Source organism: Olleya sp. Ti.3.14, from assembly GCF_038154885.1.
In the GTDB taxonomy this organism is placed as follows: domain Bacteria; phylum Bacteroidota; class Bacteroidia; order Flavobacteriales; family Flavobacteriaceae; genus Olleya.
In genome coordinates this window covers 115344-173014 of record NZ_JBAKAO010000007.1, presented here as the reverse complement: position 1 = coordinate 173014, position 57671 = coordinate 115344, and the positions used below count along the sequence as shown (strand labels likewise).

The following is a 57671-nucleotide window of genomic DNA, read 5'->3' as shown; positions in this document are numbered from 1 at the left end:
CTGACAATTTATGCCACTTTGGGAATTTTTTAAAAACCTCTAACACATTGTTTCCCATTGGGCTATCTACAAATATTGGAATGTTTGGAATTTTATTTTTTTGATATAATTTAAATAAAATAAACATTAGCATCTGTAAACGTTCTACCGCAAAACTTGGGATAATTAAATTACCTCTATCGTTTATGGTTTGTTTGATTATGTCAGTTAGTTTTTCTTCAATAGCCTCTTTAGGATGTAGTTTATCTCCATAAGTACTTTCTATAAATAAATAGTCTGCATTATCAGGACGTTTTGGGTCACTAAGTAAATAATCATTTGTTCTACCTATATCTCCAGAAAATACAAAGCGTTTTCCATCAATATCCAATTCTATAAATGTTGAACCTATTATATGACCATTATAATTAAATCTATAGGATATGTGATTATTAATATTAATCCATTTGTCTTGGGTTTGTACCTCAAATTTAGCCACAATTTGTTCTACCTCTTTTTGCGTATAAAAAGGTAATGCTGGCTTATGTTTAGTGTAGTTTTCTGCATTAGCCTTTTTGGCTTCTTCTTCGTTTATTTTTGCGCTATCTTTTAAAATAATTTCGGCTATAGCCAAAGTTGGAGCAGTACCAATTATGGAGCCTTTAAACCCTTGTTTTATTAGTCTAGGTAAATAACCAACATGGTCTAGATGTCCATGAGTTAGTAATATAGTTTGTATGGAAGCCACATCTATTGGCAGTGGTTGCCAATTTAAAAGTCGTAAATCTTTTAAGCCTTGAAACAATCCACAATCTATTAATATTGAAGTATTAAAAGCTTCAATTAAATATTTGGATCCAGTTACTGTTTTTGCTCCTCCTAAAAAGGTAATGTTAACGTGATTATTCATAGCTTTATTTGGTATTACATAGTAACTTAATTTCGTTTAAAATTCTTTTTTTACGTATTTCAGAGACGCCTAAATGATCTAAATAAAAGGCGTCATTTAATAAATCTTTGCAAAGGACAACTTCTCTGTTTAATAAAAACTGTTTTTCTCTTTTAGTTAATAATGTGGATGTTGTAATAGGGTAAAGTTTTAATTGATCGATACGCTCTTTTAACCCATTATTTATAGGGTAGTCCCAGCTTAATAAGTGTAAACCAATACAATTACCATATGTTTTTGCATCCTCTGTAAATCTTGTATTTGTGACTACCCAACCTTGTGTCATAGTTGTGTTTGAGTGATATTTGATATTCCAGTTAAGCTGAATATCCTGAAATCTAGAATAGATATACAACGGTATTTTTACATTGCAATTTAATCCAGCTTCACCATGAAATTTGCACTCGACAAGTACAGTATTATTGGCTTTTGTTGCCAAAATATCGACCTCATGCTTCACACATTTTCCATTAATAATCTCGCCAACTTTAGTTGTATAACCTGAGGCTTCTAAAATGGCTGCTACATAACGTTCAAACGGAAATCCCGTAGGGCCTAACTCATAAATAGCTTTTTTTAATTTGTATTTAGACGCCAAGTGACTTTTGGTCGCCTTAAGCATAGCAAAAGCACGATTGTAAATTTGTTTAGTAGAAATCCCTTGGTATAACTCATCTCTAACATTTGATGTGATTTTTTGGGCTAATGCTTTATCTGCTCCAGATTTTATTAAAGAATTTTTAAGTTTATCTATAGAAAACTTAACGTGTTCTCCGGATGATTTTTTTATGTAAAGGTCCTGTGTTGTCATATTTTATTGGTTATCTGGAATAACTAAAAAAGGAATAGAGGGATTGAAGCCTATTTTTTTTATTACAGGTTCATTTAATAAGCGTTCCATTATACTATGTTTATAATTAACCATAATTAGTAAATCAATATCTAGATCATTGATAAATGTATTAATGATTTCTGCTTTTTTATTATAGTTTGGAACAGAATGATAATGCGTTTTAAAACCTTGGAGTCCCTTTTTTAAAATGGATAAATTGTATTGTTGTAAAGGAACCAAATTATCATTAACCTGAATATTGATAACTCTTAGTGTAGCATTATTATCATATGTAAAGTCGTTTATAGTTTTAATTTCTTGATCTGTATAAAACCTATTTAAATCTGTAGAAAAAACGATTTGTTTTATAGGTTTATAATCATATTGATCTGGTACAATTAACGTTGGACACACTTTTATAGTGTTAATCAATCGTGTTGTATTACTACCAAAAAACAGTTGTTTGTTTCTTGAAGCACCTTTTGTACCCATAATAATTAAGTCTATTGGGTTTTCTGCAATATGTGCTTTTACTGCAACTTGTAAATCAATTAATTTTAGAACAGTCTTAAAACTGTGATTAGCATTTGCATCACTAGATTCTATTTGGTCTTTAACTTCTTCTAGTTGTCTTTTACACTGCTGTATGGTGTTTTTTAAATATACATCTGACAAATTTGATAGGGAAGATGGTGTTAAAGGATTAGCATGTAATAAGTAAAATGTACAAACTTCGTATTTATACAATTTTACAGCGTAAACTATAGCACTCCATGCATTATCAGAAAAATCAGTAGGTAGTAAGATATGTTTCATATCCTTAAGTTTTAGGTTTACTTAAAGATATTTTATATAAATCTTATAGGATATGATATATATTAGTTTTACAAAAAAAGGGTATTAAAATGATAATTCATTTTAATACCCTTACATATAACTAACTAAAAAAAAATTATTTAATACGGAAAGTGACTACAGGCAATGCAGCATGATTTGCAATGTCTTCAGAGATACTTCCTGATAAAAAGTGTGTAAATCCAGTACGACCATGTGTAGCAACAGCTATAGCGTCTGCACCAGAAACATTTGCGTAATTTAAGACTCCTTTTTCTACTGAGTAATCAGATATAAACTGTACTTCTGATAATTTATCTAAATTACCATCTGCTTTTTGTAAAAAGTTAGCAACCGTTTTTTCCATTTCAGAGGTGCTGCTAAAGTTATCTCCTGGAGTATTGATATATACTAAATGTAAGTTTGAACCTAAAGTTTCAAATAACTTAGAAGCATTTAAATACGGAGTGACTGTTCCTTCAGAAAAATCTGAAGCAAATACAACGTTATCAAAACTTAAAGTTGTTGGTTTGTTTTTAACAACAAGTACAGGTATTTCTGCGTGACGTACTACTTTTTCAGTATTTGAGCCCACAAAAATTTCTTTTAAACCACTACTACCATGAGAACCCATAACTATTAAGTCTGCATTATGTTCTTTAGCGACATCGTTTACTTCACTAAAAACTTTAAAGTGTTTAACTACAGGTGTTACTTTTACATCTTTTAAAAAGTCTTGATCTAAAAATTCTGTAAATCTATTTTCGGCTAATTTTAAAAAGAAAATAGTTTCTGATTGGATATCAGCTTCACCTTGGGTTAAGATGGTTTCAGAAATTTCTAACATGTGTAATGCAAATATTTCTGCATTATATTTTTTTGCCAATATAGCTGCTGATTCTAAAGCATATTTTGAATGTTCAGAGAAGTCTACTGGTACTATTATTTTTTTCATATTGATAGTTTTAAAGGTTGTGTTTTATGTTTTAAAGTTATCGATTGTGTTGGTAATTATCGAGCTTTTATAAATTAATTAACAGTCTAAATGGTCATGGAAAATAATTGCGTTTCTGGTTTGTTTCGCTGTAAAAGCAAATCAAAAGCCATACATATATTTCTAACAAACGGTTTTCCTTTTTCTGTAATAAAAATTTGATTTAATTCTATGTTTAATAAACCATCGTCTTGCATTTCTTTAAGCTTTAATAGGACTTCTGGTATGTCTTCAAAATATAAATTATTAGCCATCCAATTGGTTTTAAAGTGGCACATTAAATTTAAAATGTGCTGTCTAATAATTAAATCTTCAGAGGATAACATGTGTCCTCTAAAAACAGGAATACTGTTGTTTTCAATTAAATGATAATATTCTTCAATACCTTTTACGTTTTGTGCAAAAGCATACCAACTGTCACTAATAGATGAGACACCTAACCCTATCATCACTTTAGTTTTTGAGGCTGTATAACCCATAAAATTGCGATGCATAGTTTCGGTTTGACTTGCTTGATACAAACCATCTGTTTTAAGTGCAAAATGATCCATCCCAATATCATGATATCCTGCTTGTGCTAATAGTTTTTTACCTAATTGATATTGATTTTGTTTAATACTTGGTGTTGGTAAATCACTGTCTTTATAGCCTCTTTGTCCATTTCCTTTTATCCAAGGGACATGTGCGTAACTATAAAAAGCAATACGATCTGGCAATAATTGTTTTGTTTTTTTAATGGTGTCTTCGACATGTGCTTCCGTTTGAAAAGGTAAACCAAATATAATGTCATGGCCAATAGAGGTGTAACCTATTGTTCTGGCTAATTCTGTAACTTTTTTTACGTTTTCAAATGGTTGAAATCTGTGTATGGCTTTTTGTACAATAGGGTTGTAGTCTTGCACTCCAAAACTGACACGTCTAAATCCTAAATCAAATAACGTTTGTAAATGTGTTTTTGTGGTATTGTTAGGATGACCTTCAAAACTAAACTCGTAATCATTTGCTAGTTTAGCTTTGTATTTAATACCATTGATTAAAATTTTTAAATTTTCAGAATCAAAAAAAGTAGGTGTTCCACCACCAAGATGCAACTCTTTAATTACAGGTTTATCCCCTAATAAATCACAGTATAATTGCCATTCTTTTAAAACTGCATTTATATAAGGTAACTCTACATCATGACGTTTAGTGATACGTTTATTACAACCGCAAAACGTACAAAGACTCTCGCAAAAAGGTAAGTGTATGTATAAGCTAATACCTTCAGTACTGTTGCTTTCGTCAAAAGCTTTTTTAAGGCTTAGTTTCCATTCTTTTAATGAAAAAGTATCTAAATCCCAATAAGGAACAGTAGGATAACTAGTATATCTAGGTCCAGCAACATTATATTTATTAACTAAAGACAAGCACATATTTTAACTATTTGATAAGTCAAAGTTAATGGGCTTGTGCCTTTTAAAATATGACATATGTCATACAGGTCGTAAAGCTTTAGTTTAGTTTAGAATATTGTATATTTTGTTATACTGTATGTCCTTAAAGTGAGATACAACTAAATCTGCTTGTGTATAATCTTGGTTTTTAGAATGAAAACTATCATAACCAATACAATAGCTTCCAGCAGCTTTTGCTGCTTTAATACCATTGGTAGAGTCTTCAATAACTATACAGTGTTGTTGTAAATGACCAGCTAATTGTGCTGCTTTTTCAAATATTTCGGGATGTGGTTTTGAGGCTTTTAAATCTGCACCACTTATTTTAGCTTTAAAATATTGGTCTAAATCAAAACGTTTAAAAACATTATTAATAGTTAGCATAGATGCCGAAGAAGCTAAAACTAAGGTTAATCCATTATTATAATAATCTTGTATTATATCCAACACACCATCAATAAGTTGTAAACTTGGATCACTATGAAAAAGATTTACAAATATATCACGTTTATATTGCACTAACTCCTCAGGCGCATTGTCTAGTTTAAATAGGTCACACATACGTTTACAAACATTAATTGTAGATTGTCCTGTAGTAGACTCATACAACGCCTCTGACACTTCAATTTTAAAATGATCAAACATTTTAAAGTAGGCTTTTTTATGTAAAGGTTCAGTGTCAACAATAACACCATCCATATCAAATAACACAGCTTTTAACATACGTTTTGTTTTTTGCGAAGATACTTAATATGTGGTTTTTTACCATAGATATATTTTTTAGTCTATTATAATTACAATATTTTGCGACAACACTTTTAAAATATGATTTACACCATTGTTTTTATAATTTTTATTGGGTTTATAATTTACGCTTTTGTGTTAATGAGGCCAAGGACAGTAAAACAAATTCCGCAACATTGGCACGCCATACTATTAGAAAAGGTTTTATTTTATAAAAAGTTATCTAAAGCAAATCAAGACGTGTTTAAAAAACGAATAGCGCTTTTTTTAACCGAAATAAATATTGATGGTGTAAATATTACAATTGATGAAACCGATAAATTACTAATTGCGTCTAGTGCTATTATACCTGTTTTTGGATTTAAAGAATGGAGTTATAACAATCTATCAGGTATTATAGTGTATCCAGACAGTTTTAATGAAGATTTGCAATTTTCTGATATCGATAAAAACAGAAAAATTTTAGGAATGGTAGGTACAGGTAGATATGAAAAACAAATGATTTTATCCAAAAAAGCAATTCGTTTAGCCTTTAATAATAAAACAGATAAGCATAATACACCTGTCCATGAATTTGTCCATTTATTGGATAAAATGGATGGAGAAACGGATGGTGTGCCTGAGTATTTTTTAGGTAAAGAATATATAAAACCTTGGTTAGAGTTAATGCATACCGAAATGGAAAACATAAATAACGATACTTCTGATATTAGAAAGTATGGAGGTACAAGTCAAGCTGAGTTTTTTGCTGTAGCTTCCGAGTATTTTTTTGAACGTCCTAAGTTATTCAAACAAAAGCATCCTGAGCTATATAAGATGTTGTCGTTATGTTTTCAACAACCAAAACAAAGTTAAATTAATTCAAATTAGTTAACTTTACAATTACAAAAAACAAACCATGTTAGAAGAGTTACAACAGCATTACGGATATTTATTTGAAGATGAATTAATTCAAGAAATTAATAATGTTGGTACTTATAAAGATATTCCTGAAGGATTTAAATTAATTGAAATTGGTGACTACATAAAAACAATGCCACTTTTAGTTAGTGGAGCAATCAAGATTTTAAGAGAAGATGAAGATGGCGATGAGTTAATCCTTTATTTTATCGAGCAAGGAGATACGTGTGCAATGACATTATCTTGTTGTTTAGGAAATTCTAAAAGCGAAATCAGAGCTATAGCAGAAACAGATACTAAGTTAATAATGATACCTGTTGCTAAAATGGAAGAGTGGTTAGGTAAATATAAGACTTGGCAAAAATTTGTCTTACAAAGTTATCATAATCGTATGTCAGAGTTGCTAGAAGCTATAGACACTATAGCTTTTTTAAAAATGGACGAGCGTTTATTTAAATACCTAAAAGACAAAGCAATGGTCAATCATAACGAGTTAATCCATGTGACACATCAACAAATTGCTAGAGATTTGCATACGTCGCGTGTGGTAATTTCAAGATTACTAAAAACACTGGAAATTGATGGTAAAATTGAATTGCACAGAAACAACATTAAGGTTTTAGATTTATAAGCGTAACAACTGTTACAAACCATCTCCTATATAAATTTTAAGTTTGTATAAGATTATTAAATTATGGATTTTATACGAGTAATAACATATTTAGCAGCTTTTTTAATTGGAGCAGTATTAGGATTAATTGGAGGAGGTGGATCTATTCTAACCGTTCCATTATTAGTTTATTTTTTGGCTTATAATCCAGTAATTGCTACAGCATATTCCTTATTTGTCGTTGGATCGTCGTCATTAGTAGGTGTTTTTCAAAAGCATCGCGAAGGATTAGTAGATTTTAAAACAGGTTTAGCGTTTTCATTTCCATCATTTATTGCTGTTTATATTTCTAGACGTTTTGTAGTACCAGCAATACCAGAAACTATAGTATCTATTGGTACATTTAGTTTGACCAAGGATATGGCTATCATGATATTTTTTGCAATAATCATGTTTTTGGCAGCTTTTTCAATGATTAAAACTAAACAAAACACAAAATCATCCGCTACCTCACAGCCTTATTACAAGACATTTATTCAAGGTGTGATAATTGGTGTTATTACAGGATTAATTGGTGCAGGAGGAGGATTTTTATATGTTCCAGCACTAGTATTGTGGGCTGGATTAGACATGAAAAAAGCAGTAGGTACATCCCTAATTATAGTCGCAATAAACTCATTAATAGGATTTTCAGGAGATATGCAAACCCTAGATATTGATTGGGCATTTCTATTATCATTTACTGCTTTAACAATAATTGGTATTTTAGTAGGAGGCTATTTTTCTAAATATATTTCTAGTAAAAAACTAAAAAAGAGCTTTGGCTGGTTTGTATTGGTAATGTCCATTTATATTATATTAAAAGAGTTAGTTTTTTAATTATGTAACTTAAGTTGCTATTAAAATTTAAAAACATTAGTAAATTTGAAGAATTAAAAATGAATTTTTGCCTTAAGGCGAATTTCTTTTAATAACATAAAATAGAATTGAAAATGAACCGAGCCATAAAGGCGAACACATTTTACAAAAACATAAAATAGAATTGAAAATGAAGATAGAGCAAATTTATACAGGTTGCTTGGCACACGCAGCCTATTATATAGAAAGTAATGGAGAGGCAGCAATTATCGACCCATTAAGGGAAGTGCAACCATATATTAAAAGAGCACAAAAAGACAACGCAAAAATAAAGTACATTTTTGAAACGCATTTTCATGCAGATTTTGTGTCTGGACATTTGGATTTAAAAGAAAAAACAGGTGCTCAAATCGTATTTGGACCTACTGCTAAACCTTCTTATGACGCATTAATTGCAACAGATGGTCAGGTGTTTGAAGTTGGAGATTATAAGATAAAAGCTATCCATACACCAGGACATACTATGGAAAGTACAACGTATCTTGTAATTGACCAAAATGGTAAAGAACATGGTATAGTTACAGGAGATACGCTTTTTATAGGCGATGTTGGTCGTCCTGATTTAGCACAAAAAATAGCTTCGGATTTAACACAAGAAAAACTGGCAGGTTATTTATTTGATTCACTTCGTAATAAAATAATGCCATTAAGTGATGACTTAATAGTGTATCCTAATCATGGTGCAGGTTCAGCTTGTGGTAAAAACATGAGTAAAGAAACTACAGATACTTTAGGAAATCAGAAAAAAGTTAATTACGCTTTGCGTGCAGACATGACTAAAGACGAATTTATTGCTGAATTATTAGATGGTTTATCAGAACCACCTGCGTACTTTCCTCAAAACGTTATGATGAATATTAAAGGTTATGAAAGCTTTGATAAAGTAATGACTAAATCTCAAAAACCATTAACACCAAAGGCTTTTGAAGCAGCAGCTAACGAGACTGAAGCTATTGTTTTAGACGTACGTAATCAATCAGAATTTGTAAAAGGACACATTCCACGTTCTATATTTATTGGTATTGATGGTGGATTTGCTCCTTGGGTTGGTGCATTAATTGCAGATGTTAGTCAACCAATTTTATTGGTCATTCCAGAAGGAAGAGAAGAAGAGGTAATCACACGTTTATCTCGTGTTGGTTTTGACAATGTAATTGGGTATTTAGAAGGTAGTTTTGAGGCTTGGAAAAACGCAGGAATGGACTACGACACCTTAACATCAATCTCTGCAGAAGAGTTCGCAAAACGATACGAAGACAATAAAGACGTGATTTTTGATGTTAGAAAAGATGGAGAATTTACTGGCGAGCATGTAGATGGAGCTAAACATACTGCGTTAGATAATATTAACAGTCATTTAAGCGAGTTTCCAGAAGATAAACCGTTTTATATTCATTGTGCTGGTGGTTACAGATCTGTAATTGCAGCATCAATATTAAAAAGCAGAGGTATCCACAATTTAATAGATGTCGCAGGTGGTTATGGTGCCATTAAAAAAACTGACATACCAAGAACAGACTTTGTTTGTCCTACAACATTAAAATAGTATTATAATTAATTTTATTAGTAAAAGCGCGTATTGCATTATTGTAATACGCGCTTTTTTGTGTAACATTAGTTACCGTTCAGGTGTATATTTTTTGGTAACTTTATCTATTAATATAATGGTTTGCCTTACGGCGAAATAGTTTTACAAATCCTCAAACTTATATTAAAATTGAACCCAGCATTTTAGCGAATACATTTTACCAAAATTTAAAATAATATAAAAAATGAACACTTCAATAAAAGTACAAAACTTAAAATGTGGTGGTTGTGCAAACACCATCACTACAAAATTAGCAGAACTAGAAAATATCTCTGAGATTACAATAGATGTTGATAATAGTATAGTAGCGTTTAATCACAATAACCAAACGGAAGCTATAGCAGTAAAAGAGCGCCTTAAAACGTTAGGTTATCCATCAGTAGATGATGATAATAACTTGGTGTCTAAAGCTAAATCTTTTGTAAGTTGTGCTACTGGCAAGCTTTCAAAATAAAAAAAAACGATTATGAAAAAATCCTATCTATTGGTTGCATTAACCTTGTTTTTATTAAGCTGCAATAATACCAACAACAAAAAGCTATCTGCTTTTGACACTCAAATGGAAGCGAATAAGCATCCTGGAAAAAAGCTAATGGAAACTAACTGTTACACATGTCATAGTCCATCAGCTAGTCAGTCGGATAGGATTGGACCACCAATGGTTGCTATTAAAAGGCATTATATTGATGAAAACACTACAAAAGCACAATTTGTAGAAAATATGCAAGCATGGATTAAAAATCCAAATGCACAAGATGCAAAAATGTTTGGAGCAGTAAAACGTTTTGGTGTTATGCCAAAGCAAGCATTTCCAGAAGAGACAATTGCTAAAATAGCCGATTATATGTTTGATTATGATATTGATCAACCAGAATGGTTTGAAAAGCATTTTAATGAAGAAAAAGGTAACCATAAAGGACAAGGAAAAGGACAACGAAATGGCATGCACAAACAACAGGCTGAAACAAAGTTTGAAGATTTACCATACGCAGAACGTGGATTAAAATATGCTTTATCAACAAAAGCAGTTTTGGGTAAAAATTTAATGGGAACTATCCAAAAAAAAGGAACCTTGGGTGCTTTAGCGTTTTGTAATGAAAAAGCTTATCCGTTAACAGATAGTATGTCAGTGGTACATAATGCATCTATTAAAAGGGTATCTGATAAACCAAGAAATCAAAATAATTTAGCAAATAAAAAAGAATTGACGTATATTAATTCTTTTAAAAACGAAATTAAAAATAATAAAGAACCACAACCAATAGTTGATTTATTAGACGATAAAGTACAAGTGTATTATCCAATTACAACCAATACCATGTGCTTGCAATGTCATGGTAAACCTAATGAGGATATTGAAAAACCTACGTTAACTAGGCTTGCTAAACTATATCCTGAAGATAAAGCTACAGGTTACAATATAAATCAAGTTAGAGGTATTTGGACTATTGTTTTTGATAAATAAATAAAAATAAAATGAGTAAATTTTCAGAAATAATTAATCAAGATTCACCAGTTTTGGTGGATTTTTATGCAGAGTGGTGTGGACCTTGTAAAACTATGAGTCCTATTTTAAAAGACGTAAAAGATAATTTAAAAGACCGTGTGTCTATTATTAAAATTGATGTAGATAAAAATCAAGAATTAGCATCTAAATATCAAGTTAGAGGTGTGCCAACGTTATTGTTATTCAAAAAAGGAAAACAAGTTTGGAGACAATCTGGCGTGCTACAAAAAAACGAATTGATTGATGTTATTACAGCAACATACTAATGGATTTAAGCGCAGATTTTTGGGATAATAGATACAAATCTAATGATATTGGTTGGGATTTAGGTACTGTTTCTCCGCCATTAAAAGCTTATTTTGATCAGCTAACCAATTTGGATTTAAAAATTTTAATTCCAGGAGGTGGTAATAGTTATGAGGCAGAATATCTTTTTAATAAAGGGTTCAAAAACGTGTATGTTGTTGATTTATCTCAAACAGCATTGGATAATTTAAAACATAGAATACCAGATTTTCCATCATCAAATTTAATTTTAGATAATTTTTTTGACTTAAATATAACTTTCGATTTAATTATTGAACAAACTTTTTTTTGTGCTATTAATCCTAGCTTTAGAGCTGATTATGCTAAAAAAGCTTCAGAAATATTAAATGTAAATGGTAAAGTTTCAGGGCTATTATTTGATGCAGTTTTAAATACAACACATCCTCCATTCGGAGGTAGTAAAACAGAGTATTTAGGCTATTTTATACCTTATTTTGACATTAAGATAATGGATGCTTCGTATAACTCCATAAAGCCAAGAGCTGGTCGAGAATTGTTTTTTATTATTCAGAAAAAATAAAAATTAAAACCTTATTTAAAACTGATAATTGTCATATTAAATATTAAACAGCAACAGTAAATTTGTGCTTTACAATAAACACTAAAATTTTAAAATTATGATTTCTCAAAACATCGCATTATATAGTTGGAGTAACGGAGTAGTAATGATTGCTATTTTTGGAGTAATTTGTTTATTACTTATTGGTTTTTTAGTGAAATCAATGTCTAGTAGTGACAGAAAAGATGACGAAGCAAAAGAAAGATAAGGTCTAGTTATATTTATAAATAAAAAGAAGGAGCACATATTAAATGGGCTCCTTCTTTTTTGTTTACACTTTTTTAGATTTAAAACTTATACTGTAAAAAGGCAGAAAAGTTACGTCCAGGCTCTGTTATTGGTGTTCTTCCAAAATTTTCCTGATTAGTAAACGAAAAATTTAAATGGTTGTTATAGGCTTCATCAAAAGCATTAATTATAGCAACACCAAGTATTATGGATGTAATGGGTTTTATTCCAAATCTAATATCTAAAGTTTGGTATCCTGCAGTTTCGGTTTCTCCAAAACTTCTAGAAATATTCTCTTGTTTAGATACGATGTTATATTGTGCATTTCCCCAGAATTTATCTTTCTTAAAACCTAAAATCAATTGGGTATTAAATGGAGGTGTTAAAGGTAATGACTCTGCTAAATCTTTGTTTTTAGCATAGACATAAGCAAATTCAGTTTTAAAATAATAATCATTTAAAAAATCGATTTCAGCCATAACTTCAAATCCAGTTTTATAAGCTTCGTCTATATTTTGGAAGACTTTAACATTGGTTGGGTCTGAAGTTGGATTAAATTTTCTTGTTAATGTTGGATCTATAACACCAACAATATAGTTTTCAAAAAAGGAATAATAAAAAGAGGTTTCGTATTTAAAGCTATTAAAACCATTTTTTAAGGATTGCTTACCTTTAAATCCAATTTCAAATTGATTGTTAACTTCTGCTTTCAAATTAGGATTTCCTACATATTCATAAGGGTCTTGTCCAACAGTAAAATGGTTAATAAAACGCTCGATCATATTGGCAGATCGCACACCACGACCATATGCAGCCTCTAAAATAAAGTTGTCCGTTACTTTCTTTTTAATAGACAATGTTCCGCTTATATTATGTTCAGTCCGTTTTTTTAAATCATATAAAGCTTCAAAATCAGCTTCTGGATCTTGAATATCTGAGGTGACATTATCATAACGCACACCTGCGGTAATAACCGTTTTTGGATTAATAGAGTATTTAGCTTCTGTAAATACTCCTAAATCTGCAATGTATGAGTCTTGCCACACCTTATCATTAAACGTTATAGGTGTTGTTAGCATGTTTCCATTCATAACTTTAACGGTTCTTGTTCTTCCTCCATCTCTAGCAATATGCATAGCATCTAGTCCAGTAAATACATTTAATTTTTCAAGTGGTTTCCAGTTTAATTCTAATTTACCACCTGCAGTTGTCGCGTTTACTGCAGATGATGCTTTCATCATGATAAACGACGGTCTATTGTTATTGGTCATTAAGTGATCCACATAACTATAGTATACTTTAGCGGTTAAGGACTTAGCTATAACGCCTATATTATCTAATTTATAGTCTAAAGACATAATGCTACTATTATCAAATTCGGTATCCATAGGTAATGCAGCATGCAGCACATCGCGACCAAAAGACTGCCTCCAATGGGCTTGTATACGTTGGTCTTCATTTATATTATACCCTAATTTTATTCCGTAATCGGTACTTCTAAAAGATGAGGGTATTTCTGTACCATTTCCATCTTTATAATTCCCGAAATCTCTGTAGCCAGCATTAGCAACAATATCATATTTTTCTTGAATGTATTGTAATTGCGCTAAATTTACTAAAGCGTTTCCGTTACTTTCGTACCCACCAGATACTTTTCCGTGTAAACCATAATCTTCATAATCTGGTTTTTGCGTTACTAGATTTATTATACCTCCAAAAGTAGCACCATAACGTACGGTATATGGTCCTTTAATAATTTCAATTTTAGAAATTTCTTCAGGAATAATATGTGTCGTTATGGGATCCATTCTATTTGGGCAAGCATGCATTGCTTTGGTTCCGCCATCGTACTGAATGTTTAACTGCTCATATTGTGAAGCTCTAAAAGAAGGATCTATAGCATAGTTACCTCTTTTAATTACTGAAAATCCATTGATATTGTTAAATAAATCAGCAACATTTTTGGGTTGCACAATAGCTTTGTCATAATTATTGGCAACAACTGTTAATACAGGATCTTGGTTTAATTTTCCTGTAACAATAACTTCGTCTAATTTGTTTATTTTTTGATTTGTAGTGTCTTTTTTAGTTTCATTTTGACCAAAAGACATAGCTGAAACAAGTATGCATAAAAGCACACTATTTATTGTTTTCATATATAGTAATATTATATTTAACTTAAATGTTTGGGGTAGATTAACTACCAATACTAAAAGTTAAATTATACCTGTGGAGGATGGAAACAATCGTTGATATTGTTATAACTATATAGGTTTTTGTAAATCGAAGTATTTTGTTTTTTTAGATCGTTTATTGGTTTAAAAATTATCTTTTCTAAAGCTATAGTATATAGAAGTAGTTCTTTAAAATCAACTATATTTTCTGGTATATCTTGATCTTTATCTAGTGATTTTATAACCTTATTCAAATGACATTTACCATTACATTGCAACTCAGGTTTATCTTTATTAACACATAAGGCCTCTATAAAACCAACAGGATCTAGTTTATAATAGGCATAAGTTAAGGATACTCTTGTACTATTAAATAGTATAAGAATGGTTACACTTAAAGCGAATATGTATGTATTCATTTTCATTAGTGTAAAAATAAAATAACAGCGTATTATAAAAGGTGACAATTGTTACATTACTGTAGATTTTAAGTTTATAGCTAAATCTTATTTTAGTATAAGCTTTAGGTATTGTTTAAGTGACATATGTTACACATAACCACAGCCTTGTAAAGTAATTTTACACTATAAATAATTTAAAAATCTATATATTATGAATACTTCAGAAACAACACCACAAGACACATTTGCAATGCCAAGAATTGGCGATAAAGCACCAGAGTTTACAGCAGTAACAACACAAGGAGATATTAATTACCCTTCAGATTATAAAGGTAAATGGTCTATATTATTTAGTCACCCAGCAGATTTTACGCCTGTTTGTACATCAGAATTTATGACATTTGCACATTTAGAAGAAAAATTCGAAAAAGCAAATTGTAGTCTTATCGGTTTGTCAATCGATGGTTTATACAGTCATATTGCATGGTTAAGAACGATTAAAGATAAAATTGAATTTAACGGAATGAAAAACATAGAAGTTAAATTTCCTTTAATCGAAGACATCTCAATGAATGTGGCCAAAAAATATGGTATGATCCAACCAGGTGAAAGCAAAACGCAAGCGGTTAGAGCGGTCTTTTTTGTAGATCCAAACGAAATAGTTAGAGCTATTATTTACTATCCATTAAGTTTAGGACGTAATTTTGATGAGTTATACAGAGCCTTAATAGCTATGCAAACATCAGATAAATTTAATGTAGCTACTCCAGCAGATTGGAATCCTGGTGACGATGTAATTGTATCTCCAGCTGGATCTTGTGGTGTTGCAGAAGAGCGTATGACCTCTACTGAGGATTTAGACTGTAAAGACTGGTTTTTCTGTACTAAAAAATTAGATAAGGATTTAGTATTAGATTCAATCTTAAAAAAGTAAGCTAATACATTTAAAAAGAGCCTTTTATTAAGGCTCTTTTTTGTATTTTAATATCTAAATAAAAAATCATGATTATTAAACAATTTGAAGATAAGCCATTAGCTCACTATTCTTATGCAATAATAAGTGATGGTAAAATGGCACTTGTAGATCCATCAAGAGATGTAAAACTGTATTATGATTTAGCAGAAAAACATAATGCTAAAATTATTGCTGTTTTTGAAACGCATCCACATGCCGATTTTGTGAGTAGTCATTTGCAAATACATAAGGAAACTGGTGCAAAAATTTATGTAAGTAAACTGGTTGGCGCTAATTATCCGCATCAAGCATTTGATGATGGAGATACTCTAAATTTAGGAACGGTAACTTTCTCGGCTATTAACTCGCCAGGTCACTCGCCAGATAGTATTACAATTATAGCTAATGATGCAGATAATAATTATGCGATGTTTTCTGGAGATACCTTATTTATTGGTGATGTTGGAAGACCAGATTTGCGTGAAAAAGCAGGTAATATGAAAGCTAAAAGAGAGGAGTTAGCTAAAAGTATGTATCATACTATGCGTCATAAATTTAATCATTTACCAGACACAACAACTGTTTATCCAGCGCATGGTGCAGGATCGTTATGTGGTAAAAACATGAGTACAGATGCATCAAGCACTTTAGGAAGAGAACGTACTGAAAATTGGGCATTTAAAGATTTAACTGAAGATCAATTTGTAAAGCATATTTTAAAGGATCAACCTTTTATACCTACTTATTTTGGTTTTAATGTAGATATAAATAAAATTGGTGCAGATAATTTTGAATCTACATTTTGTAGGATACCTTTTTCTTTCGGTATAACCAATTTTGTTAACGATGACAATCTGATTATTGATGTTAGAAGTGCATCACAATTTAAAGAGAATCACCTAAAAGGAAGTGTTAATATTATTGCAGAAACGGAAGATGATAAAGTAGAAACTTGGTTAGGTTCTATCGTTGCTCCTAATGAAGCGTTTCATTTAGTAATTAACTCAATTAACGACAGAAAAACAATGCTTAGTCGTATTGCTAAAATAGGTTATGAAAAGCAAATCAAATCGATTATAACATTAGGTTTCAATACCTTTGAAACATTTAAAGTATTAGATATTAAAGATTTTAAAAAACACCCAAATCAATATACTATTATTGATATCCGTAATGCAAGCGAGGTAGCAGAAGGTAAGATTTTTGAAACTGCGATTTCAATTCCTTTACATCAGTTAAGAGCCTCTCAAAGTCAAATTCCTACGGATAAACCTATTGTGGTGCATTGCGCAGGAGGTTATAGAAGTGCAGCAGGAAGTAGTATTATTTCTAGTATAATTAAAACAGTTCCCGTATATGATCTTAGCGATGCTGTTAAAGCATTTACAATTTAAAAATAGATAACGCACATTAATTTTGAAAAGCCTCTTTTTTGAGGCTTTTTTGTAATAAAAGTTACACAGCGTTTAAGCGTTGCGTCGTATTTTTGTATTAAAATAAACAAGCTATGGATACCGAAATTTTAGCCAGAATTCAATTTGCCTTCACCATTGCCTTTCATTATATCTATCCTCCATTAAGTATTGGTATAGGTCTAATTATGGTTATCATGGAAGGATTATATCTTAAAACAGGAAATAAACATTATGAAGTATTAACCCGCTTTTGGTTAAAAATCTTTGCTATAACTTTTGGTATTGGTGTCGCAACTGGTATTATTATGGAGTTTGAGTTTGGCACCAATTGGGCAGTATATTCAAGATATGTTGGTGATATTTTTGGAAGCGCTTTAGCAGCAGAAGGCTTATTTGCATTTGGGTTGGAAAGTGCCTTTTTGGGAGTGTTAATTTTTGGATGGAACCGAGTGTCTCCTAAAGTACATTTTATATCTACAATCGGTGTTTTTCTTGGTTCCATGTTTTCGGCAGTTTGGATTGTTGTGGCTAATAGTTGGCAGCAAACACCTGCTGGTTATCATATTGTAGGAGAGGGATTTAATGCTAGAGCAGAAGTAACAGACTTTTGGGCAATGGTTTTTAATCCATCTAGTGTAGACAGGATTATTCATGTTTGGCAAGGTGCTTTTTTAGCTGGTGCCTTTTTAGTATTAAGTGTGCATGCTTATTATCTACTTAAAGGTCGATATGTTGAAATTTCAAAAAAAGCATTTAAAATTGCATTAGGGTTAGCGACAATTGTATCATTAACTCAGTTACTTTCAGGACATAGTTCGGCAGATGGTGTAGCTGTAAATCAGCCAGCAAAATTAGCAGCAATGGAAGGGCATTATGATAAATCTGCACCTGCTGATTTATACTTGTTTGGTTGGGTTAATGATAAAACACAAGAGGTTACAGGTATTGGTATACCTGGAGGATTATCGTTTTTAGTACATCAAGATTTTAAGGCACCTATCACAGGATTAAACGCTTTTCCAGAAGCGGATAGACCAGGTCAAGTTAATGCAGTATTTCAATTTTATCACATTATGATTTCTATTGGTATGTTTTTAATTGGATTAACATTGTATGCTTCGTTTTTATGGTGGAAAGGAACTTTATTTAAAAAACGATGGTTATTAAAAATCTTTGCATTTTCAGTCTTACTGCCACAAATAGCAAATCAAGTCGGATGGTTTGCTGCAGAGATGGGACGTCAACCATGGATTGTTTATGGACATTTAAGAACAAACGAAGGATTTTCGCAAGAAGTGTCTTCTAATCAAATTTTATTCTCTTTAATTTTATTTTTAGTAGTCTATGCTATATTGTTTTTATTATTCCTTTATTCTGTAAATAAAAAGATAAAGCATGGTCCTTATGATGAAGCTAAAAACCCAGATGAATTTTTAAAATACGTTTAATAAAAAAACTATGGAAACAATATTAGGTATAGATTATCCAACACTTTGGTATTTAGTTGTGGGTTTATTATTTTCTGGTTACGCCATCTTAGAAGGCTTCGATTATGGCGCAGGAGCATGGCATTTATTTTTAAAAAAAGACTTAAGTCGTCGTATTGCTATTAATGCTATTGGTCCATTGTGGGATGCAAATCAAGTGTGGTTAATTATTGGTGGAGGCTCTTTATTTGCAGGTTTTCCTGTAATGTATGCTACGATGTTGTCCGCTATGTATATTCCTTTCATGTTGTTTTTAATGCTATTAGTATTAAGATCTGCTGCAATAAAATTTAGAAGTGCTGAAGAAATGGCTTGGTGGCGAAAAACATGGGATATTATTTACTTTATTTCTAATACGTTAATAGCTTTTTTATTAGGTGTCGTTTTAGGAAATATTTTACAAGGTTTTGAATTAGGAGAAAACCTAACCTATAAAGGTGGTATTTTCTTCTCCTTTTTAAGTCCTTATGCTATTATGGTTGGGTTTACAACATTGTCTATTTTTATGACACAAGGGGCAATTTTTTTATTGCTAAAAACTGAAGGTCGCTTACATGCTAGATTAACTTTTTTACTTAAAAAAGGAATGATTTTCTTTATAATAAGTTTTGCAGTAACATCCTTATATACTTTGACTTTTTTACACGGAGTTACAGATAAATTTAAAGAAAATCCAGTGTTTTTTGTACTACCTATTTTAGCCTTTTTAGCTGTAGCTAATGTGCCTAGATTAGTGTCTAAGAAAAAATACGCTAATGCTTTAGTTTTTTCATCTTTAACAATGGCTTTTTTATTAATGTTGGTTGCTTTTCAGTTATATCCAGTATTATTGCCTTCTACCATAGATCCTAAATACAGTGTAACTATATATAATGCAGCTTCATCTCAAAAATCCTTAGGCATAATGTTAACCATTGTTGCTATTGGAGCACCATTATTAGCAGGTTATTTCTTGTTTTTATATAAAACATTTCATGGTAAAGTCAAGTTGGATGATACTAGTTATTAGTTATGTAACATAAGTAGCTGTGCAGATTTTAGAGATGTAATATCTTTATTAAAAATTAACAGTTTATGTCTAAAATAGTCATTTTAGGAGCTGGAATTTCTGGTCATGTAGCAGCTTCACATTTACGTAGAAAACTATCCAAAGACCATGAAGTAGTCGTAGTGTCTCCTAACAGTAATTACCAATGGATTCCGTCTAATATTTGGGTTGGAATTGGTAGAATGAAATCAAATAAAATCCTATTCCCATTAGCGCCTTTGTATAAAAAGAAAGGTATTGGATACAAACAAGCCAAAGCAATTTCGTTTTTTCCAGAAGGCGATAAAACAGAAGAAAAACCTTATGTTTTAGCAGAGTATGTCGTAGGAGCTAGTAAAGGTCAACAGGAAAAAATAACATACGATTATTTAATTAATGCTACAGGTCCAAAATTAAATTTTGAAGCTACCGAAGGTTTAATTCCTGGACAAAATAAAACCTATTCTGTTTGTACATATACACATGCAGACCATGCTTGGGAAGGTTTAAATGAAGTCATTCAGCAAATGAAAGCTGGTAAAAAAATGAAAATTCTAATAGGTACAGGTCACGCCAAATCAACTTGTCAAGGAGCTGCTTTTGAATATATATTAAATGTAGAACAAGAATTACGTAAGCATAAAGTTAGAGAAATGGCTGAAGTCACTTGGATTTCTAATGAATACCAATTAGGTGATTTTGGTATGGATGGTATGCTATTAAGCTACGGAAGTATGACCATGAAATCTCATGAAATGGTTGAAATGATTTTTGAAGACAGAGACATTAAATGGATTCTTGGCGCAGGAGTCGAAAAAATTGAGGATGGTATTGCCTATTACGAAAACCTAGAAGGAGAACATAAAGCCGAAACTTATGATTTTGCAATGTTAATTCCATCATTTTCTGGTCATGGTTTTAAAGCTTATGATAAAAATGAAACCGACATCACAGAAAAACTCTTTAAAGGCTTTATGATTGTTGACGCCGATTACACGTCAAAACCATACGAAGAATGGTCTGTAAAAGATTGGCCTGAAACATATCAAAATCCGAGTTATAAAAACATTTTTGCTCCAGGTATTGCATTTGCACCTCCACATGCCATTTCTAAACCAAGAACAAGTAAAAATGGGACGGTAATTGCACCAGCTCCACCACGAACAGGAATGCCATCTGGTATTACCGCAAAATTGGTTGCAGATAATATTATAGATTCAATAAAAATAGGAAAAGAATCTTTAACCCATAAGGGAAGTTTAGGTAATATGGGAGCAGCTTGTATTGCTTCTGCTGGATACGGAATGACAAAGGGAAGTGGCGTTAGTATTACAACCTATCCCATTGTTCCAGATTACGAAAAATATCCTAAAACACAAGGTAGACAATTAGGGGAAACCTTCGGAGAAATAGGTTTAGCAGGACATTGGCTTAAATTGGCTTTACATTACGCCTTTATCTATAAAGCTAAAATGCGACCATTTTGGTGGTTGATTCCAGAATAAACAGCGCGCTTAATTTTTAATTGATATGAATTGTTTATCCTGAAAGATCAAAGAGAAATTTAGGATATCATGAAAATTTTACAAGAATTTAATAATTATCAAAATGACAGAAAGAATATCAAAATATCAAAGATTTAAAATGATGAATCCAATCATCCAGTTTTTTAAATTCATCTATTTAAGTATAAAAATAATGGTTGTGGTAGCAGGAGGACATGGTGGTACAAGAAGCTAAATGACTTTTACTGTACAAAATGTATTGCTATTTTAGCGATTTAGATGTTATAATATGCACACCCATAGCAACCATTTTAATCTTAATAGTTTCAAATACTTCTAGATCTAAAGGTTTAGCAGCATCTTCAATAAAATAACATTTAAAACCTTCTTGAATAGCATCGCGAATAGAAAAGTACACGCAAATATCAGATGCTAGACCACAAAAATAGAGTTTTTTGGCCTCCTTTTCTTTTAAATAACCTGTTAACCCTGTTGCTTTTAAATGGTTATTGTCATAAAAGGCGCTATAACTATCAATATTAATATCGGTACCTTTTCTAAAAATAGCTTCGTATTTTGTAGTGTCTAATTCTGGATGTAATTCGGCTCCTTTACTGCCTTGTACACAATGTTCCGGCCATAAGGTTTGCAATTTCCCGCGCCATTCTATGCTATCAAAATTAGATTTATTATCATGGTTTACAGCAAAGCTAGAATGCGTTTTTGGATGCCAATCTTGCGTAGCTACAATCAAATCGAATTTATCTTGTATGCTATTTATTACGGGCACAATGTTATCTCCATCGGGCACTGCAAGAGATCCGCTAGGCATAAAATCGTTTTGTACATCAATGACTAAAAGTGTTTTCATAGTTTGACTATTTTTTAATTGATTAGGTTACGATTTATCTAACCATTTGCAGTATTACTTTAGCTTTTATGTGTGTTAATTAGATCGTTTCGTTCCTTTTTAAGCTGACTACTCAATCCAATTTTATAAGTATGCGGATTTTGAAAACGTTTATATTCATCAGGAAGTTGTGCTAAACGCGATTGCGAATATTTCGAAATTTCGGTAACAGTTCTAGCAGGAACCATACGTTTACCATCTTCCATGACTAATTCTAATAACGGTTCTTTTTTTAGTGTACTAATATCTATTTGCTTGGTAATATCAAAAGGATGTTCCATTTTATCAATCTCACCTTCGGCATAAATAGCCACAGCATCTGCACCATAAAATTGTCCGTCGGCATCAGTCATTCTGTACACTTGCTTTTTAAAAGGCAGCGATACTTTTATGATGTTTTCAGAGAGTTTAATTCTTGGATCACCATTGTATTCAGATAATTTATAAACGCCATCTAACGCCGCATCTGGTCTTCCAGTAACCAGATTAGTTCCTACACCAAAAACATCAATAGGCGCCTGTTGTTCTTTTAAACTTTTTATAACAAATTCATCTAACTGATTAGAGACTACAATTTTTACATAACTTAAATCAGCAGCATCCAAAATGGCTCTCGCTTTTTTAGATAGATACGCTAAATCACCACTGTCCAATCGGATTCCGAATAATTTTTCACCATTCTCTTCCATTTCTTTTGCAACAATAATCGCATTTGGAAGTCCTAATTTTAGGGTATTATAAGTATCAATTAAAAGTACACAGTTTTTAGGTCGTACTTGCGCAAAATCACGAAAAGCGTCTAATTCATTATCATAACTCTGTATAAACGAATGTGCCATTGTTCCTGTTGATGCGATGTTGTAATCTTCTGCAGATTTCACATTACTTGTACTATCAAAACCACCAATAGCAGCAGCTCTAGACGCATAGTAACCACCTGTAGCATGGGCACGACGTAATCCCATATCTAGTAAAATAGCATCTTTGGCGCTATAGCGTATTCTGCTCGCTTTGGTTGCAATTAAAGTTTGAAAGTTTAAAATATTAAGCAGAAGAGTTTCTATTATTTGTGCTTCAATAATATTAGCTTCAACCTGTAAAATTGGACGGTTAGGAAAAACAATATCACCTTCTTTACTAGAGCGTATACTACCTTTAAAGCTAAAGTTTTTTAAATACTCTAAAAACTCGTTCTCAAATCCTTTTTGCTTTAAATAAGAAATATCAGACTCTGAGAATTTAAGCGATTCTAGTATATCTAAAACATCTTCTAACCCTGCAAATATGGCATACCCATTATCAAAAGGATTACGACGGTAATAATAGTCAAATACCGCTTTACCATTTGGTTTAGTCACAAAATAGACTTGCGCCATTGTAATTTGATATAGATCCGTATATGCTGCAGTAATGTCCATAAATTTATAAGTTTAGTTTACAAGATATTTAAAATTTGAAAGATTTCCATTCTCAAATTCTAAAGAAATTAATAGTATGTAATAATTAGTCTAGTTGAAATTAAATAGTGGTTTTAAACCGAAATTAATTCCCTTTTAAGCGTTGCCAAAGTTCTGATAATAGCTTTTTACCATCATTAGAATCTTTAGGCGCCTCTATAAATGAAACTTTACCCGTTGAATCAACTTCTAATTTGTATTTAAAAACAAAATTGGTTGATTTTGGTTTTAGGCTTAATAATCCAAAGCGTAAATCGTTAAAGTAAAGTGTGTTATTCTCTTTAGTAATAGTATACCAACCTTCAGTAATAGCAATCATTTGTTTTACACTTTTATCCTCAATAAGACTACCTAATAAGTCGTGGTTTTTTGGATAGCTTTCAAAAGTGATGGGTTGGCTATCAAAAAACGAATAATTTCCAAGTAAATAAGCATCTTCAGTTTGGACATTGGCACTCCAAAGTATCGTGTTTAAAGGTGATGGTCTTGTGTCAATATTTGAATAATCAATGTTTTGTGTTGCTAAAGCAGATTCAAATGTTGTATAAGCAGCCCATTTTAATAATAAAGTTAATGCTAAATAAGAGGTGCTTAAAATCAATCCCATGTTATTATAAAAGCGACGTTTTGCAGTAGTTCGTTTCTGGCGCATTGCCAAAATTAAAAACACTAGAAAAGGCACGGTGTATAATGGATCAACTACAAATATATTTTTGAAGGCTAATCTTAAATCAAAAGGCCAAAACAGTTGTGTTCCCCAAGTCGTATGTGCATCTAAAATAGGGTGTGTTACAAAGGCTAAAAAGAATAGCCAAGTCCAGTTTTTAAAGTTTTTATAGGTTTCGTATCGCGTGACAATCCAAGCTAAAATAGGTGCGAAAAGTACTGAAAACACAATGGAATGCGTAAATCCACGATGCACATAAAGTGCAGTGACATTGTCTGTAAAAAAGGATGCTAGTACATCTAAATCAGGAATAGTTCCTGCAATAGCTCCATAAAGCATGGCTTTATTTCCAACTTTTCTACCTAAAACAGCTTCTCCTACAGCTGCTCCTAATACTATTTGTGTTAATGAATCCATATAGCATGCAAAAGTAAGGGATACCAATTTATTTATTACAAGACTTCGGTTTTATGTTGCTTTTTGCTTGGTAACTTATGTTACCGACCAGGCTATTTATGTAATGTAAATTTGTACTGTAAATTAATAATTGATGAAAAAACACATTTATATACCATTATTGCTTTTGGGGTTAACACTTTCTGTTCAAGCGCAACAACTTGTTCCTATTTCAAAATCTGATGTTTTGTCTAAGGTTTCTGAAAATAATAAGAATATAAAAATTTCCGAACAAGATTTTAACGCAGCTAGAGCAGACTACAGACAAACCAATGCTGTGTTTTTGCCAAACATTACAGCAAGTCACACTGCAATGGCAACAACTAATCCTTTAATGGCTTTTGGTTCTAAATTAAATCAAGAGATTTTAACACAGAATGATTTTAGTCCTGCGTTGTTAAACAATCCTTCTCAAATTGAAAATTACGCAACCAAACTAGAAATTCAGCAACCATTACTAAATTTAGACGGTATTTACCAACGTAAAGCTGCTAAGTCTAAAATGGAAGCCATGTCTTTAAAAACAGAACGTACACAGGATTATTTAGCTTTTGAAGTGGATAAATCTTATATGCAATTACAATTAGCTTACAAAGCAGTAAGTGTTTTAGAGAAAGCTTTGGACGCAGCAAATGCAAATAAAAAACTAGCTGACGATAGCTTTAAACAAGGGTATTTACAACGTGCAGATGTATTAAATGTTGAAGTACGTGTCACTGAAGTTCAAAACCAATTACAAACCGCTAAAAGTAATGTGCAAAATGCGTCTAATTATTTGTCTTTTTTAATGAATGATGACGCTTATGTTGTGTACATGCCTAGTGATGAATTGTCAATCTCAACTTTTACTTTAGAGGATAAAATGGTGTCTGAAAACAGATCGGATATTAAAGCCATGCAATTAGCAACCAATGCTTATGAAGCTATGAATAAAGCAGATAAGATGGCGTTTTTACCACGTTTAAATGCGTTTGGGAGTTACGAGTTGTATGATGATAAAATTTTCCAAGGTGATGCAAATGGGTATTTATTTGGAGCACAATTAAGTTGGGATATTTTTAAAGGCTCAAAGCGTTTTGGAAAAGTACAAAAGAGTAAAGCCGAATTTGAAAAATCAAAGCTAGAATACAATCAATATGTATCACAAAGTAATTTAGAATTAAACAAAGCTAAACGTGCGTTTACAGATGCTGACAATAAGTTGAAATTAACAACTCTAGCATTACAACAATCTGAAGAATCTTTAAGAATTAGAACCAATAGATTTAAAGAAGGTCTAGAAAAAACATCAGATTTATTAATTGCCGAAACGCAATATGCACAAAAGCAATTGGAATACTACCAAACTATTTTTGAATACAATTACACACAAGCATATTTGCAATTTTTAACTAAAGAATAAAAAAGGATACAAGAATATAGAACCAAGAATCAAGATTGATTTTCGAGAGTTTTTAATTATAAAAATATATCACACTGAGCTTGTCGAAGTGTCTTAAATAAAAAATAACAACCATGAAAAAAATATATACAATCCTAACACTTTCTGTAGCGCTATTAGTAGCGAGTTGTGGTAGCGAAGACAAAAAGCTTGTTGTAGATAATTCGCCAGCAATTAGCGTAAAAACGAGTCAAGTAGCAGCAAATGGGAATAGTCCTTTTTTATCTGTAAGCGGTAAAATACAGGCTATTAATAGTGCCGATTTAAGTACTAGAATGATGGGTTACGTTAATAAAGTACATGTAAACGTAGGAGACAAAGTGCGTAAAGGACAATTATTAGTCTCTATTAATAATAGCGATTTACAAGCTAAAAGAGCGCAAGTAAATGCGGGGATTACAGAAGCAAATGCAGCTTTAAGCAATGCTCAAAAAGATTACAACCGTTTTAAAAATTTATTTGCGGATAATAGTGCGTCTCAAAAAGAGATGGATGATATGACTGCAAATTACGAAATGGCAAAAGCTAGAGTAGAAGGCGCTAATCAAATGAAAAACGAAATTAACGCACAGTTTGCTTACAGTAATATTACTGCACCTTTTAGCGGAACAGTAACTAGTAAAAATGTGGAAGCTGGTAACATGGCAAATCCTGGTGTATCATTAATAAGTATAGAAACACCTGGGAATTTTGAAGTGATAGCAATGGTTCCTGAAACTGAAATTTCAGCGATTAAAAAAGGATCAACTGTTGATGTGTTAGTTAAATCAATCAATAAAACCATAAAAGGAAAAGTAAAAGAAGTGAGTACTTCTGCTAAAAATACTGGAGGACAATATTTAGTAAAAATAGATTTAGATAAAACAGAGGCTAATATTTTATCTGGGATGTTTACAACAGTTCAATTTCCTGTGGAAAGAAAGGCAACGTCATCAATGGTTTTAATACCAAACGAAGCTATTGTCACAAACGGACAATTATCTGGTGTGTATACAGTAAGTCAAAGCAATACAGCATTATTACGTTGGTTGCGTTTAGGTAGAACTTTTGGAGATCAAGTGGAAGTATTATCTGGTTTAAATGTAGACGAAGCATACATTGTTTCAGCTGAAGGTAAACTGTTTAATGGAGCCAAAATTACAATTCAATAACTAATAAGTTGCGTTAAGGATAGAAGAGGAAATCCTTTTTTTGCTGCCATATATGGCAAAAAAAGATTGTAACGGATAGCCTGTTAAAACGCCCAAAATAAAAATTCAAATGAAAGAAGGAATCGCAGGTAAAATTGCCAAAGTCTTTATGCAGTCTAAGCTTACAGTGCTTTTGATGATTGTATTTATGGTGGTTGGTGTGTACAGTTCGTTTTTAATTCCGCGTGAAGAAGAACCGCAAATTGATGTGCCTATGGCAGACATTTTTGTGGGTTATCCTGGAGCAAGTCCTACGGAAGTAGAGTCACGTGTGATTAAGCCTTTAGAGCAATTAATTTCGAATATTAAAGGTGTGGAATACGTGTATTCTACGTCTATGAAAGAGCAAGGAATGGTCATCGTACAGTTTTATGTTGGCGAAGATATTGAGCGTTCTTTTGTAAAGTTATACAACGAAATTAATAAGCACATGGACCAAATGCCGGAAGGTGTTACGTTTCCGTTAGTAAAAACGCGTGCGATTGACGATGTGCCAATGTTGGGTTTAACGTTGTGGAGTGAAAATTATGACGATTACCAGTTAAACCAAATGGCTCAAGAGTTGGAAGCTGAAATTAAGAAGATAAATGATGTGGCTATTACGCATAAAATTGGTGGTAGAGATCGTCAATTACGTGTGGTTTTAGATAAAGATAAATTAGCTGCAAGTGGTTTGGACTTCTTGTCGGTTTCGGAAATGATTAAAGCAAATAACAGCCAATTAAGTGCTGGTAGTTTTGATAAGAATGATACTGAGTTTTTAGTAAATACAGGTTCGTTTTTGGCTTCGGTTACAGATGTTGAAAATTTGGTGGTTGGTGTGCAACAAAATCAACCTATTTATTTAAAGCAAGTCGCAAAAATTATTGATGGACCAGAAGTACCACAAAATTATGTGAGTATAGGTTACGGAAAAGGAAGTGTGAAATCGGTTGATTATAAGTCAGAATATCCTGCTGTTACTATTTCGGTAGCGAAACGTAAAGGAGCAGATGCCATGAAAATTGCTGATGTGATTATTGATAAAGTAGATCATTTACGTAGTACTTTAATTCCGGATGATGTATATGTAGAAGTCACTAGAAATTATGGTGAAACAGCGTCGCATAAAGTATCGGAATTACTGTGGCACCTTATTGGGTCTATCTTTGCGGTAACACTTGTAGTGATGCTAGCAATGGGTTGGCGTGGTGGATTGGTCGTGTTTTTATCTGTGCCAATTACGTTTGCTTTAACCTTATTGAGTTACTACATGATGGATTACACGCTAAACCGAATTACCTTATTCGCATTAGTATTTGTAACGGGAATTGTCGTCGATGACTCGATTATTATTGCCGAAAATATGCACCGACATTTTAAGATGAAGCGCTTACCATTTAAAGATGCAGCTTTATATGCGATTAATGAAGTTGGGAATCCAACCATTTTAGCAACATTTACAGTTATAGCATCTGTTTTACCTATGGCTTTTGTATCTGGATTAATGGGACCATATATGGCGCCAATGCCAATAGGAGCGTCTATTGCAATGATATTATCCTTATTTATAGCCTTAACTATTACGCCTTATTTAGGATATATTTTTCTAAAAGAAAAAGATAAAAAAGGCGCAGAAGAGAACCCAGAGCAGCCTGTTGAGGACACGCTTATTTATAAGATTTATAACAAGTTTGAACGTCCTTTATTAGAAAGCAAAGGTAAGCGTTGGTTGTTTTTAGGGATAACGTTTATGGTCTTAATGGCGACAATGGTGTTGTTTTTTACAAAATCGGTTGCTGTAAAAATGTTACCATTTGATAACAAGAATGAGTTTCAGGTGGTTATTGATATGCCTGAAGGCACAACGCTAGAAAGAACAGGAGTTGTAGCACAAGAAGTGTCGCAATACTTAGCGACGCGACCAGAAGTGGTTAATTATCAAAACTACGTTGGTACATCTGCACCAATTACGTTTAACGGTTTGGTGCGTCATTACGATTTACGTGGTGGATCTAATATGGCAGATATCCAAGTGAATTTAATTGATAAAGGCGAACGTGATATTCAAAGTCACGGAATTGCTAAAGTAATGCGTCCGGATATTCAGAAAATTGCTGCAAAGTATAACGCTAATATTAAATTGGTAGAAGTACCACCAGGACCTCCAGTTTTGTCAACTATTGTTGCAGAAGTCTATGGGCCTGATTATAACGAGCAAATTAAAATTGCCAATGGCGTTCAAGAGATTTTAAAAAACACAGATGATGTGGTAGATATCGATTGGATGGTGGAAGCCGATCAAACCGAATATCAATTTAATATAAACAAAGAAAAAGCCATGCTATATGGTGTTGCGCCACAACAAATTGCGTATACCATGAATATGGCATTGTCGAACAGAGCGATCACAAATTTATATGATGAAGATGCGGTTACTCAAGTAGGTTTGATATTGGCTTTAGATGAAAAAGAGAAATCTACAATTAGTGATATTTCGCAATTAAAAGTAAAATCTAAACAAGGGAATATGGTGCCTATTGCAGATTTAGTAACGATTACTAAAACGACTGCAGCAAAAAGTATTTATCGTAAAAACCAAAAGCGCGTGGTTTACGTGATGGCAGATATGGCTGGAGATTTAGAAAGTCCTGCGTATGCTATTCTTGGAATGGAAGAAAAGTTAAAAGAGATTCCGTTACCAAAAGGCTACGAGTTAAACGAAATGTATTTAGGTCAACCAGATTTTGAAGATAATTATACTGTAAAATGGGATGGAGAATGGCAAATTACTTTAGAGGTATTTAGAGATTTAGGTATTGCCTTTTTAGGAGCCATTATCTTAATATACATTTTGATTGTAGGATGGTTTCAAAACTTTAAAGCACCAATCGTTATGATGGTTGCTATTCCTTTATCGTTAATAGGAATTATTTTAGGACACTGGATAATGGGAGCCTTTTTTACAGCGACTTCTTTTATTGGTATGATAGCTTTGGCAGGAATTATGGTTAGGAACTCCGTATTACTTATTGATTTTATTAATATAAGAACAGCAGAAGGTGTGCCACTAAAACAAGCGTGTATTGAAGCAGGCGCAGTACGTACAACGCCAATTTTATTAACAGCAGGAACGGTTGTTATCGGAGCATTTGTGATACTTTTTGATCCTATTTTTCAAGGATTGGCAATCTCTTTAATGGGAGGGACAATTGTGTCTACAGTATTGACTCTACTGGTTGTGCCTCTTGTTTATTATATGATAGAGAAGCAAAATTATAAATAATGGGTAATTGTGTTGTGAATTATGGGATTCTGAAATGAATTCAGAATGACGTGCGGTTTACTGATAAGATTGGGTAATAAAAAGAAAGTTGAGTTGTGAATAATTAGGTTCTGAACTAGTTCAGAATGACGTGAATGTTAAGTTATAAATTTAAAAAAGAATAAAGATGTTGAATACATATTTTAGAGTAATTGTTGGTGTAATGGTATTATTAAGTGTGGTACTTTCGGTTTATGTTAGCCCAAAATGGATGTGGTTTACAGTATTTATAGGTGTAAACTTAATACAGTCTGCATTTACAAAATGGTGCTTATTGGAAACAATATTAGTAAAGTTAGGTGTGAGAAAAGAAGGCGCAGGTTGTAGCGTTAAATAGCATTAGTTTATATTAGGTTAATTCCTATAAAATTAGTAGACTAAAAGTCCATAAATTGATTTGTAGCACGTATTTTTGCGCAAATTTAATTTATGGATTTTTTATTTGAACCTTGGCATTGGTTTGTTTCAGGATTTTTAATAGCCTGTACAATGCTATTTTTATTATTAATGGGAAAAAAGTTTGGTATGTCATCAAACTTAAGAACTTTTTGTGCTGCTTGTGGTGCAGGAAAAGTCAATTCGTTTTTTAAATTTGATTGGAAATCGGATGTGTGGAATGTATTAGTTGTAATAGGAGCAATGATAGGTGGTTTTATAGTATCACATTATTTGTCATCCGCAGATATGCCTGCCATTAGTGATGCTACAAAAGCATCGTTATCTAGTATAAATATTTCGACTGAAAACCAATATTTACCTGTCGAGTTATTTTCTATTTCCGCTTTAAGCGATATAAAAACAATTGCTATTTTAATTGTTGGAGGAATCTTAGTAGGTTTTGGAGCACGATATGCTGGAGGTTGTACTTCTGGTCACGCCATTTCTGGTTTAAGTAATTTACAACTTCCGTCGTTAATTGCTGTTATTGGCTTTTTTATTGGAGGATTAGTAATGGTTCATTTATTATTCCCTTTAATTTTTTAATATGAAAAAACTACTTTTTATTTTTATAGGACTTTGTTTTGGGATTATAATGTACAAATCTGAGGCTGCTTCGTGGTTTAGAATTTATGAAATGTTTCGTTTTGAAGCGTTTCATATGTATGGTATTATAGGTACCGCTTTAGCGTTTGGTATTTTGTTTGTTCAAATTATTAAAAGGTATAACGTAAAATCGTTTGATGGTCACCCAATTGTAATTGCGCCAAAGGAAAAATCCTTTTCTAAATACTTGCTTGGAGGCATTATTTTCGGGTTAGGTTGGGCATTAGTTGGCGCATGTCCAGGACCTATATTTGTTCTTGTAGGTGCAGGTTATTTACCTATTATTATCGTATTTTTATCTGCTGTTTTAGGGACGTTTTTATATGGTGTATTAAAAGATAAATTACCACATTAATTACATTTTATTTTTAAAATCTGTAACATTTTTACAAATTATACGTCATATAAGTAGAAATCTAAAAAGCGAATTAAAGTAAAAATGAAAACAGACAGACAATTATTAGTATTAACCCATTTAAGTCAATTAGTGTCTTTAATTATAGGTTGTGGTAGCTTAATTTTACCACTAATCATATGGTTAACACAAAAAGATAAAATATATCAAATGGACGCTCATGGTAAAACCATTGTTAACTTTCAATTAAGTATAGTGGTTTTATATATTGTATGTGTGCCTTTAATTTTACTTTTTGGTTTAGGACTATTAGGCTGGTTTGTTTTAGGATTAGTATCTATAATTTACCCAATAATAAATGCCATTAAGGTTAGTAATGGCGAAGAACCGCATTACCCTTTATCTTTTAATTTTATTAGTTAGTTTACATTACATTGATAAAGAAGAAAAACGCAACCTGTTAAGGTTGCGTTTTTTGTTATGTGATTATAGGAAGGGTGTTTAGAATTATTGTTTTGTGAATTCTAAATTAGAAAAACCTTCAATTTTTAGATGACCGTCTACAGTATATTCTACTGTAGTATTATGCTCAAAATCTTCATTGTCAATAATAGTAAGTATTTCATTATGAATAGTCCATTCAAAAGGATTTGCACTTGATATTACATTGTCCTCTGTTATTACCATAGTTACTATTTTACCAAAATTTTCACCTTCAAAGTGAATGTGATATTCAAAAGAGGCAGTAGCATCTTCGCGAAGCCAATCACCAATAATGGGATTGGTAGTGGTGTTATTTGTGTTAGAAGCATCGTCATTATTATTACAAGATAATAGAGCGATACTAGTTATTAATAAAAAGAATAATTTAAAACTGTACTTCATATTATAGATTAATTGTTTTAATCAATTGCTAAGTTATTTAATGTTGAGGGTAACTTAGATTATTGCGTTGTAAAAGTATTAAAATTAAAGGAATATAATATTTATTATAACAAAAAAAGCAACTCTATTGAGTTGCTTTTTTTATGAAATAGGTTTAAGTTATTAGCTGTTTAGCATTACAGGCATCACTAACATAGTTACTTGTTCTCCAACCTCTAAATCATCAATTGGCGTTAAGATACCTGCTCTATTAGGCATGCTTAGCTCTAATTGTACATCGTTAGATCCTAAATTGTTTAACATCTCTGTTAAAAAACGAGAGTTAAAACCAATTTGCATATCGTCTCCTTGGTAATCACAAGTCAACCGTTCTTCTGCTTTGTTAGAGTAGTCAATATCTTCTGCAGATATATTTAATTCTGCTCCAGCAATTTTTAATCTAATTTGGTGTGTTGTTTTGTTAGAGAAAATACTAACACGACGTACAGAGTTTAAAAACTGTGTTCTGTCTATTGTTAGTTTGTTTGGGTTTTCTTTTGGTATTACAGCTTCGTAATTAGGATATTTACCGTCAATTAAACGACAGATTAATATTGTGTTTTCAAAAGTAAACTTAGCGTTAGAGTCATTATATTCAATAGTAATTTCCTCGTCACTTGCACCAAGTATTCCTTTTAATAAGTTTAAAGGCTTTTTAGGCATAATAAACTCGGCTACCTGAGAGGCTTTAACATCTTCTCTAGAGTATTTAACTAATTTATGAGCATCTGTAGCAACAAAGGTTAAACCTTCAGTTGAAAACTGAAAGAATACACCACTCATAACAGGTCTTAAATCGTCATTTCCTGCTGCAAAAATAGTTTTGTTGATAGCTGTTGCTAAAATATGACCAGGCATTTTTGTACTACTTGGATCCTCTAGGCTAATGGCTTTTGGAAACTCGTTTCCGTCTGCATAAGCTAAAGCATATTTACCATGATTTGAGCTAATTTCTACGGTATTGTTTTCTTCAATAACAAACGTTAAAGGTTGTTCTGGAAATGTTTTTAAAGTATCTAAAAGTAAACGTGCAGGAATGGCTACGCTTCCTTCGTTGTCACTATCTACATCTAAAACAGCAGACATTGTTGTTTCTAAATCGCTTGCAGATACAGTTAATTTAGATTCATTTAATTCAAATAAAAAGTTATCTAAAATAGGTAATGTATTTGAACTGTTAATTACACCTCCTAAAACCTGTAATTGTTTTAGTAAGTATGTGCTTGATACGATAAATTTCATCTATATGTGTAAATTAATACTATTAATAATTTGTCTTACAAATATATTGCTAATGTGTTAAAATAAGAAACAAACTTATTAACACTTACTTGGCATATTTTTTCTTACGAAGGTAGTTAAATATTAAACCAAAAACACCTAATAAAACCAATGGTAATAAGAGGTTTAGTAGTTGCCATTTTGTTTTTTCTTCTGTAATTTTTTCAGGATTTAAAAAGGCAACTGCAATTTCTTTGGATCTAATGTTTATAAGTCCTGTGTCATCTAAAAGATAATTTGCCACATTTGTCAAAAATTCTTTATTACCAAAGGTTTGTCCTGTGTATTTGTCAAAACCTAGCTCTTCAGGACCTAATCTTCCAACTTCGTTTTTAATGACGTCACCATCAGATATGACTACCATTTTGGTTGGTATACTAGTATTTTTAGAGTTTGAAATAGCCACAGGTTTTACTCGGTTGTTATAAGCCGACGTAAAGGTTCCTTCTAGCAACACAGCTAATGTTTGTGGGCCTTTATTAAAGGTTTTAGGCTCTAACTTATTATTGACCATATCCAAGCTGATTTCGCGAGGCGTACCTTCTAATTTAGTTAATGGCGCAGTTTGGAGCAATATTGTTTTTTTTGTACTACTTTTAATAGTATCCATAGGATTGGCAAAATCGAATTTTAAGAAATCTAAATTATTGACAATAGGATGATTGCTGTTTCCTTTTGCTAAAGGCGAATAGGTCCAAGGATAGCTTTGAAATTGACTATCGCTACCTTCTCCTGACGCTAAAGTTATAGGAGCAGAGTACATAGAGCTTACTATAAGTGGATTTATACGTATACCATATTTAAAGAAAAAATCGGTTAGGTTTAAATCGAATGGGATAGCAATATTTTTACCATAATCGTTATAAAGACTATCTTTATCCATTGCTACTTGCTCTAGTAACCATAGGCTTTTACCACCATTCATGGTATACTGATCTAAAACAAATTTTTCTTTTTCTGAAAATGCTTCTGTTGGCTTAGCCGAAATAATTAAATCGTATTCCTGTAATTTTTTTAGAGTGCTTTCTGCGTAATTAGAAACGCTATCTAATGTAAATGGAGCAATAAAATAATAGTCTCTTATACTTTTAATATAGTCTGCAATGTATTTGTTTTCTAGCTGTCCATTACCTTTTAAAACTGCTATTTTACGTCGTTTAGGATTAACCAATTTGCTAATACCATCTGCAAACGCATATTCTAATTGTTGTACAGAGTTTGTAACTAATTGTTGTTGTGTTGCTCCAAGTGTATTTTTTACTAACGGAATTTTTACCGTTTGGTCATTATAACTTGCTAAAGCCCAAGGAAAAATAACAGCTTGACTTGTTTTTCCGTTTTCTTGGACGTTTAATTGCATGGGTGTTAATCCTCTAGCATTTAATTGCTGGATATTTTGATCTCTAGTCGCTTCGTCTTCAATTGGATTTATAAAATTGAAACTAATGTTATTATTATAAGCGACTAACTCTTCTAATAATTGTTTGGTTTCAGATTGTAGTTTTCTAAACTCTGAAGGAAAATCATCACCTTCTAAAAATACATCAACCAAAATAGGGGAATCTACCTTTTCTAATATGGTTAAAACCGAAGGATTTAAAGTGTAGCGTTGATCTGTCGTTAAATCAAAACGTTTATAAAAGGTATTGGCTATTACATTAATTACAATTAACCCAATAACTACAAGTACGATATTTTTGATAGTATTATTCAAATTTTTTCTCAAGTTGATAGGTTTTTATTGCAACAACAGTATCGTTTTTAAATTGAAGCTCAATACATTCTTGGTCTTTATTAAAAGCACCAGGTTTAAAGCCCATATTGTAATTCCATTGATCTTTAGAGTTAGCTTTAATACTATCATCCCAACCATACCATTCTGCTGTACCAAAATCTGTTTTAATTTCAGCTTTAGTTTTGCCAATTAATTGGTTATTATCATTTAATTGATCCATCATTTCAAACCTAAGTTCTGGGTATTCAGCCCAATTTTCTGCATTAAAATGTTTTTGGTGATGGTAACTAGAAAAAATATTAACTATTGGATAAAATAAATAAAAATAGAGTAGAGGTGTTGCTATTACTGTAATTAATAAGCTTATCCATTTATTGTCTCCAATAGTTTTTATAAATAGCCAGGCTAAAATAAAAACAACTATAAATGATATAATTAAAATGGGTGTAATTACCATACTATTGTTTTTTAATATTGAATTTGGTTAGCGCAATAAATAAAATAGTTATACTTAAAAAGTATATTAGGTCTTTAGTATCCAGAACACCACGACTCATACTTTTATAATGTGCATTCATACCCAATTGCTCCACAGTATTACTAGATATTACATCTGCAATGCCTTCAAAACCAATATAAAAAAATAGACATAAAAACACAGCAACTATAAATGCAACTATTTGATTGTCTGATATGGTTGATGCAAAAACACCAATTGCAGTATAGGCTGCTACTAAAAATAGTAAGCCAAAATAGGATCCTAATGTACTTCCAAAATCTAAATTACCTAATGGGTTACCTAATTGGTAAACGGTATAAACGTATAATAGTGTTGGCAGTAAGGCTATAATAATTAATAAAAGCGCGCCAAGATATTTTCCTAAAACTAATTGTAATGTGCTAATAGGTTTAGTTAAAAGTAGCTCTAAAGTGCCTTGTTTTTTTTCGTCACTAAAGCTACGCATGGTTACTGCTGGAATTAAGAATATTAAAATCCATGGTGCCAATAAAAAAAACGTTGATAGATCAGCAAATCCGTTATCAAGGATATTAAATTCGCCTTTAAATACCCATAAAAACAGTCCGTTTAATAATAAAAATATAGCAATAACTAAGTAGCCTATTGGCGAAGCAAAAAATGAGTTTATTTCTTTTTTAAGTATGGCTAGCATGCTTTATTTATTAATGTTATTTATAATTTATTTCAATGAAGCTAGTTTGTCTACACTCCAAGCTTCTGGTTTAGCATTAAAAAGGGGTTTAGTTTTTGTCCAAACACCTTTAAATAGGTCTGAGTTGCGATAGTTTTCTAAATCACTTTCGTTATCCCAATAGCTATATGTAAAAAACACATTAGGATTGGTTTTGTCTTGATATAACTCTAATAGCTGGTTACCCTTAAAGTTTCTTATCTTAAATTTTACGGTTTCAAAATTAGCTAAAAAGGTGGCTATATTTTCTTCAGCAAAACTTAATTTAACAATTCTTACAAACATGGCTTGGGTATTTATGGGTTTCCGCGAAAGCGATACTATTATTTATTTAAAAAAATTAATGGTTACTGTATCACGCAATCCTAATCCCATTAGGCTGCTTGCGCTACCAACCGTTTGGTTATTACTTTTATAAATGGCAATTTCTAGATAATTAGAACTGTTAAATACGACTAATCCACGTCCTTCGTCATTACGTTTATCTTCTGGTGTGTCAAAGTTAACGATGTCACTATATTTGGATTGTATTTTTTTGAACTTATAATTTCTTGCAGACACTTCGTAAGAACGTCCTTTTTGCAGCGTTTCAAAAAAGTTTTTTCTAATATTAGTAACGACATTACCATAATTGTCAATGTAGATTATGCTACCAATTATTTGCGTTTGCTCCTCATTAACGTAAGGCACTAGATTTTTAATTGGTTTTATTTTATCAATAGCTTTGCCTATAACTTCTAACGTTCCACCACGTGCTATGTGGCATGCTACTTTTACAAAGACATCTAAAACAGGAAAACTGGTTTCTATTTTATCATGTATATTAATTTCTACTAATTTAGAATGTGCAATCTCATTAGCTATCATGCTCATAATTCCGTTATTGGCACAGATAAAATAATGTTCGTCCAGTTCTACAGCAATATGCTTGTTTTCTGGATTAATTTCGGAGTCAATACCAATGACATGGATTGTACCTTTAGGAAAACTACTATAGGCATTTTGAATAATATAGGCTGCCTCAGCAATATTAAATGGTGATATGGAATGAGAGATATCAACAATTTTAACTTCTGGCAATTCGCTGTAAATAGCGCCTTTTATTGCGCCAGCAAAGTGATCTTTCTCTCCAAAATCTGTGGTAAGCGTTATAATTGGCATGAATTATTGTTGATATTTTTTTAACCTAGAACACACAAAAAATGTGTAAATTTGTTAGATACACAAAACTAATAAAATTGTACAGATTAATTTAATAAATCAGCGCTTTTGAACGAAATAATTATTGAACTACAGGAGATCTCTCCAAAAGAGTTTTTTGGAACCGGAAATGAGAATATTACACTACTAAAAAAATACTTTCCAAAACTCAAGATTGTAGCTAGAGGAAATACCATTAAGGCTTTTGGAGACGAAGAGTTATTGGATGAGTTTGATCGCAGAATGACCATGCTATTAAAGCATTTTTCTAAATACAATAAATTAGACGAAAATGTAATCGAGCGTGTTTTAACTAGCCAAAGTAGTGATGATTACAGCACTTCTGAAAAAAGTGGCGAAGTCTTAGTACATGGTGCCAATGGTAAACCTATCAAGGCTATTACAGCTAACCAACGTAAAATGGTCGAGCTAATGCGAAAAAACGATATGGTATTTGCTATTGGACCAGCAGGAACAGGTAAAACGTATACAGGAGTAGCATTAGCAGTTAAAGCATTAAAAAATAAAGAGGTAAAACGTATTATTTTGACGCGTCCAGCAGTGGAAGCAGGTGAAAATCTAGGTTTTTTACCAGGCGATTTAAAAGAAAAATTAGATCCTTATATGCAACCATTATATGACGCATTAAGAGATATGATTCCTGCGGAAAAATTAGCGCAGTATATTGAAAATGGTACCATACAAATTGCACCTTTAGCATTTATGCGTGGTCGTACATTAGATCATGCTTTTGTTATTTTAGATGAAGGTCAAAATACAACACATGCACAAATGAAGATGTTTTTAACCAGAATGGGTAAAAGCGCTAAATTTTTATTAACAGGTGATCCAGGACAAATTGATTTGCCTCGTCGTACTATTTCTGGTTTAAAAGAAGCTTTACTTATTTTAAAAGGAGTAGAAGGTGTAGGAATGATTTTTCTGGATGACAAGGATGTTGTTAGACATAAACTAGTCAAAAAAATTATCGAGGCTTATAAAAATATAGAAAATAGAGAGTAAATTTTAATTACAACAACAACAACAACAACAACAACAATACAACTAATGAGTAATACTATTATAGACACCAATTTTAATTTTCCTAATCAAAAAAGTCTATACAAAGGAAAAGTTAGAGCGGTTTACAATATTAATGATGAAGAATTAGTCATGATTGCAACAGACCGTTTAAGCGCGTTTGATGTAGTTATGCCAAAAGGAATCCCATATAAAGGACAAATACTTAATCAGATTGCAACTAGCATGATGAAAGCTACCGAAGATGTTGTGCCAAATTGGTTAACAGCAACTCCAGATCCTAACGTTGCAGTAGGACATTTATGCGAGCCTTTTAAAGTAGAAATGGTTATACGTGGTTACATGTCTGGTCATGCAGCGCGTGAGTATAAAGCGGGAAAACGCATGCTTTGTGGTGTTGCAATGCCAGAAGGGATTAAGGAAAACGATAAATTTCCGGAGCCTATTATTACGCCTGCAACTAAAGCAGAAATGGGTGATCATGACGAAGATATCTCAAGAGAAGACATCCTTAAAAAAGGAATTGTTACAGAAGCAGATTATATTGTTTTAGAAGATTATACGCGTAAATTATTTAAAAGAGGGACAGAAATAGCTGCTTCACGTGGATTGATTTTGGTGGATACTAAATATGAATTTGGTAAAACTAAGGATGGAAAAATTGTCTTAATTGACGAAATCCACACACCAGATTCTTCTCGATATTTTTATGCTGAAGGTTACCAAGACCGTCAAGATAATAACGAAGCACAAAAACAATTGTCTAAAGAGTTTGTAAGACAGTGGTTAATTGCTAATAATTTTCAAGGTTTAGAGGGACAAACTGTACCAGTTATGTCTGATGACTATATTGAAACTGTATCAGAACGTTATATTGAATTATACGAGAATATTATGGGAGAACCATTTGTAAAAGCAGATGTGTCAAACATTCAAGAACGTATTGAAGCTAACGTTTTAGCATATTTGAAATAAAATATAATATATTTTTGAAATAAAAAAAGAGCTTGCAATTGCAAGCTCTTTTTTTATAAAATAGTTGAATTAACTCTTAATATAGTCACCTTCCAATGCTAGTAAAGCTAAGTATGGATTACCTTTTAAGCCAAGCAGTTTAGCAAAAGCAGGTTCGGTTTTAAAACCTTTTAATTTTAAAGAAACAATGTCTTTTTTAAACTGATGTCCTTTTTGTTTTAAAATTCCATTTTCAATAAGCATATGTCTGTATGCATTTTGCTGTTTTGAAGGAATAGCTTGACCAAAAATTTCATATAAAAACTGATCAGTTTTAAAAGTAGCAATGGTTGATGGTATTGTATTTTGAATGGTTTGGTAGACTTTAAAATCTTGATATTCTGAAAACTGTTGTTTTAAAAATAAAGAAAAGGTATCATGGTTTTTACACTCGCAAATAATATCTAAGTCGCTATTAGGTATATCTATACCAATTGGGATTGTACCTGTTAAAATTGGATTGTAAGACATTAACAGTTGCAAAACATTATGTTTTTTCAAATCAAAATAAGCCTTAATCTGTTTCTTATTCCCGTGTTTTAAGTATTCAATAGTTGTAAAATCTTCACTCAAAATTTTAGCTTTCAATTGGTTTTATTAAGTAAATTAAAGTAAAATACACGTATTTGTTCTTAAAAGAAACCACTATTTATAAGTTAATAAAATATCAGCTACTTTTTGTAAATCACTTTCGTTGATTTCTGTTTGTGGTGCTAATGGAAATGTTTGCTGTCCAGGTCTGCTAACAAAAGCAGCTCTCCAACCTGCCCAAAGTGCACCAGCAACATCCCAACCATGTGCAGCAATAAGCATACATTCTTCTGGTTTTATGTTCATTTTATTTGAAGCCCAATTATAAACATCAGTAAAAGGTTTAAATTTTCCAACCGATTCAATACTTAACAAATCATCAAAATATTGGGTTAAACCAGCATTTTCAATTTTAGTTTTAAGGCTTTCATCGTTAGAATTGGTTAAAGCTACAAGGGTATAACCGTCAGTTTTTAGCGTGTTTAAAGCGTCTTTTACTTCCGGATGAGGCGGTAAATTTTGCATCGATTTTACAACAATATCTCTAGCTTCTTCTTCAGAAATTACAATGTTATTGTTGGCTGCAACCATTTGTAAAGCAGCAGCACCAATGTGTCCAAACGGTTTATATTGTCCACTTGCAGATACCACTAATGAATACTGTAACATTGTAGTAAACCATAAGGATAATAACTCTTGGTTTCCCCCTAAAGCGTCACCAACCTGCTTTTTCATTATGTTTAAATCTAATAATGTTTCGTTTACATCAAAGAATAATACTTTAGGTTTAGTTGTCATTAGTGTCGTTTTTTATTTCAATTGTTTTAAAGCTGATAATATTTCCGATGGTTCTGCACGTTGTGTATAATCTGCATCTAAAAAAGCATAGGTAATTATTCCGTTGGTACCTATAACATAAGTTGCAGCTAGAGGTAAGGAATTACTAGTATCTCCATTAACTTTGTTTAGTCCAAAACCAGCGTTATAAATAGTAGCAACATCATCTGTTAGCGTGTAAACCACACCATATGCTTTACCAATAGTGTTTTCTAAATCACTTAAAACGGTAAATTTAAGATTGTTTTTTTCTGAAGTACTTAAAGAATTATCTGGCAATTCTGGAGTTAAAGCCATAAGTGTAGCGCCTTCTTGTTTAAATTCTGGTAATTTTTCTTGTAAAGCGTGCAAAGTAATATTGCAATATGGACACCAACCACCTCTGTACCAAGTTAAAACTACGGGTCCGTTTTTTAATTGGTCGTATAAACTAACCGATTCGTTTAAAGCATTTTTTAGAGTGAAATTATGCGCTTTGTCACCAACTTTTAAAGCAGAATCTAAAACTCCAGAGTTTGCAACACTAGAAATTCCATCTGCATATATTTTTTTCTTTTCGTCTGTAAATTTAGATGCACTTGCTTGACGAACTTCATCTAACAATACATCTAAGTCACCTATTTTATTTGAACTCATACCTTTATTTTCTTTTGAAAAATTATAAAATTAAACGGCTTGTTGTTCTGCTATTAACTCCGTTAATACTTGTTTAAAAGTATCTATAGGTTGTGCTCCTGTAACTGCACTTTTTCTATTAAAAACAATAGTTGGTACTGAGTTTACTCCCATGTTTTTCCAATAGTTTTGTTTGTTTCTTACTTCCAATCGTGCTTCATCGCTATCTAATTTTGCTAAAGCTTCATTTGCATTTAAACCAACTTCTAAAAGTGCTTCTTTTAAAACATCTCTTTTAGATACATCTTTTCTATCACTAAAAAAGGCTTTAGTTAAAGTCATTTTTAATTCGGTTTGCTTACCAAAATCTTTAGCATATTCTAATAATACATGTGCGTCAAATGTATTTACCATGCGCATGTCATCAAAATAATCAAATGTAAAACCTAAATCTGCACCAATCTCTGTCATGTTACGTTTAGAGTCATTTTGTTGTTCTGTAGTTGATCCGTATTTTTCTGTAATATGTTCGTTTACATTTTGACCTTCTGCTGGCATATTTGGATTTAATTCAAACGGTTGCCATTCTATGTCAATTTTATCCTCAACACCTAATTCTTGTATTGCTTTTTCTAAACGTTTGTAGCCAATGGTACACCAAGGACACACAACGTCAGAAACGATATCTATTTTTAATTTATTTGCCATAATTAAAATGTTATTAGTTCACTAATTTGAAGTTCAGCTTGAATATTAGTATAGTTTTTTACATCTGCAGCAAAAGTTTCCCCATGTGGTCCAAACGATTCTTGGAAAGCCTGAACGCTATCAAACTTTAAATGTGCGATAGCTACATAAGGAGCAGGCTCACCAGGAACTCTGCTAGCTATACCTAAGTCTAATTCTAAATCTTTTAAAGCGCTACCAACTAATTTTGATACCATTGGTAAGTGCGTGTTTTTATAATAGTCTGCATCAAACTGTACATCTTTACCGTTTGGATACATTACTGATACTTTTATCATGATTGTTTTTGTTATAAAATTAATAAACCTTCCTTAAAGTTAAGAAAGGTTTACAGCTATTAATCAATCTATAGTTTTTAATTTAAATACTAGATTATTTTTTTGACCAAGCAAATTTTTGAAAAGCCTCATCAACAGGTGTATTTGCGATGTGGTTTGTGTAATTACTAATTACTTTTTGAGATAATCCTAAAATTATTTCTAATACTTGTTGCTCACCATATCCAGCTGTGTAAAAAGCTTCTAAATCTGCTTGCGAAACATTACCACGATTACGTGTTATGGATAAAGTAAAAGTACGTAATGCTTCTAATTTTGCATCAGCAAGAGGTGTTTCATTACGTAAAGCATCAATAATGTCATCATCAACTTTCATCATTTTAGCAATTCCTGTATGCGCTGGCACACAGTAATGACAAGCGTGCTCTACGTTAATGGTTTGCCATACCACAGTAAGCTCTTCGTTATTAAAAGATGTTTCTGTAAATAATTGGTGTAACTCTTGGTATGCTTTTAATAATTCCGGTGAAGCTGATAAAACTCCGTGTAAACCAGGAATCATTCCGTATGCTTTTTGAGAGTTTTCTAATAATGGTTTTGCAGCTTCTGGTGCAGTTTCGATGTTGTGAACTTTTAAAGTAGTCATAGTTTCTTGTTTTTATTTTAATATTCTGTTAATCTTTTCTAAACGTTCGTTTAGTTATTGTGTAAAAAAAATGCTTATAAATTTTTGAAGACCATTTCTATATAATCCTCAATCTCTTTTTTTGTGTTAACTCTAGCTGCTGCAGCTAAACCGTGTTTTGCAAGTAATAAATAGTTAGCTTGTTTTACTATAGTCTCTTCGTCTTTAGAAGCATCTAGTTGTAATTTTTCAATAATTATGGATTTTAAATTATCCATAAAACTATTCATTTGTTTAGCAATACATTCATCTTCTTTATCAGAAAACTCATTGTAAGTATTAGTAACAAAACAACCTTTAACTTTGTCGCTTTTAAAATTAGAACTTACAGAGTCGTGAAAAAATTGTTTAATATCTTCGACACCTTTAGTTCCTTTTTTTAGCTTATCTAATACAGTACTAACATTAGATTTATAAAGCTTTAAACTTTCTAAAAACAAACCATGTTTGTTGCCAAAACTAGAATATATAGAAAACTTGTTAATGCCCATTTCTTTCTCAAGCATTTGCATTGAAGTGGTTTCATACCCATTTTTCCAAAAAAGGTGCATTGCTTTTTCGACTACTTCAGCTTCGTTATATTGTTTTGTTCTTGCCATTTTTAATTTCCGTGTAAACGGTAACTGCTAATTACATGACAAAACTAAACGATTGGTTAGTAATAAAAAAATTTTTAACACTTTTTTAGTTTTTAAGCTTCAAATAAAACTTCCGAATCTTATTATACAAATAAGTATTGGTTTGCACATAATAAAAAGAAATAAAGCACACAACCACCATAAAAACAATAGCACCAAGGATAGCTTGGGTTGGATTTAAACTTTTATAAAAAAAGTGTTTTAAGCTTAAACCTGTAAAACTACCGTAGATAATCATAAAATGAATGACATAAATAGACAACGTTTTTTGTCCGATTTTAGTAATTATTGCTTGTTTAAGATAAGTTTCAAAAGTGTAAAATATCCCAAAGATTACCATTACATTTCCAAGTCTACTAAACAAATAATTGTAGTTAGCACTTCTGGTAAACAAAGGTAAATTAAATAGGTTATCTAGTAGTTTTAAAGTTGGACTAGAATAATAAATCATAGACACACCTATAATTAAAAAGGCGACAATTTTAATAGGTTTATAGTTGTTTTTATGTCCAAATTTAGCAAATAATACAGCAATAAAACCACCAAATGCAACGTAGCCAAACCATGGGATTATAGTAAATACCGATCCATGTTGTAAGCTTAAGTAATTAGAGAATAATATTGGAGCGTTTTCAATTTTTAGGGTTCGGTATAATGGCTCTGATACAAAAATGCTAAAGCCTATTATTAAAAATAATGCGGCTAAAACCCATTCATTTTTAAAACTTATTTTAAATAAAAAAATTAAAATTAATAAGGATAAACCTATGCATTGTAAGACATCTACTTGTAAAAAATTCATGTTAACTTGCCCATACATTAAACTAATAAACGAAAAGCGCAAGGCATAACCCAATACAATTAACAGTAAGCCTCGATTTATTCCTTTTTTAATTCGCTCTTGTTCTGTACCTTTTTCTTTAGCTTTTAATAATAAAAATACAAATACTAAACCTGTAATAGTAAAAAAGGTTGGAGCTGTAATCCCTCTAAAATAAGCCCAAATATTATAAATAGTATTAGAAGTGTCCCGATAAATTGGGTTTAAAAGCGAGTCTATAAAATGACCTTGTAACATCATTAGTATAGCAAAAGCTCTGACAGCATCAAGAAAAAAAAGTCTGGTTGGTTTCAAATGGTATTTTTGTTAGGGTTGTAAAGATAATAGTTATATTTAAAGTCTAAAACTTTGTAGTTATATGTATGATAAAATAAATGACTTTATAGCAGATTTTGCCTCTTTTATTTGGGGTTTACCACTACTAATTTTATTAATTGGAGGTGGATTATATCTGCTAATTTTGTCTAAGTTTTTACCGTTTAGATATTTAGGCCACGCCATACAAATATTACGTGGTAAGTATGATAATCAGGATGACGAAGGCGAAATCACACATTTTCAAGCCTTAACTACAGCCTTGTCATCTACCATTGGAATGGGTAATATTGCAGGCGTTGCAGTAGCCATCTCAATTGGAGGACCAGGAGCAGTATTTTGGATGTGGATTAGTGCAGTTGTAGGTATGTCTACCAAATTTTTCACCTCTAGTTTAGCCATAATGTACAGAGGTAAAGACAGTGCAGGTAATACACAAGGTGGTCCAATGTATTTTATAACGGAAGGTCTTGGTAAACACTGGAAGCCTTTAGCTGTTTTGTTTAGTTTTTGTGGTTTGATTGGTGCTTTACCAGTATTTAACGTTAATCAATTAACGCAAGCTATAAATGATATTGTATTAAAACCCAATGGAATTACAGTAGATTTTACCTCCAATTTAATTATTGGTTTGGTATTAGTAATCATAACGTCTATTGTAATTTTAGGCGGTTTAAACCGAATAAGTAAAGTTGCATCCAAATTAGTACCAAGTATGGTGCTGCTATATTTTGTGTTAATACTTATTATTTTGTTCGCTAATGCGGAAGTCGTGCCAACTTATTTTAAACTTATTTTTACAGATGCTTTTGCAGCAGAAAACTATAAAGGAGATGCCTTTTTAGGTGGTCTTTTAGGAGGATTAATAATTTTAGGTATTCGTCGTGGTGCATTTTCAAACGAAGCTGGTATTGGTACAGCACCTTTAGCACATGGAGCAGCAAAAACAAACGAGCCTATTCGTGAAGGTTTAGTTGCGATGCTAGGACCAGCAATAGATACTTTAATAGTTTGTACGCTTACTGCTTTGGCTATTTTGGTAACAGGTGTTTGGCAAACTACAGAAGCTAATGGAGTAAGCCTAACAGCTAATGCTTTTGGAGCAGCAATGCCAACTTTTGGACGCTATTTATTATTGCTTTGTATTGTAATATTTAGTGTGTCATCCTTGTTTTCTTATGCGTATTATGGCGGTAAATGTTTGTCGTTTTTAATAGGAGATAAACACAAACATTATTACAACTATTTTTACATTTTAAGTATAATTCTTGGATCAACAACATCACTTGCGTTAATGATTAATTTGATTGATGGTGTTTTTGCTTTAATGGCAATTCCAACTATGACAGCAACTTTAATATTGGCTCCTAAAGTTTTAAAAGAGGCTAAAGCGTATTTTGAAAGAATGAAAGAAATTTAAATTTTATTTACAGAAGCTTTAAACTGTTGAGGCGTCATCAGTTCCATTTTTTTAAACTGTCGGTTAAAGTAACTGGTGTTATTAAATCCAGATTTAAATGCAATTTCGGACATTCTAAAATCTTTGGATTCTTTAATCAGTTTTTTAGAAAACTTAATTTTTTCAGAATTTATATAATCAATAGGAGAAATACCTAAAGTGTTTTTAAACTGTTTATGGAAGTGAGACGTACTCATATAAGCTTTTTTAGCTAGTAGGTCTACACTAATATCTTTATTGGTTAAATTGTCTTTAATATATTTAATAACCGTTCCAATTCTAGTATCGTTAAAAATCTGATTAGGATCGTTTATAATTAAGGACTTTGCTTTAGTTTGAAGCAGTCTAACAATCAATTCTTGTATCATTAAATCTAATAAAACGTCTTTAGATTTATTGTTATTTGTAAAGGTATAGGTTAGTCTTTCAATTAAATGGTTAACGTCAGTGTTATTAATTAAATGCGAAGTGGTTTCATTTAAATCCCAACTGTTATTTTCATTTTCAATAGCCACTTGTTGGTTAAATTTTTCTACAACCTCATTAATTTTAAAAGTGTCAATACCTAAGGCTAGACATTGTGTTGGTTGTTCTTTTGTGGCAATCGGAAAATCAATTACCATTTCTTTATTGGTTGGCATCACTACAGATTCACCAGGAAAAAAATTAAAAGGGTCAAAACCATCTAAATGCATAATTTTCTGTCCAGTTAGCATACTTGCAATAATCGGGAAGTCAAACGTCAACGAGACTTTTTCCGCGAAAGCGTGAGTTTCAAAAATATTAAGCTCGGCATAATCTGCATTATACGTTGTTCTGTTTTCCACTAAGGTGGTCAGTTTTCTGTTGCTTTTATGATTGTTTAATAAGGATTGCATAATCAATACTACAATAAAATTTGAACATAAATTTGTTAATAATAGATATGTTCAAGATTATGATAATTCTGTTCAATTAAATTAGAATATGATAAAATAACTTTATCAAAACTAAAGATAATCTATTTTTTAAACTAATAAATTATCTATTTACTAATTTAACATGAAATTATATGAGTTATTCAAAACCTAAGTTTAAAGAAAAATATGGCAATTTTATAAACGGAAAATTTGTAGAACCTTTAGATGGGCAATATTTTGAAAATACATCTCCAATAGATAATAGTTTAATTGCTAAATATCCAAGATCTCAAAAGGAAGATGTCGAAATGGCTTTAGATGCAGCCAATGCAGCAAAAGAAGCTTGGGGAAATACCTCAGCAACGGAAAGATCTAATTTATTAAACAAAGTAGCAGATATTATTGAAGCTAATTTAGAAGAATTTGCTTTAGTTGAAACTTGTGATAATGGAAAACCAATAAGAGAAACGTTGAATGCAGATGTACCATTAGCAGTAGACCATTGGCGTTATTTTGCAGCTTGTATTAGATCGGAAGAAGGTAGTGCAACAGAGTTGGATCAACACACACTATCCATGAATATTAAGGAGCCATTAGGTGTTGTAGGTCAAATTATACCATGGAACTTCCCCTTATTAATGTTGTCATGGAAGTTACCTCCAGCTTTAGTAACTGGTAACTGTGTGGTTTTAAAACCAGCCGAACAAACACCATCTTCTGCAACTTTATTAATGGAGAAAATTGCAGATGTATTTCCTCCAGGAGTTGTAAATATTGTACATGGATTTGGACCAGAAGCTGGTAAACCTTTAGCATCAAGTCCTAAAGTAGATAAAGTTGCCTTTACAGGGGAAACAACAACAGGACAATTAATTATGCAATACGCATCCAAAAACTTAAATCCTGTAACTATGGAGTTAGGTGGTAAATCGCCAAATGTGTTTTTTAATTCTGTAATGGATGCAGACGATGCGTATTTAGACAAAGCTATTGAAGGTGCAGTTTTATTTGCGTTTAATCAAGGTGAAGTTTGTACTTGTCCTTCCAGAATTTTAGTGCAAGAAGATATTTATGATGCTTTTATGGAACGCGTTATAGAACGTACTAATGCAATTGTACAAGACAATCCTTACGATGTTAATACCATGGTTGGTGCACAAGCGTCTAACGATCAATACCAAAAAATACAATCTTATTTTAAAATTGGTAAAGACGAAGGTGCCAAAGTACTAACAGGTGGTGATGCTAAAAAACTAGAAGGAGATTTAGCAAATGGATTTTACATTCAGCCAACTATTTTAGAAGGACATAATAAAATGAGAGTTTTTCAAGAAGAAATTTTTGGTCCTGTAGCTTGCGTCACAAAATTTAAAGATGAAGCAGAAGCAATCGAAATTGCTAACGATACACTTTACGGACTTGGAGCAGGAGTGTGGACTAGAGATGCACACCAATTATACCAAATACCAAGAGCAATTAAAGCTGGTCGTGTTTGGGTAAATTGTTACCACGCTTATCCAGCACATGCACCATTTGGAGGTTATAAAAAATCTGGATTTGGTAGAGAAAACCATGTGATGATGCTTAATTACTATCGTCAAACTAAAAATATGTTAATCTCATACGATAAAAACAAATTAGGTTTCTTTTAGTAGACACAGATTAATAGCACAAAAGGCTGACTTATATTATATTTCAGCCTTTTTTAATAACTTTGAATTATGGAAAGAGTAGCAATCACAGAAGAGGCAGCAAAAGTATTAGAACAATTGAAAACAAAACATGGCGATTTAATTTTTCATCAAAGTGGAGGCTGTTGTGATGGTTCTGCTCCAATGGTTTTTGAAAAAGGTGATTTGTATTTAGATGAAAGTGATATCCTTTTAGGAACTTTAAATGGTGTTAGTTTTTATATGAATCAAGACCAATTTGAATATTGGAAACACACACATTTAACAGTAGATGTAACAGAAGGTCGTGGTGCAAGCTTCTCTTTAGAGATTCCGTTAGGTTTACGATTTTTAATTCATTCAAGATTATTAACTAAAACTGAAGAAGCGTTTTTTAATAAGTGATACTGTAAATTAGTTCTATTATCATTTCAGTAGTTTAAGCTTTAAAAATTAGTGTTATTCGCTATTTTAAAGCTTTTTTTATAGATAATATCTAAATAATTAACGAATGCGTGTTTATTATATTGCTAAATTGATATATTTATGCTAAATTAATATATATGACTGTAGATTTATGTCCTAATTGTGGCTCAGACCATTACATTAAAAGCGGAATAGTTAACGACAGACAACGTTATAAGTGTAAAAAATGCAACTATTTTTTTTCGGTAAATAAGATAGGAAAGAAGATAGACGACTACTATGTTAATAAATCGCTTCAATTATACCTTGAAGGATTAACCTATCGAGAAATCGAACGTATTTTAGGAATCTCACATGTTAGTATCATGAATTGGGTAAAAAAATACAATATTAAACGTCCATACAATTCTAATTACCACCCAACGTATAAGATTTTAAATGCTTCAGAGCTTGGTGTGTATTTTAGTAATGCCAATAATATAAAAGGAGCAGGTGTTGTAGTAACTGAGTTAGGAGATAAATTTATGTTGATTAAATGGGAGCGTTTTAAAGATTAATATAGTAATTTAACAAAAAGATATATTAATTTTTTGTTAACAGATTGTTTTTAAGAGCTTAGTAGTGCACACAAAACCAATTAATTACTAACTAATCTTTTAAACAATGAGAAAACAAACCCTTTTATTGGCTGGACTCTTTTTAATGTCCTTTCAATTAATGACTGCTCAAGGCTCTCCCGATTACGAAGGAGGACTTAAGTTTAAATTTAACGAAGATGGTTCTAAATATCTTCGGCTTATTTCTTGGGCTCAGGTCCAAGCTAATTATAATACAGACGACACATTTGATGCTAACGGAAATGAGAACAGTAAATTAAATTTTAATTTACGTCGTGCTCGTATTTTAATGTTTGCACAAATTAATAAAGACTTTTTAATCGTAACACACTTTGGATTAAACAGTTTAACAAGTGCTACACTTAGTCCAACAGGAAAAGGAGATGGCTCACAACTCTTTTTTCATGATGTTTGGGCACAATACAATTTAGGCAAAGACCACACAGTTGGTGGTGGTTTACATTATTTTAATGGTATTTCTAGATTAAATAATCAAAGCACGCTTAATATGATGACCTTAGATAATAACCGTCAATCATGGGCAACTATTGGTTTATCCGATCAATTTGCACGTCATTTAGGTGTTTTTGCAAAAGGTAAATTCGATAAACTGCAATATCGTGTCGCTATTAATGATGCTTCTGTATCATCTTTAGATGCGCGTTCTGCTGTTGCAGGAGGCGAAGCAGTTTATAATGGTCGTGCAACTTTAGGTTCTAAAGATGCAGGTAAAACATACGCAGGTTATTTCGATTATAATTTCTTAGACCAAGAATCTAACTTTTTGCCTTATAAAGTAGGTAGTTATTTAGGTGGTAAAAAAATATTTAATGTTGGAGCGGGATTCTTCTTGCATCCAAAAGGATCAGTAATAGACACAGGTACAGCATTAACACCAAACTTAGAAGGTGAGGATGTTTCCATCTTTGCAGTTGATGCTTTTTATGATGCGCCTCTTGGTGATAATGGAAGCGCAATTACTGCTTATGCAGTGTATCAAAACAGTGATTATGGTAAAGATTATTTATATAGCGCTTATGGTACAGGAAGCATGATTTACGGTCATGTTGGTTATGTTATTAAAGGTGACAAAGCTAAAACGCGTTATCAACCCTACGTAAGTTACGGCACGCATAGTTATGATGCTGTAAGTGATGATAGATCTACTTTAGGCATTGGTGTAAATGCGTATATGAGTGGACATAATTCAAAATTAACTTTAGAATATACAAATCAAGAATTTGGAGCATTAGATGCAAATACTATTTCGCTTCAAGCAATGATTTATCTATAAAAACTAACAACTATGAGTGATAAACAAAAACACGCAACAGCGTACTGGAAAGAAAACATCAAATACCTAGCAATATTACTAATCATATGGTTTGTAGTGTCCTTTGGATGTGGCATTTTATTTAGAGAAGAATTAGACCAATTTAGGCTAGGAGGCTTTAAACTAGGCTTTTGGTTTGCCCAACAAGGATCCATTTATGTATTCGTAATTTTAATTTTCGTGTATGTAAGATTAATGAATAAACTAGATAAAAAATACGGTTTTGACGAGTAGTCTAAACTAATAACTTAAAAACTATAATATTATGAGTGTACAATTTTGGACATGGTTATTAGTAGGTCTTACTTTTGCCTTATATTTTGGAATCGCAATTTGGGCAAGAGCAGGCTCAACAAAAGAGTTTTATGTTGCTGGTGGAGGTGTTTCTCCGTTAGCAAATGGTATGGCTACAGCAGCCGATTGGATGAGTGCAGCTTCCTTTATTAGTATGGCTGGAATTATTTCCTTTTCAGGTTATGATGGTTCTGTTTACTTAATGGGTTGGACAGGTGGATATGTGCTTTTAGCTTTATTATTAGCACCATATTTGCGTAAGTTTGGAAAGTTTACAGTGCCAGATTTTATTGGAGATAGATATTACTCAAATACAGCAAGAACAGTAGCCGTAATTTGTGCGTTAATTGTATCATTTACGTACGTAGCAGGACAAATGCGAGGTGTTGGTATTGTATTTTCTCAATTTTTACAAGTGGATATTAATATTGGAGTTGCTATTGGTATGGCAGTGGTTTTAACCTTTGCTTTATTAGGAGGAATGAAAGGTATAACCTATACACAAGTCGCACAATATTGTGTGTTAATATTTGCATTTATGGTGCCTGCATTTTTTATATCAATGCAAATGACCGGAAATATTATTCCGCAAATAGGTATGGGAAGTAAGGTAGAAGGTGGTGCATTTTTACTAGATAAATTAGACACTTTACACACACAACTAGGTTTTAATGAGTATACCAGCGGAACAAAATCTACTTGGGATGTGTTTGCAATTACATTGGCATTAATGACAGGTACTGCAGGATTGCCACACGTAATTGTGCGTTTTTTCACAGTACCAAAAGTAAAAGATGCACGTAAATCTGCAGGTTATGCGTTATTTTTAATCGCTATTTTATATACTACAGCACCTGCAATTGCAGTGTTTTCAAGAACTAATTTAATAGAAACGGTTAGTAATAAAGAATATAAAGAAATCCCAGAATGGTTTAAAAATTGGGAGAATACAGGATTGATAGCATGGTCGGATAAAAATGGAGATGGAAAAATTCAATATGTTGCTGGAGATGCTTTGTCAGGTAAAAAACCAGAATATACAGATGCACGAGGCGCAAGTGGAGAGCGTATAGTAGCTAATGTAAGTGATGCTTCAAACGAGCTTTACGTAGATAGAGATATTATGGTATTGGCAAACCCAGAGATTGCAAATCTACCTAATTGGGTTATTGGTTTAGTGGCAGCAGGAGGTTTGGCAGCAGCATTATCTACAGCAGCAGGATTATTACTGGTAATTTCTACATCTGTGTCTCATGATTTAGTTAAAAAGCAATTAAAACCAGATATTTCTGATAAAGACGAATTAAAAGTGGCTAGAATAGCTATTTTTATAGCTATTCTAATTGCAGGTTACTTTGGTATTAATCCGCCAGGCTTTGTGGCTGCAGTCGTCGCGCTCGCATTTGGTCTTGCAGCAGCCTCCTTTTTTCCTGCAATTATTTTAGGAATATTTGATAAACGTATGAATAGTCAAGGTGCCATTTCAGGAATGGTTGTAGGTATTGTTTTAATGTTATTCTACATGATGAAATTTAAACTAAATATGTTTGGTGGTGGTACAAGTGCAGATTGGTGGTTTGGTACATCTCCAGAAGGATTTGGTACAATTGCAATGTGTGTAAATGTAGTAATATCATTAGTGGTGTCTAGATTAACACCTGCACCACCTCAAGATGTACAAGATATGGTTGAAAGTATTAGAATCCCTTCAGGAGCTGGAGAAGCTCAAGATCATTAAAATGTTGAGTTCTGTCTGAGTGTTTTTCCGCGAAAGCGAAAAGCTATTGAGCTTAATTTTAATTTAGTTAGTTAGAAAGTCAGCATTACAAATTGTAGTGCTGATTTTCTTATATTAGTAACATCATAATTTTTTCGCTTTCGCGGAAAACAAAACCAATTAACCAAATGAAAAAAAGACACGAACAAAAGCTAGTGGTATTATCAATAGCATTGTGTTTAATTTTTAATATTCCGTTTATTTTAGTTTTCAATTTTGAAGGTGCCATTTTGGGAATCCCAACTTTATATTTTTCAATATTTTCAATTTGGTTATTATCTATCGTTATTTCATATATCGTATTAAAACGCCACTATGAATAACTACGCACTAATTGCCATAATTGTAATTTATTTAGCGGTGTTATTTTACATTGCTTTTCTTGGTGAAAAAAAGAAACAAAGCAAATGGGTTAACAATCCTTATGTGTATACGCTGTCTTTAGCGGTGTATTGCTCTGCATGGACGTATTACGGAAGTGTTGGTATTGCAGCAAATTCAGGAATTAATTTTTTACCAATTTATTTAGGGCCAGTTATAGCAGCACCTTTGTGGATTGTTGTGCTTCGGAAGATTATAAGGATTTCTAAACAACATAAAATTTCAACTATTGCCGATTTTATTTCGCTACGTTACGGAAATAGTCGATTTCTTGGAGCGTTAGTAACCATAGTCTGTTTGTTTGGAACCTTGCCATATATTTCATTACAATTAAAAGCAGTATCCGAAACGTTTGAGATTATGTCTGACGATACTAGTTATGTTTCTACAACTGTAATTGACGATTCTACTTTTTACGTCGCTTTATTGTTAGCTATATTCGCTACTTTTTTCGGGACACAAAATGCGGATGCTTCCGAAAAACATAAAGGTATTATTGCTACTGTGGCTTTTGAGTCGGTTTTAAAACTAGTATTCTTTTTGGCTATAGGCGTTTATGTGACCTATTACTTGTTTGATGGGACTACAGATATTTATAATCAGATTTCAAAAACTGAAAATTTTAAACAACTCACTACGCTTAGTGGTGTGGAGGATGGTTTTAATTGGTTTTTCTTAATAGGATTGTCTTTTATGGCAATATTTTTATTGCCCAGACAATTTCAGGTTTCAGTTTTAGAAAATAATAGAGAAAAACATCTTAAAAAGGCTATTTGGTTGTTCCCATTGTATTTATTATTATTTAATCTGTTTGTTATTTTTATAGCTTGGGCAGGTAAAATCACGTTTGGATCGACTCAGAATGCAGAATATTACTCGTTATTATTACCATTAGAAAATGGGAATTCATTTTTAGCAACATTAGTTTTTCTAGGTGGTTTCTCCGCTGTAATATCAATGGTTATTGTGTCCACCTTGGCGTTGTCTACTATGGTGAGTAACAACTTGATTATTCCTTATGGGTTTTTAGATAAGTTTATAAAAAACCAACCAGAACGAAACTCTAAGTACATTAAGAATATCCGTCGTATTTCTATTTTTACAATCATTATTACAGCTTATTTTTTCTATGTGTTATTCTCAAAAGAATTATCGTTGTATTCTATTGGATTAATATCGTTTGTTATTATTTCGCAATTAGCGCCTTCCTTTTTTATAGGATTATATTGGAATCGAGGGGCTTCTAAAGCAGCAATTATAGGGATATTAGTCGGTTTTTTTATAGCGGTGTATACATTAGTGTTACCCTTTACACTTCAAGCTTACACAGGTACAGATGATTTTACGCAACTTGGTTTGTTCGGTATTTCAGCTTTAAAACCTTATGCGTTATTTGGTATTGATTTTTTAAGTCCGCCTGCACATGCTTTTTTCTGGAGTATTACTTTTAACATGTTATGTTATGCAGTGTTTTCATTAACCTCAAAAGGAAATTACAGAGAGCGTAATTATGCTGAGATGTTTGTGGATAGTAATAACTTTACGACACTTCAGGATAATGCATTGGTTTGGAAAGGAGAAGCTTACGTTTCTGATATTAAAAGTGTATTAATTCGGTTTTTAGGTGAAAAAAGAGCCACTCGTGCACTGACTATATTCTTCACTAAATACAAATTACCTCAAGACACGCAATTAGCGGATGCTAGATTAATTAATTTCTCAGAAAAATTGTTAACAGGAAGTATTGGTTCGGCTTCAGCCAAAATATTAATTGCTAGCGTAGTCAAGGAAGAGCAGATTAGTTTAGTCGAAGTATTAAAGATATTGGAAGAGTCTAAAGAAAACATTGTGAGTAATAAGGTGCTTTTAGAAAAGTCAAATGAATTGTCTCAGCTATCTTCAAAATTAAAAGATGCTAATGACGAATTAATAAGTAAAGACAAGCAAAAAGACGAATTTTTAGATACTGTTGCGCATGAGTTAAAAACACCAATTACCGGTATTAGAGCTGCAACAGAGTTGTTGATGGATGAAGACGATGATATGCCACCAGACATTAAGGCACAGTTTTTAAAAAATATCCTTCAAGATTCCGATCGTTTAGGACGCTTAATTCACAATATCCTTGATTTTGAAAAGTTGGAAACTGGACGCTTGCACTTGGATTTACAATATCAAGATATCCAGAAAACCATTACTAAAGCTATTAGTAGTATCTCTCAGATTGCAGCTAAAAAAGAAGTAAAAATATCCAATAAAAATTCGCACAGTTTTAAAACAAATTATGACGAGGATCGTATCCTGCAGGTATTAACCAATTTACTGTCTAATGCAATCAAGTTTTGTAATCCAAAAACAGGAGTTATTGAAATCGATTATAAGCTAGGGAATCAAACTGTAGAAATCTCTGTAACAGACAATGGTAAAGGAATTCCGGAAGAAGATCATAAGTTTATTTTTGATAAATTTTATCAGTCAAAACACCAAAATACCATCAAACCACAAGGCAGTGGATTAGGTTTAGCAATTACAAAACAAATTGTAGAAAAGCATAACGGGAAAATTTGGGCAAAAAAAGACGTTAAAAATGGCGCAACGCTTGTTTTTACCATACCTTTTAAGTAAATTGTTGTCGTAAAGTATGAAGAAGAAAATTTTAATTGTTGACGACGAGCCAAATATTGTTATGTCGTTAGAGTACACTTTCAAAAAACAAGGTTTTGAAGTGTTTA

General features: G+C 32.0%; 60 protein-coding genes (2 of these 60 cut by a window edge). 33 read left to right on the top strand and 27 right to left on the bottom strand.

The genetic code is table 11. From position 1 onward, the window contains the following. The 6 genes from V6251_RS11155 to V6251_RS11130 form a co-directional block, all read right to left on the bottom strand. Nucleotides 1-889, bottom strand: the 5' portion of a protein-coding gene (locus V6251_RS11155; protein WP_341588291.1) for an MBL fold metallo-hydrolase. 485 nt of this gene lie to the left of the window's left edge; 889 of the gene's 1374 nt are visible here — the first part of the coding sequence; the start codon lies at nt 887-889; its stop codon lies beyond the left edge, outside the window. A gap of 4 nt (nt 890-893) precedes the next feature. Next, on the bottom strand, nt 894-1739 hold the full coding sequence (locus V6251_RS11150; RefSeq protein ID WP_341588290.1) for an ATP cone domain-containing protein: 846 nt from the start codon (nt 1737-1739) through the stop codon (nt 894-896). A gap of 3 nt (nt 1740-1742) precedes the next feature. Further along, nucleotides 1743-2576: a universal stress protein gene (locus V6251_RS11145; RefSeq protein ID WP_341588289.1), complete on the bottom strand. Its 834-nt coding sequence runs from the start codon at nt 2574-2576 to the stop codon at nt 1743-1745. Nucleotides 2577-2712: 136 nt separating this feature from the next. Next, nucleotides 2713-3549 (bottom strand): universal stress protein, encoded by an 837-nt coding sequence (locus V6251_RS11140; RefSeq protein ID WP_341588288.1) that lies wholly within the window; start codon nt 3547-3549, stop codon nt 2713-2715. An 86-nt stretch (nt 3550-3635) separates the two neighbouring features. Beyond that, the gene (hemN, locus tag V6251_RS11135) at nt 3636-5000 is read right to left on the bottom strand and encodes an oxygen-independent coproporphyrinogen III oxidase (protein WP_341588287.1); all 1365 of its coding nucleotides are present in this window, start codon (nt 4998-5000) and stop codon (nt 3636-3638) included. 84 nt (nt 5001-5084) lie between these two features. After that, nucleotides 5085-5744 (bottom strand): HAD family hydrolase, encoded by a 660-nt coding sequence (locus V6251_RS11130; protein WP_341588286.1) that lies wholly within the window; start codon nt 5742-5744, stop codon nt 5085-5087. A 102-nt stretch (nt 5745-5846) separates the two neighbouring features. Here V6251_RS11130 and V6251_RS11125 point away from each other — a divergent pair, with 102 nt between their 5' ends. From V6251_RS11125 to V6251_RS11085, 9 genes are all read left to right on the top strand, one after another. Then, complete coding sequence (locus tag V6251_RS11125) at nt 5847-6620, top strand: M90 family metallopeptidase (RefSeq protein ID WP_341588285.1); 774 nt, start codon at nt 5847-5849, stop codon at nt 6618-6620. 43 nt (nt 6621-6663) lie between these two features. Next, nucleotides 6664-7296, top strand: coding sequence for a Crp/Fnr family transcriptional regulator (locus tag V6251_RS11120; protein WP_145001399.1), 633 nt, complete (start codon nt 6664-6666; stop codon nt 7294-7296). 63 nt (nt 7297-7359) lie between these two features. Further along, nucleotides 7360-8154, top strand: coding sequence for a sulfite exporter TauE/SafE family protein (locus V6251_RS11115; RefSeq protein ID WP_341588284.1), 795 nt, complete (start codon nt 7360-7362; stop codon nt 8152-8154). Between the two features lie 169 nt (nt 8155-8323). Beyond that, on the top strand, nt 8324-9739 hold the full coding sequence (locus V6251_RS11110) for an MBL fold metallo-hydrolase (protein ID WP_341588283.1): 1416 nt from the start codon (nt 8324-8326) through the stop codon (nt 9737-9739). 226 nt (nt 9740-9965) lie between these two features. Further along, nucleotides 9966-10235, top strand: a complete 270-nt coding sequence (locus V6251_RS11105; protein WP_341588282.1) for a heavy-metal-associated domain-containing protein — start codon at nt 9966-9968, stop codon at nt 10233-10235. 12 nt (nt 10236-10247) lie between these two features. Beyond that, nucleotides 10248-11246, top strand: coding sequence for a c-type heme family protein (locus tag V6251_RS11100; RefSeq protein WP_341588281.1), 999 nt, complete (start codon nt 10248-10250; stop codon nt 11244-11246). An 11-nt stretch (nt 11247-11257) separates the two neighbouring features. Continuing rightward, a complete protein-coding gene (gene trxA, locus V6251_RS11095; RefSeq protein WP_145001409.1) occupies nt 11258-11554 on the top strand; it encodes a thioredoxin in 297 nt (98 codons plus the stop codon). Further along, nucleotides 11554-12135, top strand: a complete 582-nt coding sequence (locus V6251_RS11090; RefSeq protein WP_341588280.1) for an SAM-dependent methyltransferase — start codon at nt 11554-11556, stop codon at nt 12133-12135. Before trxA ends, V6251_RS11090 begins: the two co-directional genes overlap by 1 nt. A 97-nt stretch (nt 12136-12232) precedes the next feature. Continuing rightward, nucleotides 12233-12382, top strand: a complete 150-nt coding sequence (locus V6251_RS11085; protein ID WP_193600109.1) for a hypothetical protein — start codon at nt 12233-12235, stop codon at nt 12380-12382. A 79-nt stretch (nt 12383-12461) separates the two neighbouring features. Here V6251_RS11085 and V6251_RS11080 read toward each other — a convergent pair whose 3' ends face one another. Further along, complete coding sequence (locus tag V6251_RS11080; RefSeq protein ID WP_341588279.1) at nt 12462-14558, bottom strand: TonB-dependent receptor domain-containing protein; 2097 nt, start codon at nt 14556-14558, stop codon at nt 12462-12464. 65 nt (nt 14559-14623) lie between these two features. Further along, nucleotides 14624-14995, bottom strand: coding sequence for a hypothetical protein (locus V6251_RS11075; protein ID WP_341588278.1), 372 nt, complete (start codon nt 14993-14995; stop codon nt 14624-14626). A gap of 193 nt (nt 14996-15188) precedes the next feature. Between V6251_RS11075 and V6251_RS11070 the strand changes: the two genes are divergently transcribed. The 6 genes from V6251_RS11070 (at nt 15189) to V6251_RS11045 (ending at nt 21601) form a co-directional block, all read left to right on the top strand. Continuing rightward, nucleotides 15189-15911, top strand: a complete 723-nt coding sequence (locus V6251_RS11070; protein ID WP_341588277.1) for a peroxiredoxin — start codon at nt 15189-15191, stop codon at nt 15909-15911. Nucleotides 15912-15979: 68 nt separating this feature from the next. Then, complete coding sequence (locus V6251_RS11065) at nt 15980-17326, top strand: MBL fold metallo-hydrolase (RefSeq protein ID WP_341588276.1); 1347 nt, start codon at nt 15980-15982, stop codon at nt 17324-17326. 113 nt (nt 17327-17439) lie between these two features. Then, on the top strand, nt 17440-18795 hold the full coding sequence (locus V6251_RS11060; protein WP_341588275.1) for a cytochrome ubiquinol oxidase subunit I: 1356 nt from the start codon (nt 17440-17442) through the stop codon (nt 18793-18795). Nucleotides 18796-18805: 10 nt separating this feature from the next. After that, complete coding sequence (cydB, locus tag V6251_RS11055; RefSeq protein ID WP_341588274.1) at nt 18806-19843, top strand: cytochrome d ubiquinol oxidase subunit II; 1038 nt, start codon at nt 18806-18808, stop codon at nt 19841-19843. 65 nt (nt 19844-19908) lie between these two features. After that, the gene (locus V6251_RS11050; protein WP_341588273.1) at nt 19909-21366 is read left to right on the top strand and encodes an NAD(P)/FAD-dependent oxidoreductase; all 1458 of its coding nucleotides are present in this window, start codon (nt 19909-19911) and stop codon (nt 21364-21366) included. A gap of 103 nt (nt 21367-21469) precedes the next feature. Further along, on the top strand, nt 21470-21601 hold the full coding sequence (locus V6251_RS11045; protein ID WP_261375294.1) for a hypothetical protein: 132 nt from the start codon (nt 21470-21472) through the stop codon (nt 21599-21601). 27 nt (nt 21602-21628) lie between these two features. Here the strand turns inward: V6251_RS11045 and pncA are convergent, their stop codons facing one another. The 3 genes from pncA to V6251_RS11030 form a co-directional block, all read right to left on the bottom strand. Further along, nucleotides 21629-22237: a bifunctional nicotinamidase/pyrazinamidase gene (pncA, locus tag V6251_RS11040; protein WP_341588272.1), complete on the bottom strand. Its 609-nt coding sequence runs from the start codon at nt 22235-22237 to the stop codon at nt 21629-21631. Nucleotides 22238-22296: 59 nt separating this feature from the next. After that, nucleotides 22297-23694, bottom strand: coding sequence for a nicotinate phosphoribosyltransferase (locus V6251_RS11035; protein WP_341588271.1), 1398 nt, complete (start codon nt 23692-23694; stop codon nt 22297-22299). Nucleotides 23695-23818: 124 nt separating this feature from the next. Next, complete coding sequence (locus tag V6251_RS11030; RefSeq protein ID WP_341588270.1) at nt 23819-24817, bottom strand: metal-dependent hydrolase; 999 nt, start codon at nt 24815-24817, stop codon at nt 23819-23821. 133 nt (nt 24818-24950) lie between these two features. Here V6251_RS11030 and V6251_RS11025 point away from each other — a divergent pair, with 133 nt between their 5' ends. From V6251_RS11025 to V6251_RS10995, 7 genes are all read left to right on the top strand, one after another. Beyond that, nucleotides 24951-26258: a TolC family protein gene (locus V6251_RS11025; protein ID WP_341588269.1), complete on the top strand. Its 1308-nt coding sequence runs from the start codon at nt 24951-24953 to the stop codon at nt 26256-26258. Nucleotides 26259-26371: 113 nt separating this feature from the next. Then, nucleotides 26372-27448, top strand: a complete 1077-nt coding sequence (locus V6251_RS11020) for an efflux RND transporter periplasmic adaptor subunit (protein WP_341588268.1) — start codon at nt 26372-26374, stop codon at nt 27446-27448. Between the two features lie 109 nt (nt 27449-27557). Beyond that, nucleotides 27558-30752, top strand: coding sequence for an efflux RND transporter permease subunit (locus V6251_RS11015; RefSeq protein ID WP_341588267.1), 3195 nt, complete (start codon nt 27558-27560; stop codon nt 30750-30752). A 166-nt stretch (nt 30753-30918) separates the two neighbouring features. After that, on the top strand, nt 30919-31128 hold the full coding sequence (locus V6251_RS11010) for a YgaP family membrane protein (protein WP_090838743.1): 210 nt from the start codon (nt 30919-30921) through the stop codon (nt 31126-31128). Between the two features lie 92 nt (nt 31129-31220). Beyond that, on the top strand, nt 31221-31775 hold the full coding sequence (locus V6251_RS11005; protein ID WP_341588266.1) for a YeeE/YedE family protein: 555 nt from the start codon (nt 31221-31223) through the stop codon (nt 31773-31775). Nucleotide 31776: 1 nt separating this feature from the next. Continuing rightward, the gene (locus V6251_RS11000; RefSeq protein ID WP_341588265.1) at nt 31777-32190 is read left to right on the top strand and encodes a DUF6691 family protein; all 414 of its coding nucleotides are present in this window, start codon (nt 31777-31779) and stop codon (nt 32188-32190) included. 84 nt (nt 32191-32274) lie between these two features. Next, nucleotides 32275-32613, top strand: coding sequence for a DUF4870 domain-containing protein (locus V6251_RS10995; protein ID WP_292949180.1), 339 nt, complete (start codon nt 32275-32277; stop codon nt 32611-32613). A gap of 84 nt (nt 32614-32697) precedes the next feature. Here V6251_RS10995 and V6251_RS10990 read toward each other — a convergent pair whose 3' ends face one another. The 7 genes from V6251_RS10990 to V6251_RS10960 form a co-directional block, all read right to left on the bottom strand. Further along, nucleotides 32698-33075 carry a hypothetical protein gene (locus tag V6251_RS10990; RefSeq protein WP_341588264.1) on the bottom strand — a complete coding sequence of 126 codons (378 nt, stop codon included), beginning with the start codon at nt 33073-33075 and terminating at the stop codon, nt 32698-32700. A 162-nt stretch (nt 33076-33237) separates the two neighbouring features. Beyond that, nucleotides 33238-34356 (bottom strand): DNA polymerase III subunit beta, encoded by a 1119-nt coding sequence (dnaN, locus tag V6251_RS10985; protein ID WP_028283060.1) that lies wholly within the window; start codon nt 34354-34356, stop codon nt 33238-33240. A gap of 85 nt (nt 34357-34441) precedes the next feature. Further along, nucleotides 34442-36121, bottom strand: coding sequence for a gliding motility-associated ABC transporter substrate-binding protein GldG (gene gldG / locus V6251_RS10980; protein WP_341588263.1), 1680 nt, complete (start codon nt 36119-36121; stop codon nt 34442-34444). Beyond that, nucleotides 36102-36587, bottom strand: coding sequence for a hypothetical protein (locus V6251_RS10975; protein WP_341588262.1), 486 nt, complete (start codon nt 36585-36587; stop codon nt 36102-36104). Before V6251_RS10975 ends, gldG begins: the two co-directional genes overlap by 20 nt. 1 nt (nt 36588) lies before the next feature. Beyond that, complete coding sequence (gldF, locus tag V6251_RS10970) at nt 36589-37302, bottom strand: gliding motility-associated ABC transporter permease subunit GldF (RefSeq protein ID WP_341588261.1); 714 nt, start codon at nt 37300-37302, stop codon at nt 36589-36591. Nucleotides 37303-37329: 27 nt separating this feature from the next. Continuing rightward, the gene (locus tag V6251_RS10965) at nt 37330-37626 is read right to left on the bottom strand and encodes a putative quinol monooxygenase (protein ID WP_341588260.1); all 297 of its coding nucleotides are present in this window, start codon (nt 37624-37626) and stop codon (nt 37330-37332) included. Nucleotides 37627-37668: 42 nt separating this feature from the next. Continuing rightward, nucleotides 37669-38502, bottom strand: coding sequence for an SAM hydrolase/SAM-dependent halogenase family protein (locus V6251_RS10960; RefSeq protein ID WP_145001443.1), 834 nt, complete (start codon nt 38500-38502; stop codon nt 37669-37671). A gap of 108 nt (nt 38503-38610) precedes the next feature. Between V6251_RS10960 and V6251_RS10955 the strand changes: the two genes are divergently transcribed. Both V6251_RS10955 and V6251_RS10950 read left to right on the top strand, forming a co-directional pair. Then, on the top strand, nt 38611-39564 hold the full coding sequence (locus tag V6251_RS10955; RefSeq protein ID WP_145001444.1) for a PhoH family protein: 954 nt from the start codon (nt 38611-38613) through the stop codon (nt 39562-39564). Between the two features lie 45 nt (nt 39565-39609). Further along, nucleotides 39610-40557, top strand: a complete 948-nt coding sequence (locus V6251_RS10950) for a phosphoribosylaminoimidazolesuccinocarboxamide synthase (RefSeq protein WP_341588259.1) — start codon at nt 39610-39612, stop codon at nt 40555-40557. 69 nt (nt 40558-40626) lie between these two features. Here V6251_RS10950 and V6251_RS10945 read toward each other — a convergent pair whose 3' ends face one another. The 8 genes from V6251_RS10945 to V6251_RS10910 form a co-directional block, all read right to left on the bottom strand. Then, a complete protein-coding gene (locus tag V6251_RS10945) occupies nt 40627-41184 on the bottom strand; it encodes a DUF4269 domain-containing protein (RefSeq protein ID WP_341588258.1) in 558 nt (185 codons plus the stop codon). Between the two features lie 57 nt (nt 41185-41241). After that, nucleotides 41242-41925, bottom strand: a complete 684-nt coding sequence (locus tag V6251_RS10940; protein WP_341588257.1) for a haloacid dehalogenase type II — start codon at nt 41923-41925, stop codon at nt 41242-41244. Between the two features lie 12 nt (nt 41926-41937). Next, nucleotides 41938-42600 carry a peroxiredoxin-like family protein gene (locus tag V6251_RS10935; protein WP_341588256.1) on the bottom strand — a complete coding sequence of 221 codons (663 nt, stop codon included), beginning with the start codon at nt 42598-42600 and terminating at the stop codon, nt 41938-41940. A gap of 30 nt (nt 42601-42630) precedes the next feature. Beyond that, on the bottom strand, nt 42631-43287 hold the full coding sequence (locus tag V6251_RS10930) for a DsbA family oxidoreductase (protein ID WP_341588255.1): 657 nt from the start codon (nt 43285-43287) through the stop codon (nt 42631-42633). Nucleotides 43288-43289: 2 nt separating this feature from the next. Further along, entirely contained in the window at nt 43290-43604 is a 315-nt protein-coding gene (locus V6251_RS10925; protein WP_341588254.1) for an EthD family reductase, read from the bottom strand. 94 nt (nt 43605-43698) lie between these two features. Next, the gene (locus V6251_RS10920; RefSeq protein ID WP_341588253.1) at nt 43699-44250 is read right to left on the bottom strand and encodes a carboxymuconolactone decarboxylase family protein; all 552 of its coding nucleotides are present in this window, start codon (nt 44248-44250) and stop codon (nt 43699-43701) included. Nucleotides 44251-44324: 74 nt separating this feature from the next. Continuing rightward, a complete protein-coding gene (locus tag V6251_RS10915) occupies nt 44325-44888 on the bottom strand; it encodes a TetR/AcrR family transcriptional regulator (protein ID WP_341588252.1) in 564 nt (187 codons plus the stop codon). Between the two features lie 85 nt (nt 44889-44973). Beyond that, on the bottom strand, nt 44974-46062 hold the full coding sequence (locus V6251_RS10910; RefSeq protein ID WP_341588251.1) for a heparan-alpha-glucosaminide N-acetyltransferase domain-containing protein: 1089 nt from the start codon (nt 46060-46062) through the stop codon (nt 44974-44976). 64 nt (nt 46063-46126) lie between these two features. On the opposite strand from V6251_RS10910, the gene V6251_RS10905 reads away from it, so the two are divergent. After that, on the top strand, nt 46127-47503 hold the full coding sequence (locus V6251_RS10905) for an alanine/glycine:cation symporter family protein (RefSeq protein ID WP_341588250.1): 1377 nt from the start codon (nt 46127-46129) through the stop codon (nt 47501-47503). Here V6251_RS10905 and V6251_RS10900 read toward each other — a convergent pair. Beyond that, nucleotides 47500-48420 (bottom strand): AraC family transcriptional regulator, encoded by a 921-nt coding sequence (locus tag V6251_RS10900; protein ID WP_341588249.1) that lies wholly within the window; start codon nt 48418-48420, stop codon nt 47500-47502. The two genes, V6251_RS10905 and V6251_RS10900, sit on opposite strands and share 4 nt — an antisense overlap. Before the next feature lie 173 nt (nt 48421-48593). On the opposite strand from V6251_RS10900, the gene V6251_RS10895 reads away from it, so the two are divergent. The 8 genes from V6251_RS10895 to V6251_RS10860 all read left to right on the top strand — a co-directional run. Continuing rightward, nucleotides 48594-50093, top strand: a complete 1500-nt coding sequence (locus tag V6251_RS10895) for an aldehyde dehydrogenase family protein (RefSeq protein ID WP_341588248.1) — start codon at nt 48594-48596, stop codon at nt 50091-50093. Nucleotides 50094-50162: 69 nt separating this feature from the next. Then, nucleotides 50163-50516, top strand: coding sequence for a DUF779 domain-containing protein (locus V6251_RS10890; RefSeq protein ID WP_341588247.1), 354 nt, complete (start codon nt 50163-50165; stop codon nt 50514-50516). A gap of 158 nt (nt 50517-50674) precedes the next feature. Then, nucleotides 50675-51094 carry a transposase-like zinc-binding domain-containing protein gene (locus V6251_RS10885; RefSeq protein WP_028283080.1) on the top strand — a complete coding sequence of 140 codons (420 nt, stop codon included), beginning with the start codon at nt 50675-50677 and terminating at the stop codon, nt 51092-51094. Nucleotides 51095-51200: 106 nt separating this feature from the next. Then, nucleotides 51201-52448: a hypothetical protein gene (locus V6251_RS10880; protein WP_341588246.1), complete on the top strand. Its 1248-nt coding sequence runs from the start codon at nt 51201-51203 to the stop codon at nt 52446-52448. Nucleotides 52449-52460: 12 nt separating this feature from the next. Next, the gene (locus V6251_RS10875) at nt 52461-52721 is read left to right on the top strand and encodes a DUF4212 domain-containing protein (protein ID WP_341588245.1); all 261 of its coding nucleotides are present in this window, start codon (nt 52461-52463) and stop codon (nt 52719-52721) included. Between the two features lie 31 nt (nt 52722-52752). After that, the gene (locus V6251_RS10870) at nt 52753-54519 is read left to right on the top strand and encodes a sodium:solute symporter family protein (protein WP_341588244.1); all 1767 of its coding nucleotides are present in this window, start codon (nt 52753-52755) and stop codon (nt 54517-54519) included. Between the two features lie 354 nt (nt 54520-54873). Next, a complete protein-coding gene (locus tag V6251_RS10865; RefSeq protein WP_341588243.1) occupies nt 54874-57564 on the top strand; it encodes a sensor histidine kinase in 2691 nt (896 codons plus the stop codon). A 16-nt stretch (nt 57565-57580) separates the two neighbouring features. Continuing rightward, nucleotides 57581-57671: the beginning of a response regulator transcription factor gene (locus V6251_RS10860; RefSeq protein ID WP_028283086.1), read on the top strand. The gene runs 275 nt beyond the window's last position; only the first 91 of its 366 coding nucleotides appear in the window; it begins with the start codon at nt 57581-57583; its stop codon lies off the right edge, out of view.

What these genes read in the sequence shown, in the direction of transcription:
- V6251_RS11045 (WP_261375294.1), top strand. Translation starts at nt 21,470, where the DNA reads ATGACAGAAAGAATATCAAAATATCAAAGATTTAAAATGATGAATCCA.
- V6251_RS10890 (WP_341588247.1), top strand. Translation starts at nt 50,163, where the DNA reads ATGGAAAGAGTAGCAATCACAGAAGAGGCAGCAAAAGTATTAGAACAA.
- V6251_RS11130 (WP_341588286.1), bottom strand. Translation starts at nt 5,744, where the DNA reads ATGTTAAAAGCTGTGTTATTTGATATGGATGGTGTTATTGTTGACACT.
- V6251_RS11075 (WP_341588278.1), bottom strand. Translation starts at nt 14,995, where the DNA reads ATGAATACATACATATTCGCTTTAAGTGTAACCATTCTTATACTATTT.
- V6251_RS10930 (WP_341588255.1), bottom strand. Translation starts at nt 43,287, where the DNA reads ATGGCAAATAAATTAAAAATAGATATCGTTTCTGACGTTGTGTGTCCT.
- V6251_RS10995 (WP_292949180.1), top strand. Translation starts at nt 32,275, where the DNA reads ATGAAAACAGACAGACAATTATTAGTATTAACCCATTTAAGTCAATTA.
- V6251_RS11105 (WP_341588282.1), top strand. Translation starts at nt 9,966, where the DNA reads ATGAACACTTCAATAAAAGTACAAAACTTAAAATGTGGTGGTTGTGCA.
- V6251_RS11035 (WP_341588271.1), bottom strand. Translation starts at nt 23,694, where the DNA reads ATGGACATTACTGCAGCATATACGGATCTATATCAAATTACAATGGCG.
- V6251_RS11010 (WP_090838743.1), top strand. Translation starts at nt 30,919, where the DNA reads ATGTTGAATACATATTTTAGAGTAATTGTTGGTGTAATGGTATTATTA.
- V6251_RS11005 (WP_341588266.1), top strand. Translation starts at nt 31,221, where the DNA reads ATGGATTTTTTATTTGAACCTTGGCATTGGTTTGTTTCAGGATTTTTA.
- V6251_RS11060 (WP_341588275.1), top strand. Translation starts at nt 17,440, where the DNA reads ATGGATACCGAAATTTTAGCCAGAATTCAATTTGCCTTCACCATTGCC.
- V6251_RS11050 (WP_341588273.1), top strand. Translation starts at nt 19,909, where the DNA reads ATGTCTAAAATAGTCATTTTAGGAGCTGGAATTTCTGGTCATGTAGCA.
- V6251_RS11065 (WP_341588276.1), top strand. Translation starts at nt 15,980, where the DNA reads ATGATTATTAAACAATTTGAAGATAAGCCATTAGCTCACTATTCTTAT.
- pncA (WP_341588272.1), bottom strand. Translation starts at nt 22,237, where the DNA reads ATGAAAACACTTTTAGTCATTGATGTACAAAACGATTTTATGCCTAGC.
- V6251_RS10880 (WP_341588246.1), top strand. Translation starts at nt 51,201, where the DNA reads ATGAGAAAACAAACCCTTTTATTGGCTGGACTCTTTTTAATGTCCTTT.
- trxA (WP_145001409.1), top strand. Translation starts at nt 11,258, where the DNA reads ATGAGTAAATTTTCAGAAATAATTAATCAAGATTCACCAGTTTTGGTG.
- V6251_RS11000 (WP_341588265.1), top strand. Translation starts at nt 31,777, where the DNA reads ATGAAAAAACTACTTTTTATTTTTATAGGACTTTGTTTTGGGATTATA.
- V6251_RS10885 (WP_028283080.1), top strand. Translation starts at nt 50,675, where the DNA reads ATGACTGTAGATTTATGTCCTAATTGTGGCTCAGACCATTACATTAAA.
- V6251_RS10920 (WP_341588253.1), bottom strand. Translation starts at nt 44,250, where the DNA reads ATGACTACTTTAAAAGTTCACAACATCGAAACTGCACCAGAAGCTGCA.
- V6251_RS10975 (WP_341588262.1), bottom strand. Translation starts at nt 36,587, where the DNA reads ATGGTAATTACACCCATTTTAATTATATCATTTATAGTTGTTTTTATT.
- V6251_RS10950 (WP_341588259.1), top strand. Translation starts at nt 39,610, where the DNA reads ATGAGTAATACTATTATAGACACCAATTTTAATTTTCCTAATCAAAAA.
- V6251_RS10990 (WP_341588264.1), bottom strand. Translation starts at nt 33,075, where the DNA reads ATGAAGTACAGTTTTAAATTATTCTTTTTATTAATAACTAGTATCGCT.
- V6251_RS11150 (WP_341588290.1), bottom strand. Translation starts at nt 1,739, where the DNA reads ATGACAACACAGGACCTTTACATAAAAAAATCATCCGGAGAACACGTT.
- V6251_RS11020 (WP_341588268.1), top strand. Translation starts at nt 26,372, where the DNA reads ATGAAAAAAATATATACAATCCTAACACTTTCTGTAGCGCTATTAGTA.
- V6251_RS11145 (WP_341588289.1), bottom strand. Translation starts at nt 2,576, where the DNA reads ATGAAACATATCTTACTACCTACTGATTTTTCTGATAATGCATGGAGT.
- V6251_RS10935 (WP_341588256.1), bottom strand. Translation starts at nt 42,600, where the DNA reads ATGAGTTCAAATAAAATAGGTGACTTAGATGTATTGTTAGATGAAGTT.
- V6251_RS10915 (WP_341588252.1), bottom strand. Translation starts at nt 44,888, where the DNA reads ATGGCAAGAACAAAACAATATAACGAAGCTGAAGTAGTCGAAAAAGCA.
- V6251_RS10875 (WP_341588245.1), top strand. Translation starts at nt 52,461, where the DNA reads ATGAGTGATAAACAAAAACACGCAACAGCGTACTGGAAAGAAAACATC.
- V6251_RS11070 (WP_341588277.1), top strand. Translation starts at nt 15,189, where the DNA reads ATGAATACTTCAGAAACAACACCACAAGACACATTTGCAATGCCAAGA.
- V6251_RS11015 (WP_341588267.1), top strand. Translation starts at nt 27,558, where the DNA reads ATGAAAGAAGGAATCGCAGGTAAAATTGCCAAAGTCTTTATGCAGTCT.
- V6251_RS10965 (WP_341588260.1), bottom strand. Translation starts at nt 37,626, where the DNA reads ATGTTTGTAAGAATTGTTAAATTAAGTTTTGCTGAAGAAAATATAGCC.
- V6251_RS10900 (WP_341588249.1), bottom strand. Translation starts at nt 48,420, where the DNA reads ATGCAATCCTTATTAAACAATCATAAAAGCAACAGAAAACTGACCACC.
- V6251_RS11115 (WP_341588284.1), top strand. Translation starts at nt 7,360, where the DNA reads ATGGATTTTATACGAGTAATAACATATTTAGCAGCTTTTTTAATTGGA.
- V6251_RS11080 (WP_341588279.1), bottom strand. Translation starts at nt 14,558, where the DNA reads ATGAAAACAATAAATAGTGTGCTTTTATGCATACTTGTTTCAGCTATG.
- V6251_RS10925 (WP_341588254.1), bottom strand. Translation starts at nt 43,604, where the DNA reads ATGATAAAAGTATCAGTAATGTATCCAAACGGTAAAGATGTACAGTTT.
- V6251_RS10960 (WP_145001443.1), bottom strand. Translation starts at nt 38,502, where the DNA reads ATGCCAATTATAACGCTTACCACAGATTTTGGAGAGAAAGATCACTTT.
- hemN (WP_341588287.1), bottom strand. Translation starts at nt 5,000, where the DNA reads ATGTGCTTGTCTTTAGTTAATAAATATAATGTTGCTGGACCTAGATAT.
- V6251_RS10940 (WP_341588257.1), bottom strand. Translation starts at nt 41,925, where the DNA reads ATGACAACTAAACCTAAAGTATTATTCTTTGATGTAAACGAAACATTA.
- dnaN (WP_028283060.1), bottom strand. Translation starts at nt 34,356, where the DNA reads ATGAAATTTATCGTATCAAGCACATACTTACTAAAACAATTACAGGTT.
- V6251_RS11120 (WP_145001399.1), top strand. Translation starts at nt 6,664, where the DNA reads ATGTTAGAAGAGTTACAACAGCATTACGGATATTTATTTGAAGATGAA.
- V6251_RS11030 (WP_341588270.1), bottom strand. Translation starts at nt 24,817, where the DNA reads ATGGATTCATTAACACAAATAGTATTAGGAGCAGCTGTAGGAGAAGCT.
- V6251_RS11090 (WP_341588280.1), top strand. Translation starts at nt 11,554, where the DNA reads ATGGATTTAAGCGCAGATTTTTGGGATAATAGATACAAATCTAATGAT.
- V6251_RS11140 (WP_341588288.1), bottom strand. Translation starts at nt 3,549, where the DNA reads ATGAAAAAAATAATAGTACCAGTAGACTTCTCTGAACATTCAAAATAT.
- cydB (WP_341588274.1), top strand. Translation starts at nt 18,806, where the DNA reads ATGGAAACAATATTAGGTATAGATTATCCAACACTTTGGTATTTAGTT.
- V6251_RS10865 (WP_341588243.1), top strand. Translation starts at nt 54,874, where the DNA reads ATGAATAACTACGCACTAATTGCCATAATTGTAATTTATTTAGCGGTG.
- V6251_RS10905 (WP_341588250.1), top strand. Translation starts at nt 46,127, where the DNA reads ATGTATGATAAAATAAATGACTTTATAGCAGATTTTGCCTCTTTTATT.
- V6251_RS10870 (WP_341588244.1), top strand. Translation starts at nt 52,753, where the DNA reads ATGAGTGTACAATTTTGGACATGGTTATTAGTAGGTCTTACTTTTGCC.
- gldF (WP_341588261.1), bottom strand. Translation starts at nt 37,302, where the DNA reads ATGCTAGCCATACTTAAAAAAGAAATAAACTCATTTTTTGCTTCGCCA.
- V6251_RS10895 (WP_341588248.1), top strand. Translation starts at nt 48,594, where the DNA reads ATGAGTTATTCAAAACCTAAGTTTAAAGAAAAATATGGCAATTTTATA.
- V6251_RS11100 (WP_341588281.1), top strand. Translation starts at nt 10,248, where the DNA reads ATGAAAAAATCCTATCTATTGGTTGCATTAACCTTGTTTTTATTAAGC.
- V6251_RS11025 (WP_341588269.1), top strand. Translation starts at nt 24,951, where the DNA reads ATGAAAAAACACATTTATATACCATTATTGCTTTTGGGGTTAACACTT.
- V6251_RS11085 (WP_193600109.1), top strand. Translation starts at nt 12,233, where the DNA reads ATGATTTCTCAAAACATCGCATTATATAGTTGGAGTAACGGAGTAGTA.
- V6251_RS11125 (WP_341588285.1), top strand. Translation starts at nt 5,847, where the DNA reads ATGATTTACACCATTGTTTTTATAATTTTTATTGGGTTTATAATTTAC.
- V6251_RS11110 (WP_341588283.1), top strand. Translation starts at nt 8,324, where the DNA reads ATGAAGATAGAGCAAATTTATACAGGTTGCTTGGCACACGCAGCCTAT.